Origin of the sequence: Kitasatospora sp. NPDC101235 (assembly GCF_044767505.1) — a bacterium.
In the GTDB taxonomy this organism is placed as follows: domain Bacteria; phylum Actinomycetota; class Actinomycetes; order Streptomycetales; family Streptomycetaceae; genus Kitasatospora.
In genome coordinates this window covers 175,009-220,769 of the sequence record NZ_JBIWNZ010000004.1, presented here as the reverse complement: position 1 = coordinate 220,769, position 45,761 = coordinate 175,009, and the positions used below count along the sequence as shown (strand labels likewise).

At 73.2% G+C, this 45,761-nt stretch carries 40 protein-coding genes and 2 pseudogenes; 19 read left to right on the top strand and 23 right to left on the bottom strand.

Translation table 11 applies throughout. From position 1 onward, the window contains the following. Positions 1 to 104: 104 nt before the first annotated feature. Positions 105 to 1,586 carry a SulP family inorganic anion transporter gene (locus tag ACIRRH_RS09745; protein WP_403064726.1) on the bottom strand — a complete coding sequence of 494 codons (1,482 nt, stop codon included), beginning with the start codon at positions 1,584 to 1,586 and terminating at the stop codon, positions 105 to 107. A 736-nt stretch (positions 1,587 to 2,322) separates the two neighbouring features. Between ACIRRH_RS09745 and gcl the strand changes: the two genes are divergently transcribed. Continuing rightward, the gene (gcl, locus tag ACIRRH_RS09740) at positions 2,323 to 4,104 is read left to right on the top strand and encodes a glyoxylate carboligase (RefSeq protein WP_403064243.1); all 1,782 of its coding nucleotides are present in this window, start codon (positions 2,323 to 2,325) and stop codon (positions 4,102 to 4,104) included. A 160-nt stretch (positions 4,105 to 4,264) separates the two neighbouring features. Next, positions 4,265 to 4,753, top strand: a complete 489-nt coding sequence (locus ACIRRH_RS09735; RefSeq protein WP_403064240.1) for a glutathione peroxidase — start codon at positions 4,265 to 4,267, stop codon at positions 4,751 to 4,753. A gap of 125 nt (positions 4,754 to 4,878) precedes the next feature. Here the strand turns inward: ACIRRH_RS09735 and ACIRRH_RS09730 are convergent. Next, positions 4,879 to 5,364 (bottom strand): annotated as a pseudogene (locus ACIRRH_RS09730) (helix-turn-helix domain-containing protein); the annotation flags it as partial. An 11-nt stretch (positions 5,365 to 5,375) separates the two neighbouring features. On the opposite strand from ACIRRH_RS09730, the gene ACIRRH_RS09725 reads away from it, so the two are divergent. Next, positions 5,376 to 5,843: a hypothetical protein gene (locus ACIRRH_RS09725; protein ID WP_403064238.1), complete on the top strand. Its 468-nt coding sequence runs from the start codon at positions 5,376 to 5,378 to the stop codon at positions 5,841 to 5,843. Positions 5,844 to 5,919: 76 nt separating this feature from the next. Here ACIRRH_RS09725 and ACIRRH_RS09720 read toward each other — a convergent pair whose 3' ends face one another. Further along, positions 5,920 to 6,843: a LysR family transcriptional regulator gene (locus tag ACIRRH_RS09720; protein ID WP_403064235.1), complete on the bottom strand. Its 924-nt coding sequence runs from the start codon at positions 6,841 to 6,843 to the stop codon at positions 5,920 to 5,922. 96 nt (positions 6,844 to 6,939) lie between these two features. On the opposite strand from ACIRRH_RS09720, the gene ACIRRH_RS09715 reads away from it, so the two are divergent. The 6 genes from ACIRRH_RS09715 to ACIRRH_RS09690 all read left to right on the top strand — a co-directional run bounded on the left by ACIRRH_RS09715 (position 6,940) and on the right by ACIRRH_RS09690 (position 12,161). Continuing rightward, positions 6,940 to 7,644, top strand: coding sequence for a succinate dehydrogenase cytochrome b subunit (locus tag ACIRRH_RS09715; protein WP_403064232.1), 705 nt, complete (start codon positions 6,940 to 6,942; stop codon positions 7,642 to 7,644). Next, positions 7,641 to 9,584 carry a fumarate reductase/succinate dehydrogenase flavoprotein subunit gene (locus ACIRRH_RS09710; protein ID WP_403064229.1) on the top strand — a complete coding sequence of 648 codons (1,944 nt, stop codon included), beginning with the start codon at positions 7,641 to 7,643 and terminating at the stop codon, positions 9,582 to 9,584. The genes ACIRRH_RS09715 and ACIRRH_RS09710 overlap by 4 nt, the downstream gene beginning before the upstream one ends. Beyond that, positions 9,581 to 10,318 carry a succinate dehydrogenase/fumarate reductase iron-sulfur subunit gene (locus ACIRRH_RS09705; protein ID WP_403064227.1) on the top strand — a complete coding sequence of 246 codons (738 nt, stop codon included), beginning with the start codon at positions 9,581 to 9,583 and terminating at the stop codon, positions 10,316 to 10,318. The genes ACIRRH_RS09710 and ACIRRH_RS09705 overlap by 4 nt, the downstream gene beginning before the upstream one ends. Positions 10,319 to 10,655: 337 nt before the next feature. Further along, positions 10,656 to 10,961: a hypothetical protein gene (locus ACIRRH_RS09700; RefSeq protein ID WP_403064224.1), complete on the top strand. Its 306-nt coding sequence runs from the start codon at positions 10,656 to 10,658 to the stop codon at positions 10,959 to 10,961. Between the two features lie 130 nt (positions 10,962 to 11,091). Beyond that, positions 11,092 to 11,796, top strand: coding sequence for a DUF6232 family protein (locus ACIRRH_RS09695; RefSeq protein WP_403064221.1), 705 nt, complete (start codon positions 11,092 to 11,094; stop codon positions 11,794 to 11,796). Then, positions 11,793 to 12,161: a hypothetical protein gene (locus ACIRRH_RS09690; RefSeq protein WP_403064218.1), complete on the top strand. Its 369-nt coding sequence runs from the start codon at positions 11,793 to 11,795 to the stop codon at positions 12,159 to 12,161. The genes ACIRRH_RS09695 and ACIRRH_RS09690 overlap by 4 nt, the downstream gene beginning before the upstream one ends. Positions 12,162 to 12,235: 74 nt before the next feature. Here ACIRRH_RS09690 and ACIRRH_RS09685 read toward each other — a convergent pair whose 3' ends face one another. After that, positions 12,236 to 13,159, bottom strand: a complete 924-nt coding sequence (locus tag ACIRRH_RS09685) for an alpha/beta fold hydrolase (protein WP_403064215.1) — start codon at positions 13,157 to 13,159, stop codon at positions 12,236 to 12,238. A 119-nt stretch (positions 13,160 to 13,278) separates the two neighbouring features. Next, the gene (locus tag ACIRRH_RS09680; protein WP_403064212.1) at positions 13,279 to 14,223 is read right to left on the bottom strand and encodes a DUF2797 domain-containing protein; all 945 of its coding nucleotides are present in this window, start codon (positions 14,221 to 14,223) and stop codon (positions 13,279 to 13,281) included. A 414-nt stretch (positions 14,224 to 14,637) separates the two neighbouring features. On the opposite strand from ACIRRH_RS09680, the gene ACIRRH_RS09675 reads away from it, so the two are divergent. From ACIRRH_RS09675 to ACIRRH_RS09665, 3 genes are all read left to right on the top strand, one after another. After that, positions 14,638 to 16,761: a restriction endonuclease gene (locus tag ACIRRH_RS09675; protein WP_403064209.1), complete on the top strand. Its 2,124-nt coding sequence runs from the start codon at positions 14,638 to 14,640 to the stop codon at positions 16,759 to 16,761. Between the two features lie 199 nt (positions 16,762 to 16,960). Continuing rightward, complete coding sequence (locus ACIRRH_RS09670; RefSeq protein WP_403064206.1) at positions 16,961 to 17,731, top strand: ABC transporter ATP-binding protein; 771 nt, start codon at positions 16,961 to 16,963, stop codon at positions 17,729 to 17,731. A 56-nt stretch (positions 17,732 to 17,787) separates the two neighbouring features. Continuing rightward, positions 17,788 to 20,349 (top strand): ABC transporter permease, encoded by a 2,562-nt coding sequence (locus tag ACIRRH_RS09665; protein ID WP_403064203.1) that lies wholly within the window; start codon positions 17,788 to 17,790, stop codon positions 20,347 to 20,349. 116 nt (positions 20,350 to 20,465) lie between these two features. Here the strand turns inward: ACIRRH_RS09665 and ACIRRH_RS09660 are convergent, their stop codons facing one another. The 6 genes from ACIRRH_RS09660 to ACIRRH_RS09635 all read right to left on the bottom strand — a co-directional run bounded on the left by ACIRRH_RS09660 (position 20,466) and on the right by ACIRRH_RS09635 (position 26,503). Continuing rightward, positions 20,466 to 21,077, bottom strand: coding sequence for a DUF4232 domain-containing protein (locus ACIRRH_RS09660; RefSeq protein ID WP_403064200.1), 612 nt, complete (start codon positions 21,075 to 21,077; stop codon positions 20,466 to 20,468). 252 nt (positions 21,078 to 21,329) lie between these two features. Then, a complete protein-coding gene (gene efeU / locus ACIRRH_RS09655) occupies positions 21,330 to 22,175 on the bottom strand; it encodes an iron uptake transporter permease EfeU (RefSeq protein ID WP_403064197.1) in 846 nt (281 codons plus the stop codon). Positions 22,176 to 22,224: 49 nt separating this feature from the next. Beyond that, positions 22,225 to 23,526, bottom strand: coding sequence for an iron uptake transporter deferrochelatase/peroxidase subunit (gene efeB / locus ACIRRH_RS09650; protein ID WP_403064194.1), 1,302 nt, complete (start codon positions 23,524 to 23,526; stop codon positions 22,225 to 22,227). Between the two features lie 117 nt (positions 23,527 to 23,643). Beyond that, positions 23,644 to 24,792 (bottom strand): iron uptake system protein EfeO, encoded by a 1,149-nt coding sequence (gene efeO / locus ACIRRH_RS09645; protein ID WP_403064191.1) that lies wholly within the window; start codon positions 24,790 to 24,792, stop codon positions 23,644 to 23,646. Between the two features lie 129 nt (positions 24,793 to 24,921). Continuing rightward, entirely contained in the window at positions 24,922 to 25,746 is an 825-nt protein-coding gene (locus tag ACIRRH_RS09640; protein ID WP_403064188.1) for an ABC transporter ATP-binding protein, read from the bottom strand. Positions 25,747 to 26,035: 289 nt separating this feature from the next. Further along, positions 26,036 to 26,503: a GNAT family N-acetyltransferase gene (locus tag ACIRRH_RS09635; protein ID WP_403064185.1), complete on the bottom strand. Its 468-nt coding sequence runs from the start codon at positions 26,501 to 26,503 to the stop codon at positions 26,036 to 26,038. Between the two features lie 159 nt (positions 26,504 to 26,662). On the opposite strand from ACIRRH_RS09635, the gene ACIRRH_RS09630 reads away from it, so the two are divergent. Beyond that, positions 26,663 to 28,258 (top strand): M4 family metallopeptidase, encoded by a 1,596-nt coding sequence (locus ACIRRH_RS09630; protein ID WP_403064182.1) that lies wholly within the window; start codon positions 26,663 to 26,665, stop codon positions 28,256 to 28,258. Between the two features lie 10 nt (positions 28,259 to 28,268). Here ACIRRH_RS09630 and ACIRRH_RS09625 read toward each other — a convergent pair whose 3' ends face one another. From ACIRRH_RS09625 to ACIRRH_RS09605, 5 genes are all read right to left on the bottom strand, one after another. Next, positions 28,269 to 29,267 carry a hypothetical protein gene (locus ACIRRH_RS09625; protein WP_403064179.1) on the bottom strand — a complete coding sequence of 333 codons (999 nt, stop codon included), beginning with the start codon at positions 29,265 to 29,267 and terminating at the stop codon, positions 28,269 to 28,271. Between the two features lie 42 nt (positions 29,268 to 29,309). Continuing rightward, positions 29,310 to 30,278: a D-2-hydroxyacid dehydrogenase family protein gene (locus ACIRRH_RS09620; protein ID WP_403064176.1), complete on the bottom strand. Its 969-nt coding sequence runs from the start codon at positions 30,276 to 30,278 to the stop codon at positions 29,310 to 29,312. Positions 30,279 to 30,390: 112 nt separating this feature from the next. Beyond that, the gene (locus tag ACIRRH_RS09615) at positions 30,391 to 30,783 is read right to left on the bottom strand and encodes a hypothetical protein (protein ID WP_403064173.1); all 393 of its coding nucleotides are present in this window, start codon (positions 30,781 to 30,783) and stop codon (positions 30,391 to 30,393) included. A gap of 10 nt (positions 30,784 to 30,793) precedes the next feature. Beyond that, positions 30,794 to 31,696 (bottom strand): glycerophosphodiester phosphodiesterase, encoded by a 903-nt coding sequence (locus ACIRRH_RS09610; RefSeq protein WP_403064171.1) that lies wholly within the window; start codon positions 31,694 to 31,696, stop codon positions 30,794 to 30,796. An 87-nt stretch (positions 31,697 to 31,783) separates the two neighbouring features. After that, a complete protein-coding gene (locus ACIRRH_RS09605; protein ID WP_403064168.1) occupies positions 31,784 to 32,773 on the bottom strand; it encodes an ArsR family transcriptional regulator in 990 nt (329 codons plus the stop codon). 74 nt (positions 32,774 to 32,847) lie between these two features. Here ACIRRH_RS09605 and ACIRRH_RS09600 point away from each other — a divergent pair, with 74 nt between their 5' ends. From ACIRRH_RS09600 to ACIRRH_RS09585, 4 genes and pseudogenes are all read left to right on the top strand, one after another. Next, complete coding sequence (locus ACIRRH_RS09600) at positions 32,848 to 33,768, top strand: aldo/keto reductase (RefSeq protein ID WP_403064165.1); 921 nt, start codon at positions 32,848 to 32,850, stop codon at positions 33,766 to 33,768. Between the two features lie 49 nt (positions 33,769 to 33,817). Beyond that, a pseudogene (locus ACIRRH_RS09595) lies at positions 33,818 to 33,967 on the top strand (histidine phosphatase family protein); the annotation flags it as partial. Positions 33,968 to 34,021: 54 nt separating this feature from the next. Next, a complete protein-coding gene (locus ACIRRH_RS09590) occupies positions 34,022 to 34,597 on the top strand; it encodes a TetR/AcrR family transcriptional regulator (protein WP_403064162.1) in 576 nt (191 codons plus the stop codon). Positions 34,598 to 34,761: 164 nt separating this feature from the next. Then, complete coding sequence (locus ACIRRH_RS09585; protein ID WP_403064159.1) at positions 34,762 to 35,118, top strand: hypothetical protein; 357 nt, start codon at positions 34,762 to 34,764, stop codon at positions 35,116 to 35,118. Positions 35,119 to 35,560: 442 nt separating this feature from the next. Here ACIRRH_RS09585 and ACIRRH_RS09580 read toward each other — a convergent pair whose 3' ends face one another. The 3 genes from ACIRRH_RS09580 to ACIRRH_RS09570 form a co-directional block, all read right to left on the bottom strand. Next, on the bottom strand, positions 35,561 to 36,166 hold the full coding sequence (locus ACIRRH_RS09580; protein WP_403064156.1) for a class I SAM-dependent methyltransferase: 606 nt from the start codon (positions 36,164 to 36,166) through the stop codon (positions 35,561 to 35,563). Next, entirely contained in the window at positions 36,163 to 36,579 is a 417-nt protein-coding gene (locus ACIRRH_RS09575) for a hypothetical protein (protein WP_403064153.1), read from the bottom strand. The genes ACIRRH_RS09580 and ACIRRH_RS09575 overlap by 4 nt, the downstream gene beginning before the upstream one ends. A gap of 61 nt (positions 36,580 to 36,640) precedes the next feature. Further along, positions 36,641 to 36,871 carry a hypothetical protein gene (locus ACIRRH_RS09570; RefSeq protein ID WP_224284564.1) on the bottom strand — a complete coding sequence of 77 codons (231 nt, stop codon included), beginning with the start codon at positions 36,869 to 36,871 and terminating at the stop codon, positions 36,641 to 36,643. Positions 36,872 to 36,996: 125 nt separating this feature from the next. Here ACIRRH_RS09570 and ACIRRH_RS09565 point away from each other — a divergent pair, with 125 nt between their 5' ends. Continuing rightward, a complete protein-coding gene (locus ACIRRH_RS09565) occupies positions 36,997 to 37,617 on the top strand; it encodes a hypothetical protein (RefSeq protein ID WP_403064150.1) in 621 nt (206 codons plus the stop codon). On the opposite strand, the gene ACIRRH_RS09560 is transcribed toward ACIRRH_RS09565, so the two are convergent. The 3 genes from ACIRRH_RS09560 to ACIRRH_RS09550 all read right to left on the bottom strand — a co-directional run bounded on the left by ACIRRH_RS09560 (position 37,608) and on the right by ACIRRH_RS09550 (position 42,527). Then, positions 37,608 to 39,842, bottom strand: a complete 2,235-nt coding sequence (locus ACIRRH_RS09560) for an acyltransferase family protein (protein WP_403064147.1) — start codon at positions 39,840 to 39,842, stop codon at positions 37,608 to 37,610. The genes ACIRRH_RS09565 and ACIRRH_RS09560 overlap by 10 nt on opposite strands. A gap of 135 nt (positions 39,843 to 39,977) precedes the next feature. Continuing rightward, a complete protein-coding gene (locus ACIRRH_RS09555; protein WP_403064144.1) occupies positions 39,978 to 41,714 on the bottom strand; it encodes a glycosyltransferase family 2 protein in 1,737 nt (578 codons plus the stop codon). A gap of 246 nt (positions 41,715 to 41,960) precedes the next feature. Beyond that, the gene (locus tag ACIRRH_RS09550) at positions 41,961 to 42,527 is read right to left on the bottom strand and encodes a GNAT family N-acetyltransferase (RefSeq protein ID WP_403064141.1); all 567 of its coding nucleotides are present in this window, start codon (positions 42,525 to 42,527) and stop codon (positions 41,961 to 41,963) included. A gap of 333 nt (positions 42,528 to 42,860) precedes the next feature. Here ACIRRH_RS09550 and ACIRRH_RS09545 point away from each other — a divergent pair, with 333 nt between their 5' ends. Further along, on the top strand, positions 42,861 to 43,748 hold the full coding sequence (locus ACIRRH_RS09545) for a lysozyme (protein WP_403064138.1): 888 nt from the start codon (positions 42,861 to 42,863) through the stop codon (positions 43,746 to 43,748). A 66-nt stretch (positions 43,749 to 43,814) separates the two neighbouring features. Here the strand turns inward: ACIRRH_RS09545 and ACIRRH_RS09540 are convergent, their stop codons facing one another. Continuing rightward, entirely contained in the window at positions 43,815 to 45,506 is a 1,692-nt protein-coding gene (locus ACIRRH_RS09540; RefSeq protein WP_403064135.1) for a protease pro-enzyme activation domain-containing protein, read from the bottom strand. Positions 45,507 to 45,761 lie beyond the last annotated feature (255 nt).

Here is a 45,761-nt window from a genome sequence, read left to right as displayed (position 1 = left end):
CCCCGGGGGCCCCACCCACTGCGCGGCCCCCCGGGGGGGGGGGGCGGGGGGCGCCGGGGGGGGGGGGGGGGGGGGGCGCCCCCCCCCCACGACCAGGCTAGACGTCAGGCCACGCTCGGCAGCGGCGGTTCGACCGCCAGCGGCGCGGTGGAGCGGGCCCGGTGCTGGTCGGCCCAGGAGACCAGGGCCACCGTGCAGGCGTGGTCCAGGTGGCGCAGCCCGGACCAGTCCAGTTCCACCGGCCGGTCCCCCGGCAGCCGCTCCAGGGCGTCCAGCAGCCGGGGCAGCCGCAGGAAGGTGGCGTTGCCGGTCAGCCGCACCCGGTGCAGCGGCTGCCCGGCCGGTTGCACCTGCTCCTCCACCGCGATCTGGAGCTGCGAGGTCTGCCAGGCCGACTTGGCCACCGCCAGACCGACGCCGATCAGCACCCCGTCGAACAGGTCGGTGGCGATGATCGCGACCGCCGTCACCGCCAGCACCAGCGCCTCGCCCAGGTGTCCGCGGCAGAGCGCGACGATCCGGCGCACCGGCACCAGTTTGGCGCCGGCGTGCACCAGCACGGCGGCCAGTGCGGTGAGCGGGACGAGCCCGAGCACGCCGGGCAGCAGCGCGGTGAACAGCAGCAGCCAGCCGCCGTGCAGCACCCGCGAGGCCTTGGTGCGCGCGCCGGCCTGGACGTTGGTCGCGCTGCGCACGATCACCGCGGTCATCGGCAGCGCGCCGAGCAGTCCGCAGACGGCGTTGCCGACGCCCTGGGCGGTGAGCTCGCGGTCGTAGTCGGTGCGCGGGCCGTGGTGCATCCGGTCGACGGCGGCGGCGCTGAACAGCGTCTCGGCGGAGGCGATCAGGGTGAAGGCGACGACCGTGCCGAGCCCGGCGGTGCCGGCCAGGGCGGTCAGCGAGTCGTGGTCGGGCAGGTGGACCACGTCGAGCAGCCCGGCCACCCGGATCCGGGCCACCGGCAGGTCGGCGGCCGCGGTGACGGCGGCGGCCAGGCCGACGGCGGCCAGCGGAGCGGGGACGGCGCGGGCGGCACGCTCCGGCAGGTACTTCCAGCCGACCAGGACCAGCAGGGTGCCGACGCCGAGGGCGACCGCGCTCGGGCCGGCCTCGGCGGTCAGCACGTCGCCCAGCAGTTCGGGCAGTCCGGCGATCTTCTCCGGCCCGGTGGCGGGGGCGCGGCGGTCGGCGAGCGCGTAGAGCTGGCCGAACACCAGGGTCAGTCCGATGCCGGCCAGCATGCCGTGCACCACCGAGGCGGACATCGCCCGGAACCAGCGACCGAGCCGCAGGGCGCCCATCGCCAGCTGGAGCAGGCCGGTGCCGAGCACCAGCAGGCCGAGCGCGCCGACACCGAAGCGCTGGACGGCGTCGGCGACCAGGACGGTCAGCCCGGCGGCGGGCCCGCTGACCTGGAGACTGCTGCCGGGCAGCAGGCCGGCCACCAGGCCGCCGACGATCCCGGTGACCAGCCCGAGCTCGGCCGGGACGCCGGAGGCGACGGCCACGCCGACGCAGAGCGGGAGGGCGACCAGGAACACCACCAGCGAGGCGGGCAGGTCATGGCGCCAGGGGACGGCGCGCAGGGCGGCGGCCGGGGTGCGGGGCCGGCCCGGCGGGCCGTGCTTGCGGAGGCGGCCCGGCGGGCTGTCGCTCCGGTGGGGCGGCGGGTTCACCCGGTCACCGCCAGGGACCGGGCAGGGGTGCAGCAGCGCATGGGGACGTTCCTTCCGCGCACCCGCCGCAGCGGGCGCGCCGTTGCAGGGCGGGGAGCAGGAAGAGGGGGAAGGGGCCGCGGAGGGGCGGCGACAGCGGTACGGCCGCGGGTCCGGGCGGACCAGAGCGCGGCGGCGGGTGTCGGGTCGGTGCGGCCAGGGGGCGCGTCCCTCGCTCGGGTGCGGCGGACCGGGCACGCTGGTCCTGGACGGGGCCGCCGACGGAGTTCCCCCGCTCCCCGGCGCTCCCGAACCCCCCTTGCCGCGGCCTCAGTTGGACGTCACGGGCCCGGCGTGCCACCGACGGTACCCAGGGCGGCGGGGCGGGCCCACAGGCGGCACCGCCCCTTCACGGGCACTGCACACCGGCTGCGCTTTCCGGCGCGGAGCGTCCGCTTCCACGGGTACACCAGCGCGATGGCCGTCCTGACGTGCGAATCCCCTGCCCGGCCACCCCGACCCGGGCTTCCACATTCTGTTGAAGTTCTCTTGACGCCCTCACGGCCCCGCCCTACCTTGTTTTCACATGCAGAAACCGCTCTTCCGTATGGTGGAATTCGGAAGATGAGCCCTCCGAGCCACTGCGGGCCGACGCAGGAGAGATCCGATGCCTCGTATGACAGCCGCCCGCGCGGCCGTGGAGATCCTCGAACTCGAAGGAGTCGAGGTCGCGTTCGGCGTGCCGGGCGCAGCCATCAACCCGTTCTACGCCGCGCTCAAGGCCTCCGGCGGAATCCGGCACACGCTGGCCCGGCACGTCGAGGGCGCCTCCCACATGGCCGAGGGCTACACCCGCGCCGAGGCCGGCAACATCGGGGTCTGCATCGGCACCTCCGGCCCGGCCGGCACCGACATGATCACCGGCCTGTACTCGGCGATCGCCGACTCCGTCCCGATCCTCTGCATCACCGGCCAGGCGCCCGTCGCCCGGCTGCACAAGGAGGACTTCCAGGCCGTCGACATCGCCTCGATCGCGGCGCCCGTCACCAAGGCCGCCACCACCGTGCTGGAGGCCGCCCAGGTCCCCGGGGTGTTCCAGCAGGCCTTCCACCTGATGCGCTCCGGCCGCCCCGGCCCGGTCCTGATCGACCTGCCGATCGACGTCCAGCTGACCGAGATCGACTTCGACCCGGAGGCCTACCAGCCGCTTCCGGTCTACAAGCCGGCCGCCAACCGCACCCAGATCGAGAAGGCCGTCGCACTGCTCCAGGAGTCCGAGCGCCCGCTGATCGTCGCGGGCGGCGGCGTCATCAACGCCGACGCCTGCGAGCTGCTGCTGGAGTTCGCCGAGCTCACCGGCGTCCCGGTGGTCCCGACCCTGATGGGCTGGGGCATCGTCCCGGACGACCACGAGCTGAACGCCGGCATGGTCGGCCTCCAGACCTCGCACCGCTACGGCAACGAGAACTTCCTCGCCTCCGACTTCGTCCTCGGCATCGGCAACCGCTGGGCCAACCGCCACACCGGCGGCCTGGACGTCTACACCGCGGGCCGCACGTTCGTCCACGTCGACATCGAGCCCACCCAGCTCGGCAGGATCTTCGCCCCGGACCTCGGCATCGCCTCCGACGCCAGGGCCGCACTGGAGCTGTTCGTCGAGGTGGCGCGCGAGCTGCGGACCGCCGGCACGCTCAAGGACCGCAGCGCCTGGGCCGCCTCCACCCAGGAGCGCAAGGCGCAGCTGCAGCGCCGCACCCACTTCGACAACGTGCCGCTCAAGCCGCAGCGCGTGTACGAGGAGATGAACAGGGCCTTCGGCCCGGAGACCCGCTACGTCACCACCATCGGCCTGTCCCAGATCGCCGGGGCGCAGCTGCTGCACGTCTACAGGCCGCGGCACTGGATCAACTGCGGCCAGGCCGGCCCGCTCGGCTGGACCATCCCGGCCGCGCTGGGCGTCGCCACCGCCGATCCCGGGGGCCAGGTCGTCGCGCTCTCCGGCGACTACGACTTCCAGTTCATGATCGAGGAGCTGGCGGTCGGCGCCCAGCACCGCATCCCGTACGTCCACGTGCTGGTGAACAACTCCTACCTGGGGCTGATCCGCCAGGCGCAGCGAAACTTCGACATCGACTTCCAGGTCAAGCTGGAGTTCGAGAACGTCAACGCGCCGGAGCTGGGCGTCTACGGCGTGGACCACGTCAAGGTCGTCGAGGGCCTGGGCTGCAAGGCGATCCGGGTCACCGAACCCGAGGGCCTGCTGCCCGCCTTCGAGGAGGCCAAGAAGCTGGCCGCCGAGTTCCGCGTCCCGGTCGTGGTCGAGGCCATCCTGGAGCGGGTCACCAACATCTCGATGAGCGGCGACGACATCGACAAGGTCAACGAGTTCGAGGAGCTCGCCACCCTCCCCGAGCACGCGCCGACGGCCATCAGGCCGCTGGCCCTCTGACCCCGTCGGGGAGTGGGGCGTACGAGCCGCCCCGTACGCCCCCTCGCAGGCGGAACACCGGGGGTGCCGACACGGTTGAGCCGTCCGGGGCCGCTACGGTGGCCCCGGACGACACCCGATTTCCGCACTCCTGGCGACCCCTGCCGAAAGGACCACCACCGTGAGCCTGTACGACATCCCGCTGCACACCCTGGCCGGCGAGGCCGCGTCCCTTGCCGACTACAAGGGCAAGGCGCTGCTGATCGTCAACGTCGCGTCCAAGTGCGGCCTGACCCCGCAGTACACCGGCCTGGAGAACCTCCAGAAGCGCTACGCCGGGCGCGGGTTCACCGTGCTGGGCTTCCCGTGCAACCAGTTCGCCGGACAGGAGCCGGGCAGCGCCGAGGAGATCCAGAGCTTCTGCTCCACCACCTACGGGGTGACCTTCCCGCTGTTCGAGAAGATCGACGTCAACGGCGACGGCCGGCACCCGCTGTACCAGCAGCTGACCCAGGTGGCCGACGCCGAGGGCCAGGCCGGGGACGTCAGCTGGAACTTCGAGAAGTTCCTGATCTCGCCGGACGGCACCGTCGTCGCGCGCCTGCGCCCGCGCGTCGAGCCGGAGTCGGACGAGCTGATCGCCGCGATCGAGGCTGTGCTGCCGGCTTGACCACACGCACGACGAAGGCCCGCACCGGGAGACCGGTGCGGGCCTTCTGCGTTCGTAGCCTCATCCGTGGTCCCAACGGGGCCGCTTCGATTGCACAGCAGGGGGCTTCGCGGTTCGCGAGAAGCTCAGCCCCTGGATGACGCGCGCCGGGCTGCCGTCGTGCCCCGCCACTGGGCGCGGTACGCGGTGGGGGTGAGCCGGACCCGGCGCAGCAGGTGCCGGCGCAGCGAGTCCGGGCTGCCCAGGCCGCTGCGTTCGGCGACCTGGTCGACGGGAAGAGTCGTGGTTTCCAGAAGCTCGCAGGCCCGGTCGACGCGCTGTTGCAACAGCCACTGCAGCGCGGTGAGGCCGGTTTCGGCCTGGAAACGGCGAGTCAGGGTCCGCACGCTGGTGTGGGCGTGTCCGGCCAGGTCGGCAAGAGTGAGGGGCTCGTCGAGGCGGTCCATCGCCCAGGCCCTCGTTTCGGCCAAGGAGAACGTGCGGGTCGAGGGAACCGGCGAGGTCACCGTCTGGCTCTGGTCTCCGATGCGAGTCGGGGCGAGCAGCGTCAGCCGGGCTGCGGCGTTGGCCACTGCGGAGCCGTAGTCCGAGCGGATCAGATGCAGGCAGAGGTGGCACCGAGGTGCGCGCAGCAGGGTTCCTGGGCGAGGGGGTGATGAGTCCCTTCACGCTGTCGATCGCCCCACAGGTTCTGGCGGGCGAGGTGGCGTCCTATCCCGGACGTCTCGATGTACCGCAGTCCTGGTCGTACGTCGGGGACGTGGCCTCGACACTGGTGGCTGCCGCCCATGACGCCCGCTCCTGGGGACGGGCCTGGCACGTGCCGGCGGCGAACATCCCCGCGCGTGAACTGGCGGAACGCTTCGCGAAGCTGACAGCCTCCCCCGATCCGCGCCTGGAGCGTCTCGACCGCGATGCTCTCCTCACGCTCGCGGAGCGGAACCCCGTCTTCGGCGAACTCATCGAGATGCTTTACGCCACCGAGAACCCACACGTCCTCGACTCGACCGACACGCAGCACACGCTCGGCGTCACCCCGACCACCCTGGACGAGGCGCTGCTTGCCACAGCGCGGGGTCTGGCGAGGTAGCGAAACGAAACGGCCTGGCCGATCCCGATCCCCATCCCGAGCCTGCGCAGGCTCGGGATGGGGATCGGGATCGGGCTCACGGCAGCAGCAGCGTGGTGCCCGGTGGGAGTTCGCCGCTGCGGGCGGCGTCGCGCAGGTGGGCCAGCAGGGTGGTGTGCAGCGCCTCGGCGGCGCGGGTGAGCGGCACCTCGTGGCCGTGCGCGACCGCGATGGTGCGGCCCAGGCCCGGCCCGGCGAACGGGGTGACGGTCAGGCCCGAGCGGGCCGCCACCATGCCGGGGACCACAGCCGGTCCGAGCCCGGCCCGGACGAAGCCGAGCACCGCGTCCATCTCACCGCCCTCCACCGCGAACTCCGGCTCGAACCCGGCCGCCCGGCAGGCCGCCAGGGTCGCCTCGCGCAGGTCGTAGCCCTCCCGGAACATCACCAGCGGCCGGCCCTTCAGCTCCGTCACCCGGACCTTGCGCCGGGCCTGCCGCTCGGCCGCGACCAGCACCAGTTCCTCGTGCAGGAGTGCGGTGACCGCCAGTGCGGGCGCCTGCTCACCGCGCGCCGGGGTGATGACCAGCGCGAGATCCAGCTCCCCCGCCGCCAGCCAGCCGACCAGGTCACGCGAGCCGCCCTCGCGGACCATCAGCGTCACCCCCGGATAGCGGTCCCGGAAGACCCGCAGCACGTCCGGCACCAGGCTGGTGCACAGACTCGGCGGCGCCCCCAGCCGGACCCGGCCGCGGCGCAGCTGCACCGTCTCCTGCACGGCCAGCCGGGCGCTCTCGGTGTCCGCGAGGATGCGCCGGGCCAGCGGCAGCAGGGCGTCCCCGGCATCGGTCAGCGCGATGTTGCCCCGGGTGCGGTGGAACAGTTCGGCGCCCAACTCCCGTTCCAGCGACCGGATCTGCTGCGAGAGAGACGGTTGCGCGACGTGCGCCGCCTCGGCGGCGCGGGTGAAGTGCCGGGTCTCGGCCACGGCCAGGAAGTAGCGGAGTTGCTGGAGCTGCACAGGGCCAGGATAGGCCGCATCGATAGTCGACACCTATCGTCACGAGCCGCATCATGTCTTGGACGCACCGAACCCGCCGTCCCTACCGTTGCAGCCATGACAACCGCGACTCGGACGGCCCGGCATCCGTCCACCCTGGCGACCCTGTGGCGGTCGACCGTCGGCAAGAAGGCGGTCATGGCCGTCACCGGACTGGTCATGCTGCTGTACCTGGTCGCGCACATGCTGGGGAACCTCAAGGTGTTCTTCGGCCCGGACGACATCAACGGCTACGCGGCCTGGCTGCGCACCATCGGGCAGCCCTTCCTGGGCCACGAGTGGTTCCTGTGGATCGCCCGGGCGGGCCTGCTGGCCGCCGTGGTGCTGCACGGCGTCTCCGCGTACCAGCTCAGCCGCCGCGACCTCGCCGCCCGCCCGAGCAAGTACGTGCACCGGCGCCGGCGCGCCGGCTACGCGACCCGCACCATGCGCTGGGGCGGGGTGATCCTGGCGCTGTTCATCGTCTGGCACATCCTCGACCTGACCACGCTGACGGTGAACCCGGTCGCCGAGCACGGACACGTGTACCAGAACGTGGTGGGCACCTTCGGCCGCTGGTACAGCGACGTGATCTACATCGTCGCGATGCTGGCCGTCGGCTTCCACATCCGGCACGGCTTCTGGAGCGCCGCGCAGACCCTCGGCGCCAACAACGCCCGCCGCGACAAGGTGCTGAAGCTGGCCGCCAACGGTCTGGCGCTGCTGCTGACCGCCGGCTTCCTGTCCGTCCCCGTGGCCGTGATGTTCGGAGTTGTGAAGTGAGCTACCTGGAGTACACCGTCGGCGAGTCGATCGCCGACACCAAAGCACCCGCCGGACCGATCGAACAGCGCTGGGACCAGCGGCGGTTCGACGCCAAGCTGGTCAACCCGGCGAACCGGCGCAAGCACACCGTGATCGTGGTCGGCACCGGCCTGGCCGGCGGCGCGGCCGGCGCCACCCTCGCCGAACAGGGTTACCACGTCGTCCAGTTCTGCTTCCAGGACTCCCCCCGGCGCGCCCACTCGATCGCCGCCCAGGGCGGCATCAACGCGGCCAAGAACTACCGCAACGACGGCGACTCGGTCCGCCGGCTGTTCTACGACACCGTCAAGGGCGGCGACTTCCGCGCCCGCGAGTCCAACGTGCACCGGCTGGCCCAGGTGTCGGTGGAGATCATCGACCAGTGCGTGGCCCAGGGCGTGCCCTTCGCCCGCGAGTACGGCGGCCTGCTGGACACCCGGTCCTTCGGCGGCGTGCAGGTCTCCCGGACCTTCTACGCCCGCGGCCAGACCGGCCAGCAGCTGCTGCTCGGCGCCTACCAGGCGCTCTCCCGGCAGATCGCCGCGGGGAACGTGGAGATCCACCCGCGCACCGAGATGCTCGACCTGCTGGTGGTCGACGGCCGGGCCCGCGGCATCGTCGCCCGCGACCTGGTGACCGGCGAGATCACCAGCTACACCGCGGACGCCGTCGTCCTCGCCACCGGCGGCTACGGCAACGTCTTCTACCTCTCCACCAACGCCAAGAACTCCAACGCCACCGCGATCTGGCGGGCCCACCGGCGCGGCGCCTACTTCGCCAACCCGTGCTTCACCCAGATCCACCCGACCTGCATCCCGCGCTCCGGCGACCACCAGTCCAAGCTCACCCTGATGAGCGAGTCGCTGCGCAACGACGGCCGGATCTGGGTGCCCAAGGCCAAGGGCGACAACCGGCCGCCGGGGCAGATCCCGGAGGAGGAGCGGGACTACTACCTGGAGCGGATCTACCCCTCCTTCGGCAACCTGGTGCCGCGCGACATCGCCTCCCGGGCCGCCAAGAACGTCTGCGACGAGGGCCGCGGCGTCGGCCCCGGCGGCCAGGGCGTCTACCTGGACTTCGCCGACGCGATCCGCCGGCTGGGCCGGGACGCCGTCGAGGCCAAGTACGGCAACCTCTTCGAGATGTACGAGCGGATCACCGCCGAGGACCCGTACCGGGTGCCGATGCGGATCTACCCGGCGATCCACTACACGATGGGCGGGCTCTGGGTCGACTACGACCTCCAGACCACCGTCCCGGGCCTGTTCGCGATCGGCGAGGCCAACTTCTCCGACCACGGCGCCAACCGGCTCGGCGCCAGCGCCCTGATGCAGGGCCTGGCCGACGGCTACTTCGTGCTGCCGCCCACCCTCAACGACTACCTGGCCCGCCACCCGCTGCCCGCGGTGCCCGCCGACCACCCGGTGCTCGCCGAGGCGGAGGCCGAGGTCGAGGACCGGCTCAACCTGATCCTCGCGGTGGACGGCGACCGCACCCCGGACTCCTTCCACCGCGAGCTCGGCGAACTCCTCTGGGACGAGTGCGGGATGGCCCGCGACGAGGCCGGGCTGAAGCGCGCGCTGGAGCGGATCCCGCAGCTGCGCGAGGAGTTCTGGCGCCGGATCAAGGTGCCCGGCACCGGACAGGAGCTCAACCAGTCGCTGGAGAAGGCCAACCGGCTGGTCGACTACTTCGAGCTGGCCGAGCTGATGTGCCTGGACGCGCTGCACCGCGCCGAGTCCTGCGGCGGCCACTTCCGCACCGAGAGCCAGACCCCCGACGGCGAGGCCGCCCGCCGCGACGAGGAGTTCTCCTACGCCGCCGCCTGGGAGTTCACCGGCACCGGCGCGGCACCCGTCCTCCACCGCGAGGAACTCGACTTCGAGTACGTCCACCCCACCCAGCGGAGCTACGCATGAACCTCACCCTGCGCATCTGGCGCCAGGCGGGCCCGGACGCACCCGGCTCGATGACCACCTACCGGGTCAGCGGGATCAGCCCGGACATGTCCTTCCTGGAGATGCTGGACACCCTCAACGAGGAGCTGATCACCCGCGGCGACCAACCGGTCGCCTTCGACCACGACTGCCGCGAGGGCATCTGCGGCGCCTGCGGCATGGTCATCAACGGCCAGGCGCACGGCCCCGAGCGGACCACCACCTGCCAGCTGCACATGCGGCACTTCCAGGACGGCGACACCATCGACGTCGAGCCCTGGCGGGCGGCGGCCTTCCCGGTGGTCAAGGACCTGGTGGTGGACCGCACGGCCTTCGACCGGATCATCGGCTCCGGCGGCTACATCACCGCCCCCACCGGCAGCGCCCCGGATGCACACGCGACGCCCGTCCCCAAGGAGGCCGCCGACACCGCGTTCGAGCACGCCGAGTGCATCGGCTGCGGCGCCTGCGTGGCCGCCTGCCCGAACGGCTCGGCGATGCTCTTCACCTCCGCCAAGGTGGTGCACCTCAACGTGCTCCCGCAGGGCGCGCCCGAACGCGCCGCCCGGGTGCGGAACATGGTCTCGGCCATGGACGCCGAGGGCTTCGGCGGCTGCACCAACACCGGTGAGTGCGCCACGGCCTGCCCCAAGGGCATCCCGCTGCCCAGCATCGCGGCGATGAACCGGGAGTTCCTGCGGGCCGCCCGCGGCTGACACTCCCTTTCGTACGGTCGGCCCCTCGCTCTGGTGCTCAGGCGGGGGGCCGACGCCTTTCCGCGGGGGCGTGCGGCGGCGATTCGCGCTACCCGTACGGGTGGTGGATCGCCGGGAGCGGTGCTTCCTGACGGAGAATCGCGCTACGGTGGTGCTCCGCCACGGAAGGACGGCATATGCCCGAGGTTCAGTCCTGTTCCGGTTGCGGCGGGTCCGGGGGGACCCAGAAGACCGAGGCAACGGTCGAACTGGACGAGGAAGGAAGCATGGTGCCCAGCGTCCACACCTTCTGGTCGCCCTGCGGTCGGTGCCACGGATCCGGGACGGTGATCATCGGATGAGGTTCGTCTTCGAGTGCGTCGAGTGCGGTGGGCACTACCTGCCGCCCGAGGAGATGGTGTACCCGGACGGGCCGGCCTCGCCGGTCTGGTGCAGCGCCTGCCAGAGCGCAAAGCGCGCAACCGGCGTCCGGGAGGACCCGCTGCTCGCCCGGGTCGCGCTGGCCGCCGCCCGGGCCGCGCTGGCCGGGCGGGCCGCCGAGGCGGCCGAGCAGCCGGCGCGCTTCGACGTCCGCCCGTCCCGGCCGCCGCTGTCCCGCCGGGCCAGGTCCGGCCCCGGTGTGGTGCGCAGCAAGCTGGGCTGACGGCCCGCGGTCGGCGGCGGCCGGGGCATACGAACCGACGGTACGTCAGTTATCCGGCGCCACAATGAACTTGTGCAGACCCGGAACGTGCTGGCACATTGTCCTCCCTCGCACGACAGTCTTGGGGGACATGGCCATGCAGCCGACCGATCCTGCCGATTCGACCCGGGCCGGGCAGACCGGCTCCTTCCCGTCCGCTCCGCCGCCGCCCGGCGGGCCGCCGACACCGGCCCCGTTCGGGCCGCCACCGCCCGCCGCCCCGCCGCCGGCCTTCGCGAGCGGCTCCGCCGGTGCCCCGGCCACCATCCGGGTCGCGGTCACCAACCGCATCCTCTGGGTCGGGCAGGCGGCGTACCCGCTGGCCAACGTGGCCCGGGTCGGCACCTCGCTGATCGTCCCCGGCCGGCGCCGCGCGCTCCTGCGGCTGCTCGCCTTCGCCCTGGTCGTCTTCGTGCCCGTGTTCGTGGTCTCGCAGGCCACCGGCGGATCGTCGAGCCCGTACGGCTCGTCCTCGGACTCCGGGTCCGGCGCGATGGTCTTCGGCGGGGTGATCGTCGTGGCGGCCTACTTCCTGATCTTCACCTGGCCGGTGCTGCGCCGGCCCGACCTGTACGTGCTGGCCGTCGACACGGCGGGCCCGCCGACCGCGGTGCTGGCCTGGCACACCCCGCAGCCCGCGTTCGAGCTGCAGGCCGCCATCACCCGCGCGATCGAGAACCCGCAGGCCGAGTTCCAGCAGGTCGTCCAGACCATCAGCGTCGACCTGCGGCAGTACCAGTTCGGCGACAGCGTCAACATCTACGGCGGTCAGGGAAACACGGGAGTCAGCAAGTGAGCGACAACGAGCGCCCGAACGTCCAGTACGGCGACCGGGTCACCATCCACGGCGGCAGCAACAACGTCGGCATCCAGCACAACAACGGCCCGGTCGGCGGCGAGGCGCTGCCGCCGGAGGTGGCCGCGCTGTTCTCCCGGCTCGCCGACGTGGTCACCGAGCTGGCCCGCGACGGCCGGCTCCGCGAGGCGGACCGGCAGAGCCTCGCCGAGGCCCTGCCGGTGCTGAACAGCCCGGCCGCCGAGGAGCCGGGCCGGCGGCGCAACACCCTTCTGCTGCTGGCCGGTCTGGCCCAGAGCCTCGGCGAGGCCGCCGCACCGGCGCTGGGCCTGGCGAACCAGCTCCTGGCCCTGATCAGCGGCTGACCGGCCGCCCGGCGTCCGGGGCGCCGTAGGCCCCCGTCCCGTCCGGCCCGGGCGGGACGGGGGTGCCGGCCGGGTCAGGCGGCGGCGGTTTCGGCGAGGAAGCGCTGCACCAGCTCGCCGACGGCGTCCGGGGCGTCCTCGGGGCTGTAGTGGCCGACGGCGGGCAGTTCGACGACCCGCCCGTGGGGGAACGCCTCGGCGAACAGCGGCAGGAAGTGCCGGGCGGCGAGCGTCCGGTCGTCCGCACCCCACAGGGCGAGCGCGGGCAGGGCGGCGAGCGCCGCGCGGGCTTCTGCGCTCGGGGCCGCGAAGGTGTGCGCCCCGGTCGCGAAGCCCTCCGCCCAGCCGATCGCGCCCGCGGCCTCCGCACGGGAGGGGAAGGCCGCGCCGTAGGCGGCCGGCCGGGTGTCGACGGTCAGGACGTTCTCCCGGAAGCCGTTGAGCTCCAGGATGCCGAGGATCGTGTGGCCGAGTTCGCCGAGGACGGCGCCCAGGCTCCCGTCGGCATGCGCCCGGGCGATCCAGCCGAACCACGGGGACTCGGCCGCGTTGGCGGCGAGCGCCGCGCCGAGGCCGGGCTGGCCGAAGGGCGTGGGGCCGTTGACGCTCACCACCCGGGTGATCAGCCCGGGGTGACGGACGGCCAGGCCCATGCCGACCGGCCCGCCGAAGTCGTGCATGACCAGGGTGATTTCACGCAGGCCGAGGTCCAGGACCAGCGCCTCCAGGTTGTCGACGTGGTCCTGCAGCCAGTAGCTGCGGTCGGCCGGGGTGGCACTCTTGCCGAAGCCCATGTGGTCGGGGACGACCACCCGGTGGGTCGGGGCCAGCCGGCGGATCAGGTCCCGGAAGAGGTAGCCCCAGGTGGGCTCACCGTGCAGGCAGAGCACCACGGGGCCGGCCCCCTCGTCCACGTAGTGCATGGGGAAGCCGGGGGCCGCGCTGAAGTGCGGTCGGTACGGGAAGGTGCCGTCGAAGGTCTCGTGGGCAGCGATCATGGGCTGGATCCGCTCCAAAGTGGTAGCAAATTAAAACCGCAAGGCCGAGGCTAGGCCCTTGTGGTTTCATTACGCAACCACGATGGTCGGGGCGGTTCCGCGGGAACTCGCGGGAGCTCTCAGAACAGCGCCTCCTGGGTGTCCGGCTCCGGCGGACGCAGGCGCTCGTGGAGGGTCAGTCCCTCGGAGCCGCGGCCGGCGACCGGGCTGAGCGTCCAGCCGGTGAGCAGCCGGGTGTCCAGCAGCAGCGGGCCGGAGCCGTCCGTCTGATCGAGGAAGAGGTGCCGGCCCACCGGCGGCCGGAGCCGGCCCGCGACGACCGCGCCGTCGGCCAGCCCGGCGATCTCCCGGTACGCCTCCGGGGCGCCGCCGGCCAGGCCGTAGCGCTCGACGTGGTCGACCACCGGACGGTCGGCGAGCAGTTCCAGGGCGTGGCCGCCCAGCAGCCCGTGCGCCCGGGCGCGGGCCTCGGTGAGCACCGCACGGCGGTACGGGGCGTCGCCGTGCGACCACCAGTGGTCGGTCTTGAGCCGGGACTTGTACCGCTCGCGGGCCAGGCCCGAGGCGGCGACGGTGAGTTCGGCGCGCCGGATCGCCGGCAGGGCGCCTCGGGCGGTGAACACGTAGGCCAGCGCGCCCTGTTCGAGCAGCCGGCTGTCGCCGCGCTGCTCGGCGGTCAGGCCGACCTTGAGCAGGCCCTCGCCGAACCAGGCGAGGTAGAGCAGGTAGGTGCGGCCGTCGTCGAGGATCTGGTCCCGGGCGAGGGCGAGGCCGCGGTCCACGCTCTGGCAGGCCGGGCACTGCGTCGCGCCGCCGCCCGGATCGATCACCGCGTGGTGCGGGCAGGGCGTCCGCTCCGTCGCCCCGGCCAGCCAGGCCCCGACGCAGCGGCGCGGGCCGCCCAGCAGCCAGCCGACCTCCGCCCCCGGCGCGACGGCGCGCTCGTGCACCCGGGCGCCGCGCGCGGCCCCGAGCACGGCGCGGCCGTCCCGCCAGCTCAGGCCGGTGGAGATCCAGCCGCCGGGGCGGGCCTGCTGCTCCGGGTGCTGCGGGGGGATCGTCACGTTTCTCCTTGCCGTCCGTAGCCGTCGAGACTACCCGGTGCCACCGACAGCGCGGGCTGCTGCGCCGACGTGCGCGGCGGGTGCGGCCCGGATCCGGGAGGCGGCCGGTCTCCACCGGCCGGCGTTCCGCCCGGGGCCGCCCGTGAACTCTCCCCCTACGTCTCCCCCTTGGCGCCCCTGCGCCGCTCAGCGCCCGGCGCCCACCCCTCGAACGGCGGCCGGTGCTCGGGCCCCGGAGCGCCCTCCGGTGGCTCCGGAAGGCCCGCAGGTCATCGGCGCTTGGCCGGGCGGGGTGTTCACGTTCTATTGTGGCGGGCGCGGTCGGCGGCGTGGCCGGGAGGCGACGCGGCAGCGGTCGAGTCGGCGCGAGGCGAATGGGGTGGGCGGACGGTGTCGGGGCGGCGGAGCAGCGGGGTGCTGGCGATCTGGGCGGAGGCGCAGCGGCAGCAGCAGCGCCGGGAGGAGGCCCGGTGGCGCGCCGAGGCGGCGGAGCAGCGCCGCCGGGAGCGGGAGCAGCGTGAGGCGCAGAAGGCGGCCGCCCGCGACGAGCGCGAGGCGCAACGCGCCTACCAGCAGTCGCGGGAGGCGGAGGTCGCCCGGCGGACGGCCGAACTGGACGCCCGGGTCGAGGAGTTGAGGGGGCTGCTGGCCGCCGGGCTGGCCGCGCAGGCCTTCGGCCCGCAGGCCCTGCTGGCGCCGCAGCCGGTGCCGCCGTTCGACCCGGGGCCGCTGGGCGAGCCGGTGCCGATGCCGGACCAGTCATCGGCCCGGTACTTCGTGCCGCCGCCGGACCCGGTCCAGGCCCGCAACCCGGGTGTGCGGCAGCAGTACGAGCAGTACCTGGCCCAGGCCCGTGCCCGGTTCGAGCAGGACTGGTACGCCGCGCAGGCCCGGGAGGCCGACCGGCAGCACCGGCTGGCCGCGTACCACCAGGAGTACCTGACCCGGGTCGAGCAGTCCCGGCGGCAGCAGGAGGAGCTCGGCGCCCGGACCGAGGAGCTGCTGCGCCGACTGCGGGCGGGTGAGCCGGAGGCGGTGCAGGAGTACTTCACGGCCGGCCTGTACGCCTCGGCGGACTGGCCGGAAGGCTTCCCGCACCGGCTGGTGGCGGCCTTCGACGCCGGGAACCGCCAGCTGGTGGTGGACTGGGAGCTGCCCGGGCCGGACGTGGTGCCGGCCGCCGCCCGGGTGCGGTACGTGAAGACGGACGACCGTGAGGCGGAGGTGGCCCGTCCGGCGACGGAGCGCAAGGCGCTGTACCGGGAGGTGCTGGCGCAGTCGGCGCTGCGGGTGGCGGCCGAGCTGTTCCGGGCGGACCGGGACGGGCTGCTGGACTCGGTGGTGCTGAACGGCTTCGTCCTCGGCATCGACCCGGCGACCGGCCGGGAGGCCGAGCGCTTCCTCTCCACCCTGACCGCCACCCGGGCCGGCTTCGCCGCCCTGGCGCTGGACCGGGTGGCCCCGGTGGAGTGCTTCCAGGGCCTGGGCGGCCGGCTGTCGGCGCGCCCGGAGCGGCTGGACGAGGTGCGCCCGGACCGGCGGCCGGAGAGCATCGGCGGGAGCCTGGCCGGACACGGCGGCGAGGACGAGCCTGACCTGTTCGCGATGGACCCGCTGGACTTCGAGGACCTGATCGCCGAGCTGTTCCGGCTGCGCGGCTTCCGGGTGATGACCACGGCCCGCAGCGGCGACGTCGGGGTGGACGTGGTGGCCGAGGACCTGGACCCGGTGACCGGCGGCAAGATCGTGATCCAGGCGAAGCGCTACAAGAAGACCGTCCCGCCGACGGCGGTGCGCGACCTGGAGTCCACCGTCCGCCACCACGGCGCGATCAAGGGCATCCTGGTCACCACCGCGGGGTTCGGCCGCGGCTCGTACAGCTACATCGAGGGCAAGCCACTGACCCTGGTGAGCGGCCCGGAACTGGTCGCCCTGCTCGCCGAGCAGGGCCTGCGCGGCCGGCTCGGCGGCGGTGCCGCCGCCGCCGCTGCCACGGCTGCGGACGACAAGCCCGAGGAGGCCGGCGAGACCGCCCTCACGGTGAGCTGGCAGAGCCGGACGGCCGGCGGGGACGCGGTGGAGCTGGACGTCACCGCCTTCCTGTGCGCCGGCGGCCGGGTGCTGAGCGACGAGCACTTCGTGTTCTTCAACAGCCCGCAGGACCCGGACGGCGCCGTCCGGCTGCATCCGACCCACTCGGTGCCGGGCCAACCGACCCGGGCGGTCCGGCTTGCCCTGGACCTGCACCGGCTGCCGGCCGCCGTCGAGGAGGTGGTGGTCGCCGTCTCCACCGAGGAGGAGGAGCACCCGGCGCTGCCGCTGGGCTACGTGCACGGGCTGGCTCTCGCCGCCGCGTACGGGCCGGGCGCGGGCGGCCCGGGCGCCTGGGCGGGCCCGACCGGCGGGGTGCCGGACAGCGCGATGCTGCTGGGGGCGTTCCTCCGGGCCGGCGGCGGCTGGGAGTTCAGCCCGTCCGGACGGGCGGTGGCGAACGGCCTGGCCGGGCTGGCGTCGGCCTTCGGCGTGGCGGTGGAATAGGCAGCCTCGATCCCGGCCCCCAGCAGCCGGCCAGGCCCTTGGTCCTCAGGGGTCGGGTCATACCTGAGGAGGAGAGCGCCCCCGCCACCCCGCCGGGTCGGCGGGGGCCGACCGCCCTCGCGGCATACACGTCGCATTCGAACAGCTTGGGATGATGTTACGGAACAAAACATTCCGTTCATCCGTACCAGGAGTCCACGTGACGTTCCCCGCAACCGCCGTCCACACCGGCCTGGCGGCCGCCCGAGCCACCGGCCTGAACAAGGTCTACGGGGAGGGGGAGACCCGCGTCGTCGCCCTCGACAACGTCAGCGTCGTCTTCCCCCAGGGCGAGTTCACCGCCATCATGGGCCCGTCCGGCTCCGGCAAGTCCACCCTCATGCACTGCATGGCCGGCCTCGACACCGTCACCTCCGGCTCCTCCACCATCGGCGACACCGAGCTCGTCGGCCTCAAGGACAAGCAGCTCACCCAGCTGCGCCGGGACCACATCGGCTTCATCTTCCAGGCCTTCAACCTGCTCCCCACGCTGACCGCCCTGGAGAACATCACGCTCCCGATGGACATCGCCGGCCGCAAGGTCGACAAGGCCTGGCTCGACCGCGTCGTCGACACCGTGGGCCTGTCCGGACGCCTCAGCCACCGGCCCTCCCAGCTCTCCGGCGGCCAGCAGCAGCGCGTCGCCTGCGCCCGCGCCCTGGCCGGCAAGCCCGACATCATCTTCGCCGACGAGCCCACCGGCAACCTCGACTCCCGCTCCGGCGCCGAGATCCTCTCCTTCCTGCGCAACTCCGTACGCGAACTCGGCCAGACCGTCGTCATGGTCACCCACGACCCGGTCGCCGCCTCCTACGCCGACCGCGTCGTCTTCCTCGCCGACGGCCGCATCGTCGACGAACTCCACAACCCCACCGCCGACACCGTCCTGGACCGCATGCGCCGCTTCGACGCCAAGGGCCGCACCAGCTGAGCCCCTCGCCCCGCAACGCACCCGTCCCCCGAGTACCCCAGGACTGACACCCCCTCATGTTCCGCACCGCACTGCGCAACGTGCTCGCCCACAAGGGCCGACTGCTGATGACGGTACTGGCCGTCATGCTCGGCACCGCCTTCGTGGCCGGCACGCTGGTCTTCTCCGACACCTTCGGCAACGCGCTCAGGACCCAGAGCTCCAAGAGCTACACCGACATCGCCGTCACGGTCAGCGACCACGAGGCCGCGAACCTCAGCTACCAGCACGGTGACCGGGCCGTCGACAGCCCGACCCTCACCGAGGAGGCCCGTACGAAGGTCGCCGCGCTGCCCGACATCGCCGAGGTCCGCGGTGTGGTCAGCGGCTTCGCCGGCATCGCCGACAAGAAGGGCGCGCTGATCGGCAACGGCTTCTCCACCACCGGCACCAACTACGTGCCGGGCGCCGACGGCACCGACCCGCGCTACCCGCTGGTCGAGGGCCGCGGCCCGAAGGACGCCACCGAGATCGCGCTGGACGCCAGGACCGCCGACAAGGGCGGCTTCAAGGTCGGCGACACGATCCGGGTCGCGGTCAACGGCCCGGTGATGAAGCTCAAGCTCACCGGCACCGTGAACACCAACGACCCGCGGGTGGTGGCCGGCGGCTCGCTGGCGGCCTTCGACACCGCCACCGCCCAGCAGCTCTACCTGAGCCCGGGCCGCTTCGCCGAGCTGGACGTCAAGGCCAAGCCGGGTGCCGACGACTCCGCGCTGCTCGCCGCCGTCAAGCAGGCCGTCCCGCAGGGCGACAACATCGAGGCCAAAACCGGCCGTGAGCTCGCCGACGAGCAGGACCGGATGATCAAGCAGGGCACCCAGGTGCTGAGCACCGCCCTGCTGGGCTTCGCGGGCATCGCGCTGTTCGTCGGGATCTTCATCATCGCCAACACCTTCACCATGCTGGTCGCCCAGCGCACCAAGGAGCTGGCCCTGCTGCGCGCCGTCGGCGCCACCCGCCGTCAGATCACCCGCTCGGTGCTGATCGAGGCGCTGCTGGTCGGCCTGACCGCCTCGGTGACCGGTCTGCTGGCCGGCATCGGGATCGCCGTCGGGCTCAAGGCGCTGCTGAACGGCCCGTTCGACGCCAACCTGCCGGACGGCCCGCTGATCGTCGCCCCGCGCACGGTGATCGCCGCGATCGTGGTCGGCGTGCTGGTCACGGTGCTGGCCGCCTGGCTGCCCGCCCGCCGGGCCTCCCGGATCGCGCCGGTGGCGGCGATGAGCTCGGCCGAACAGCCCCCCACCCACAAGGGCCTGGTGGTCCGCAACACCATCGGTTCGCTCTTCTCCCTGGTCGGCGCCGTCGCGCTGGCGGCCGGCGTGGGCACCAAGGAGGTCAAGCTGGTCGGCGTCGGCGCGGGCGCGCTGCTGATCGGCGTGTTCGTCCTGACCCCGCTGCTGTCCCGGCCGCTGATCGCGCTGTTCGCCCCGCTGCTGCGCGCCGTGTACGGCACGCCGGGCAAGCTGGCCCAGGAGAACGCGGTCCGCAATCCGCGCCGCACCGCCGCCACCGCCTCGGCGCTGACCATCGGCGTCACCCTGATCACCTCGCTGACCGTCATCGGCGCCTCGGTGAACCAGGCCATGGACAAGGTCACCGCGAGCGACTTCAAGGCCGACTACACGGTCGCGATGGAGAACGTCTCCCCGCTCTCCCCCGAGGTCGCCGCCCAGATCGCCAAGGCGCCCGGCGTCAGCGTGATGAGCACGGAGCGCGACATGGCGGTCAGGACCGGGCAGAACGGGGAGGATTTCGAGTCGATCACCGCGGTGGACGCCGCGACCATCGACCAGCTGGCCACCGTCAAGGTCAAGGAGGGCTCTGCGGACGCCCTCAAGCAGGGCAAGCTGCTGGTCAGTTCGGGCCGGGCCGAGAAGGCCGGCTACAAGGTCGGCGACACCCTCGCCGTCACCTACCCGGACGGCGCCAAGGGCTCGCTGACCGTCGGCGGCATCCTGGAGGCCAACATCGCGCTGGCCTCGGTGGTCGCCCCGGAGGCTGTGATCGGCCCGCACGCGGCGCCCGGCTCCGGCGTGGACAAGGTCCTGGTCAAGGGCGTGAACGGCCCGACCGAGGAGCTGAAGCAGGCGCTGCGCGACGCGACCGGCGGCAACCCGCTGATCGCGGTCAAGGGTGCGAAGGAGATCAAGGCGGAGAACAGCCGGATCATCACCAACATCCTGAACCTGATGTACGGGCTGCTCGGCATGTCCGTGGTCATCGCGGTGCTCGGCGTGGTCAACACCATGGCGATGTCGGTGTTCGAGCGTCGCCGGGAGATCGGCATGCTGCGGGCGATCGGCCTGGACCGGCTCGGCATCCGCCGGATGATCCGGCTGGAGTCGCTGCTGATCGCGCTGTTCGGCGGGCTGGTGGGTGTCGGCCTCGGCGTCCTGGCCGCCTGGGCGGCCGTGCGCACGATGCCGAGCAGCCTCAAGGTCGTCACCGTGGTGCCGCCGGTGCAGACCGTCGGTTTCCTGCTCGCGGCCGCCGTGATCGGCCTGCTGGCCGCGCTCTGGCCGGCCCACCGGGCGGCCAAGCTCGACATCCTGGACTCGATCAAGAGCCAGTAGCGGTCCGGAAGTACGGAAGCCGGGAGCCCCCGGGGCGGTTCGATGAGAACCGCCCCGGGGGCTCCGTCATGTCGTCAGCCGAACATCATCAGTCGAAACGCATCAGGTGAGAAGCATCAGTTGAAGAGCACCTTCTCGTTGTTCGGCTGCAAGGTGCCGGTGGTCAGCCCGGCGGCCGGGACCAGCAGCTGGCCGGCCGGCTTGCCGTCGGGGCCGAGCACCTCGGCGGTGACCGGCGTGGTCTCGTCCGGCGCGGTGACCTGGAGGCCGGTGAGCACGTGGCAGGTCGAGTCCGACTTGTCGCAGACGCTCCACTTGAGGCCCGCGTAACCGGACTTGTTGGGCTTCAGGGTGACCAGCACCGCCGGCCCGGGGTGCGCATCGCGGTTGGCCGACAGCGCGTCGGCGCTGTTGTCGGCCTTCAGACCGCCGAAGCCCGGGTAACCGTACAGGGTGCAGTTGTGGTCGCTCTTGTTCTTGATCGTCAGCATGGCCGAACCCGCGCCCTTGATCTGCACGGTGGCGGTGATCTCGTCGCTCTTGCACCGCGAACCGGCCGCCTGGCCGGCCATCGGGTCGCCGGGGACGGTGGCCCCGGCGGCGCTCGCCTTCGGGTCGCCCGGCTTGTCGTCCGTGTACTTCACGTCGTCGCACGCGGTCAGCAGTACGGTCGCCGCGAGGGCCGCAACACCGGCGGCGACTAACCTGGCAGGCCTGCGAACGGTCATGTTCCCCCCATGGGTGGGTAATGGCATGGAGCTGTCACTCTTAGTACGAAGGTCCTGGCGGAACGGTTCCACTGGGGCTGCGGTTTGTCAGAGCTGACCGCTTTTCTCCTTTTCCTGACTTGTTCCGGCCGGAGCTGGCGAGAACCAGCGAGAATCAGCGCCGTACAAGCGCCTTACAAGCGCCGCACAAAAGCGAAAACCGCCCCGCCCGGCGGGTGCCGGGCGGGGCGGTTGCGGTGCCGAAGCGCCGGATCAGGCAGCCGGCTTGGCGGCCACCGGCTGGGCGGGCTTGGCCTTGCCGCCGCCGAAGAGGTTGAAGAACACGGCCAGCGTGGGCAGCAGGTAGAGCAGCCAGACCACCAGCTGGAGCACCGTCGGGTCCGGCTGGAAGTTGAACACGCCCTTCAGCAGGGTGCCGTACCAGCTGTCCTTGGGGATGGTGCTGGAGATGTCGAAGGCCACGCTGTGCAGGCCGGGCAGCCAGCCGGCCTCCTGGAGGTCGTGCACGCCGTACGCGAGCACCCCGGCCGCGACCACGACCAGCATCGCGCCGGTCCAGGTGAAGAACTTGGCCAGGTTGATCTTCAGTGCGCCCCGGTAGAACAGCCAGCCGAGCACCACCGAGGTGAGCAGGCCGAGCGCGGCGCCGACCAGCGGGTTCCAGCCGTCGCCGGTGGCCTGGACCGCGGTCCAGATGAACAGGGACGTCTCCAGGCCCTCGCGGCCGACGGCGAGGAAGGAGGTGACCACCAGGGCCGCGGTGCCCATCGCGATCGCCGCGTCCAGCTTGCCGTGCAGCTCGGACTTCAGGTGCCGGGCGGTGCGCCGCATCCAGAACACCATCCAGGTCACCAGGCCGACCGAGATGATCGACAGCGAGCCGCCGAGCGCCTCCTGGGCCTCGAAGGTGAGCTGCGAGGAGCCGAACTGCAGCACCGCGCCGAAGGCCATGGAGAGCGCCACGGCCGAGCCGACGCCGATCCACACCGGCGGCAGCTTGTCCTTGCGGTCGGTCTTCACCAGGTAGGCGATCAGGATGCAGACGACCAGGCTGGCTTCGAGACCTTCACGCAGGCCGATCAGGTAGTTGCCGAACACGCGGGCTCCTGGGGGGGTTTAGAGGTGGTACGAGGGGGTTGCGAGAGGGTCAGCCGAACAGGGCCTGGCCCCACCACTCCCCCGGCTTGCGCACGCCCGCCGGGCAGGCGAAGTGGGCGGAGCCGACGTGCTGGATGTACTCGTTGAGCTTGTCGCTCGCGGCGAGCTTCTGCTGGAGCGGGACGAAGGCCTTGCGGGTGTCGCGCTGGTAGGCGAGGAAGAACAGCCCCGCGTCCAGGCGGCCGAGGCCGTCGGTGCCGTCGGTGAAGGAGAAGCCGCGGCGCAGGATCATCAGGCCGCTGTTGGCGTCCGGGTGGGCGAGCGCGACGTGCGAGGTCGCGGGCATCGCCTTGAGGTCCGGAGCGTCGTGCTCCTTGCCCTTGCCGTACGGGGCGCCCTCGCCCTTGGTGCGGCCGAAGGTGTCCTCCTGGTCCTTGAGCGAGGCGCGGTCCCAGGTCTCGATGTGCATCCGGATCCGCCGGGCGACCAGGTAGGAACCGCCGGTCATCCACTCCGGGCCGTCGCCGGGGGCGGCCCAGACGTGGTCGGCCAGCTTCGCGGTGTCGGTGCCCGCGATGTTGTGGGTGCCGTCCTTGAACCCCATCAGGTTGCGCGGGGTCTGCTCGTCCGGGGTGGTCGAGGAGGTCTTGCCGAAACCGAGCTGCGACCAGCGGATGTTGACGGTGCCCATGCCGATCCGGGCCAGGTTGCGGATCGCGTGCACGGCGACCTGCGGGTCGTCGGCGCAGGCCTGGACGCAGAGGTCGCCACCGCTGCGGGTCGGGTCGAGCTTGTCGCCCTTGAAGTTCGGCAGGTCGATCAGGGCCTCGGGGCGCTTGGCCTGGAGGCCGAAGCGGTCCACACCGTCCTTCTCGAACAGGCTCGGGCCGAAACCGATGGTCAGGGTGAGCCGGGAGGCGGGCAGGCCGAGGGCCTCGCCGGTGTCGTCCGGCGGCGCCTCCGGCGAACCGGGCACCGCGCCGGTGCCGACCTCGCGGCCGCCGGTCATCGCGGCGGCCGCCTTGGTCCACTCCTTGAGCAGCTTGACCAGGGACTCCCGGGTGGCCTTCTCGGAGACGTCGAAGGCGGCGAAGTGCAGCCGGTCCTGGACCGGGGTGGATATGCCCGCCTGGTTCTCGCCGTAGAACGGCACCTCGGCACCGACCGGGGCGGCCACCGGAACGGCGTCGTCCTGCCGGGTCGCCGCGGCGACCGAGCCGACGGCCGCGGCGCCGAGTGCGACGCCCGCACCGGCCCAGCCGATGACGGCGCGCCGGCTGACCGCGCCCCTGGTCTCGGTGGCGTCGGCGGCGGCCGGCGTCCCGTTCTGCTGCTCGTTCTCCGCGTCCATCTGCGGGCGGGCCCTTCTGCTGTGCTGGATTGTGCGCTGGCCCACGGAGGCCGTGGCGCCCGGATCACGGGCCGCCACGGCGTCGGTGGGGGTGGTACTCCGGGTGTGCGTGGCCGGTTACTTGACGACCACGGCGGCGGCCAGCTTCGACAGCGGCTCGCTCAGCGAGTTGACCGCGTCGGAGAAGGTCTTGCGCTCGGCCTCGGTGACCTTGTCGTAGGAGGTGAAGGTGCCGTCGGCCTGCTTGTACTTGGCCAGCAGGGTGTTGATGGCGGCGAACTCGGAGTCCAGCGTCTTGGCCAGCTCCGCGTCCTTCTCGGAGGCGACCGGCTTCAGCAGCTCGTAGGCCTTCTGCGCGCCCTCGACGTTGGCCTGGAAGTCGGCCAGGTCGGTGTGGCTGTAGCGCTCCTCCTCACCGGTGATCTTGTTGGTGGCGACCTCGTCCAGCAGCTCCTTGGCGCCGTTGGCCATGCTGGTCCCGGTGATCTCGGCGTCGGGGATCTTCTTCTGCCAGTCCTTGAGGTCGGCGACCAGCTGGTCGGCGAGCTTCTTCTCGTCGTCGCCGATCTTCGCGTCGACCCAGAGCGACTTCTCCAGCTTGTGCCAGCCGGTCCACGCCTGGCCCGGCTCCAGCTTGTCCTCGCGGGTGTCGGTCTTCGGGTCGACGTCGCCGAAGCTCTCGGCGACCGGCTCGGTGCGCTCCCAGCCGGTGCGCGAGGGCGCGTACAGCGACTTGGCCTTCTCCAGGTCGTCCGCCTTGATCGCGGCGACGAAGGCCTCGACGGCCGGGATGGTGGCGTCGGCCTGCTCCTGGGCGTACGTGCGGTAGGCGTCGACGGCGGCGGCCAGGCGCGGGTCGGCCGGCGCGGCGCTGCCGCCCTCGCCGGTGACGGTGATCTTCTGGCGGATGCCGTTGCCGACCATGCCGGGCTTGCAGGCGATCTCGTACGAGCCGGCCTTGATCTCGGCGTTGATGCTGGTCTTGGTGCCGGGGCCGATGTTCTCGCGCTCGGTGATGATCTTGTCACCGTCGCCGTAGACGTAGACCTCGGTGGTCTTGGAGCCCTTGTTGCTGATGTCCAGCACGACGTGTCCGGCCGGGAAGCTGGTCCTGGAGACCTCGCAGGCGCTGTCGGTCGCGTTCACCTTGACCGCGTCGGCGGAGGCCGCCTTGTCGTCCTTCTTGGACGCGCAGCCGGCCAGGGTTGCGGTCGCCACGGCGAGGGTGAGCAGCGCGGCTGCGGTGGAACGGCGACGGGCGGACATGCGGGCTCCAACGGAAAAGGGCATGGGTGTGCCGAGGCAGTGCGGCCGACTGGGGACCAGCAGACCGTCGTTAGCTAAGGCATACCTTACGTAAGGATACTTTTCCGTCTACACCCACCCCCTGAACCGTTACCTTCCCGGTGTGCGGCGGGCGGCGGCCCGGGCCGTCCAGCGGCCCTCGTGACGGCTGATCCGGATCGAGTGGCCGAAGGTCTCGCTGATCAGCTCCGTGGTCATCACCTCGTCCACCGGCCCGGCCGCGACGCACTCGCCCCCGCGCAGCAGCAGGGCGTGGGTGGTGCTCTCCGGCAGCTCCTCCAGGTGGTGGGTGACCAGCACGCTGGCCAGCTCCGGGTGCTGGTGGCGCAGCAGGTCAAGGCTGTCCAGCAGCAGTTCCCGGGCGGTCAGGTCGAGCCCGGTGGCCGGCTCGTCGAGCAGCAGCAGCCGGGGGCTGGGCATCAACGCGCGGGCGATCAGCGCCCGGCCGCGCTCGCCCTGGGACAGCGTGGTCCACGCGGCCTCGGCCATCGCCCGCATGCCGAGCGTCTCGATCAGCTGCTCGGCCCGCTCCAGCGCCTCCGGGGCCGGCTTGCGGTGGAACTCCGGCTCGATGGTGTTGGTGTGCCCGGTGAGCACCACCTCGCGCACGGTCAGCGGCGAACGCAGCGGGTGGCGCGGGTTGACGTGCCCGAGGTGGGCGCGCAGCTCGCGGATGTCCACCTGGCCGAGCCGGCGGCCGAGCACGTCCACCTCGCCGCGGGTGGGGTGGGAGACCGCACCGAGCAGCGCGAGCAGGGTGGACTTGCCCGCGCCGTTCGGGCCGAGCAGCGCCCAGTGCTCGCCGGGCCGGATCTCCAGGGTGATCCCGCGCAGCAGGTGGCGGCCGTCGCGCACGACGTCCACGTCCCGGGTGCGCAGCAGCGGCCCGGCGAAGTCGGGGGCGGACGAGTTCATGGCAGCGGGACTCCGATCGCGGCGCCGGGCAGGGTGCGGGCGGGGCGCCGCACCGGACGGGCCGGCGCCGTCCGTCCGCGTGCAGAGTACAACCGGCCTCCGGTGGCGGGCCTGGCCGTCCGAGGGGTGGACGCACCAGGACCCTGTTGCCCGACGGGAGTTGGGAGGAGGATCGCGCCTCCGAGGGGACGAGGGGGCGAGTCCGCCACGTCGCCCACGTGGACCGCCGCCCGGCCGCCGGTCCAGGCGCCCACCCGTCCGTCCATGGGTCGGGGGCCCAGAGCCTGCCTCAGAGTGCCAACAGCCCCGCGGCGGTGGGACGCAGGCCGCAGGCGTCGAGGTAGAAGGGGCGCAGGTGCGGCTCGAAGTCCACGTGCAGCCAGGCACAGCCGGCCGCGCGGGCGCCGTCGGCGGCCTGCGCGACCAGGCGGGTGGCGATGCCCTGCCGCTGCGCGTCCGGGGCGACCACGGTGTCGAGCAGGAAGGCGTGGGCGCCGCCGTCCCAGGCCAGGTTGACGAAGCCGACCAGGGCGCCGTCGGCCGTGCGGCGGGCGGTCACCCAGCCGAGACTGTGCCGCTCCAGCCGGGCGAGCCGGCCGACGGGGTCGGCGGATTGGCCGGCGGATTGACCGGCGGATTGACCGGCGGGCTCGGCGGGTTCGGCGGGTTCGCCTCCCGGGTGGCCGAAGCCCTCGGCGTGCAGGGCGTCGAGTTCGGGATCGGCGAGCAGGCCGCGCCACTGGTAGTCGATCGTCACGACGGCACTGTAGAGCCACTGTTAACTTTCGATCATTTTTGATGGACCAAGGACACGACTTGGCAAAGTTATGACCTTTCCTCTAGCTGAACCTGACTGACCGCCGTCAATCTCTGTCGCAGCTCCTTTCCCTGCACAGCTACCCCCACTGGAGTCAGAGTGACCCCCACGCCCCTCTCCCGCCGTGCCCGCGTGGCCGGAGCCGTCGCGATCGTCGCCGCCCTCGCCGGCGCCACCGTTCCGGCTGCCACGGCCTCCGCCGCCACCGGCACGCGCGAGGCCGCGATATCCCAGGCCCGCGCCAACGTCGCCCGCAACGCGGGGGTGTTCGGCTTCGGCGCCGGCCAGGACCTCGTGCTCAAGGACGTCGTGCTGGACGCCGACGGCGCCTCGCACGTCCGCTTCGACCGCACCTTCCAGGGCCTGCCGGTGGTCGGCGGCGACCTGGTCGTCCACCAGGACGCCAAGGGCAAGCTCAAGGACTCCTCCCGCGCGGCCGCCCACGACGCCGCCGTGAAGTCGACCGTCCCGAAGGTGACCGCGCAGTCCGGCGCGGCCGGCGCGCTGGCCGCCGCCCCGGGTGTCAAGGACGCCGTCAGCACCCCCGAGCTGGTCGTCTGGGCCGCCGACGGCACGCCCCGGCTGGCCTGGCGCACCACCGTCGAGGGCACCGGCGAGCACGGCCAGCCGGCGGGCAAGGTGGTCGTCACCGACGCCACCACCGGCGAGCAGATCGAGTCCTACGACGCCGAGCACCAGGCGTCCGGCACCGGGAACTCCGAGTACACCGGCACGGTCACCATCGACACCACCGCCAAGACCGGCGGCGGCTACACCCTGACCGACCCGGTCCGCGGCCACGTCACCAAGGACGCCAACAACCTCTCCGCGAGCTCGCTCAAGGCCTCCTCCGGCACCCCGTTCACCAGCACCACCAACGTCTGGGGCGACGGGAAGAAGTTCTCCTCCGACCGCTCCACCGCTGCCGTCGACGCCCACGCCAACACCGCCTGGACGTACGACTACTACAAGAACGTCCACGGCCGCAGCGGCATCAAGAACGACGGCAAGGGCGCCACCGTCTTCGTCCACGTCGGCACGAACTGGGACAACGCCCAGTGGTCCGACACCTGCTTCTGCATGATGACCGGCGACGGCGACGGCACCACCGACCCGGAGCAGGTGGACCTCGACACCATGGGCCACGAGATGACCCACGGCGTCACCAGCGCCACCGCCAACCTGCGCTACAGCGGCGAGTCCGGCGGCCTCAACGAGTCCACCAGCGACATCTTCGGCACCATGGTCGAGTTCTACGCCAACAACAGCGTCGACACCGGCGACTACCTGTTCAGCGACCAGTCCACCCCGCCGTGGCTGCGCCGCTTCGACAAGCCCTCGCTGGACGGCCGCTCGGCCGACTGCTGGAGCAGCAGCGTCGGCAAGCTCGACGTGCACAACTCCTCGGGCGTCGGCAACCACTGGTTCTACCTGGCCAGCGAGGGCAGCGGCAGCAAGACCATCAACGGCGTCACCTACAACAGCCCGACCTGCAACGGCTCCACGGTGACCGGCATCGGCCACGACAAGGTCGCCAAGATCTGGTACCGCGCGCTGACCGTCTACATGACCTCCACCACCAACTACAAGGGCGCCCGCGCCGCCGCGCTGAACGCGGCCCGCGACCTGTACGGCGCCGGCAGCACCGAGTACAACGCGGTCGCGGCGGCCTGGAGCGGGGTCAACGTCAGCTGACGCCCGTCCGTCAGTGGTCGAACCCCACGTGACAGTGGTCGTGGTGGGTGTCGTCGGTGAAGAACTGGTTGCCGACGCCCGGAAGCGCCACCGGACCGCCCACGTTGTACGAGCCGGCGGCTGCCGCGTCCCGCATGAAGGACTCGACCAACTGCCGGGGCGTACCCGGGTCGACCACGGCCAGGCCGTCGATCCGCCAGACGTCGAAGGCCCGGCCCAGCGGATGGTCGCTGGGCCGGGTCGTCCCGAAGACGTCCAGCGGGTGGCCGGTCCGCACCACGCTCACCGACAGCGTGTACGGGCCGGCCAGCCGCAGCATCGCCTCCAGCACGCTGTCGTGCACCGTGCCGCTGCGCAGGTCGGCGGCGGCCTCGGGCGGCAGCTCGATCCGGGGCTCGGCCAGCACCCGGGCTGCTGCGGTCGGCGGCGAGGCGGCGGCCGGGCCGGCGTCCCCCGGATGCAGCTCGGTGACGGTCCAGCGCGGTTCGGCCCGGCTGAGCCGGACGTCCACCGTGGTGCCGTCCTCGGCCACCGAACCGTCCGGGCCCCGCGTCCACTGACGGCAGACCACCAGCACGCTCGCCGAGTCGGCGAGGATGCCCCCGTACTGGGCGACGATCACCTCCAGGCTCGCCTCGGTCGCCGCCGGGGCCGGCGGGCCGGCCTGGTCCGCCAGCGCGGGCGGCAGGCCGAGAGCCGCCACCCGGGCCCGGGCCGCCTCCACGCCCTGCCCACCGGGCGGCCAGGCGCCGAGCGCGGCGACCAGCTCGACGGCACGGCGTTTGACGTCGGGCTGGATCTCGCCGGGGCCGGGCTGCCAGAGGGGCGGGTGGGGCAGCGGGGTGGGCAGCGGTGTGGGCGTCCCGGTGGGCGTTGCGGCCGGACTCGTGCCCGTCACCTGCGAACCGCCCCCGCCCGTACACCCTGCCGCGCCCAGCACCAGCGCCGCCGCACCCGCCCGCAGCAGCCCGCGCCGGTCCGGGCCCCGGCCAGCGTCTCCACCCGTCATGCCGTCAGTATGCGACTGCGGGCATCCCGAGCGCCGGAGGCGTCAGCCCAGTCGGCGGATCGGCTCGCCCGCCAGGAAGGCCGCGATGTCCTCCACCGCCTCCCCGTAGTAGCGCCGGTAGTTGTCCTGCGACACGTACCCCAGGTGCGGGGTGGCCAGCAGCCGGGGTGCGGTGCGCATCGGGTGGTCGGCGGGCAGCGGCTCGATGTCGAAGACGTCCACCGCTGCGCCCGCGATCCGGCCCCCGGTGAGCGCGGCGAGCAGCGCGTCCTGGTCGACGATCGCCGCCCGGGAGGTGTTGACCAGGTAGGCCCCGGGCTTCATCAACGCCAGCTCGGCGGCACCGATCAGCCCCCGGGTGCCCGCGTTGAGCGCGAGGTGGATCGAGACGAAGTCGCTCTCGCGGAGCAGCTCCTCCTTGGTGGCCGCGCGCCGCACGCCCGCCCCGGCGGCCCGCTCGTCGGTCAGGCTCCGGCTCCAGGCGACCACGTCCATGCCGAAGGCCAGACCGACCTCGGCCACCCGGCCGCCGATCCGGCCGAGGCCGAGCAGCCCGAGCGTCCGGCCGTGCAGGTCGGCGCCGACGGTGCTCTGCCAGGGGCCGCCCTCGCGCAGCGCGGTGCTCTCCTGGACGATGCCGCGGGCCAGGCCGAGCAGCAGCGCCCAGGTCAGTTCGACCGGCGGGGTGCCGGAGCTGGCGGTGCCACAGACCGTCACCCCGTGCGCCTCGGCGGCCGCGAGGTCGATCGCCGCGTTGCGCATTCCGGAGGCGATCAGCAGCCTGAGCCGCGGCAGCCGGGCGAACAGCGAGGCCGGGAAGGGCACCCGCTCGCGCAGGGTGACCACGATGTCGAACTCGGCGAGGACGGCGGCGAGTTCCTCCTCCGAGCCGAAGTGCTCGCGGAAGGCCGTCACCGCGACCCGGTCGGCCACCGGGGACCAGTCGGCGCTGCTGGTGGCGACGCCCTGGAAGTCGTCCAGGACGGCGCAGCGAAGGATCGGAAGCGTCATGCCCGCAGCTTCCCAGACCGCCCCCGCCACCCGGCGCGGCGGGTCCCATCGGCGGCCGCCGGTCTGTCGGATCGGCCCGCGGGGAAAGAGCGGGCTCCCGGCCGCCGACCGGCTACGGCAGGTCCGGGGGCCGCAGGCCGTAGCCCTCGTCGGTCCGCACGATCCAGGAGGGCTCGCCGAGCTTCGCCCTCAGCACCGTCATCGGGTACCTCAGCTCGTGGGGGTGGAACGGTGCGTTGTAGACCTTCCACATGATCGAGTACGGCTCGTGCACACCCTCGCCCAGCTCGACCAGGCCGCGCAGCAGCTTGACGTCGGAACGGTTGAGCTGCACCTCACGGCCGTCCACGGTGACGACCCGGGTGTCCAGGTCGATGACCAGGCGCCCGTCGAAGGCGGTCAGCGAGCCCTGCGGCTCGGGGACCAGGCCGAAGTACTTCCGGATCCGGTCCGCCACGGCCTGGTCGTCCACCGGCCGAGCGCCCGCCGCGTTCTCCTTCTCCACACCGGGCAGCCTAACCGCCGGCGCCCGAGGCCGACCAGGCCGCGTTCCAACCGGCGAGCTCGGCCGGGCGGTTGGTGACGATCCCGTCCACGCCCGCCGCCGTGAGGGCCTTCCAGCGGGCGGGCTGGTCGACCGTCCAGACGTTGACGGCCACGCCGGCGGCGTGCAGCTCCCCGACCACGCCGGGGCGGGCGGAGAGCGCGTCGTCCGAGGGGTTGTAGGCGGCCAGGCCGAGGTCGCGGGCGGTGGCGACCGGGTCGGTGTCCAGGGTGGCGCGGAGGAGCCCGAGCGGCAGTTCGGGCGCCAGCTCACGGGTGTGGCGCAGGGCGTCCACCTCGAAGCTCTGGACGAGGACCCGGTCGGCCATGCCGTGGTCGCGCACCTCCCGGACGATCCGGGCGACCTCGTCGCGGGTGTGCGGCCCCTTGATCTCCAGCAACAGCCTGCCGCCGCGGGTGCGCAGGTCCTCCAGCTGAGCGGCGAGGGTCGGCAGGCGGGTGCCCGCGTACGCCGGGGCGAACCAGGAGCCGGCGTCCAGCGCGTCCAGCTGCCCGGCGGTCAGGTCGCGGATCCGACCGGTGCCGTCGGTGGTGCGGTCCACGGTGTCGTCGTGCAGCACGTACGGGACGCCGTCCTTGCTGGGCTGGACGTCGTTCTCGATCCACTCGGCGCCGGCCCGGCGGGCCACCTCGTCCGACACCAGGGTGTTCTCGGGCGCGGCGGAGGCGGCGCCGCGGTGCCCGTACACGGCCGGCGGCGCACCGGCCGGGCGGAGCCGGGCCTCGGAGGTCGGGGCGGCCGGCCGTACGGGTGCCCCGGTGAGCGCGACGGCGCCGAAGGCGGCCCCGAGCAGTGCGGCGACGAGGACGGTCCGATGGCAGCGGGGCTGCCGGAGGTGCCGGTTGGGTGTCATGTCCCGCACGGTACGGGCGTCCGGCGCATCCGGCCCGATGACACCGGTGAGCCCGGCTGACATTGCGGTAGTCGGGGGAACGCGTGCTCACCCCTCCCCCAGTGGCGCCAGCAACGCCTCCGCCGACGCCGTCCTCGCGTACAGCACCGACCGCCCGGCCCGGTGGGCGCTGACCAGACGGGCGTCCCGCAGGGCCGTCAGGTACTGGGAGACCGCCGAGGACGAGAGCCCGGTGCGCCGGGCGAGCTCGGTCGTGGACGCCGGGGCCGCCAGCTCCGCCAGCAGCCGGGTGCGGGACCGGCCGAGGACGGCGGCCAGGGCCTCGGTGCCGGCCGCCGGGGCCGGCGCCCACAGGGTGCCGATGCCGCGCGCCGGGTAGGCGAGCTGCGGCGGATCCGGCGGGGCGAGGCGGGAGTAGAGCGCCGGGCCTGTGAAGACGGACGGAATCAGCAGCAGCCCCGCTCCGGCCGTCCGGCCCGGCAGCGGGCTGGTGCGGTGGCACAGCCGCAGGGTGCCCTCCGTCCACCGGAGTTCGGCGTGCAGGTCGTTCAGGACCCGCGCCGCCCCGTGCTCGGCCGCCTGGCGGGCGCGGTGCAGCACGTCCGCGTCCAGAACGGCACGGATCCGCGCCCAGTACGGGGCGAGCGCGAGATCCCAGTACGCCTCGACCGCCTCGGTGAGCCGACCGAGCCCGCCCACCGGATCCCCGTACAGGGCGCGCAGCCGGGGGCCGAGCCCGTCGCCGTCCCGCAGCCGGTCGAGGTCGCGGCGGACCCGCTCGGCCGGGGTGGCCCGGATCGCGGCCAGCTCCTGCGCCAGCGTGGGGGCCGGTCCGTCCGGGGCCGGGTTGACGAAGTCGGGCACGTAGCCGGTGGGCGGGACGAGTTCCGCGAGCAGCCCGTACGCCGGGCCGAGCGCCGCGAGCCGGGGCCGTACCTGCTCCGCCCACGGCTGGTGGACGGCGTGCGGGAGGCCCGAGCGCAGCAGGCGCAGGCTCGGGCCGACCTCCCACATCGGGGAGACCGCGAAGCGCATCCGTGCCAGGTCACCCGCCGTGAACAGCAGCTCGGCCGCCACACCCCCACCCCCGTGGATTCAGACATGTTCGAATCACTGGCGGTCAGGCTAGTGCAGTGCCGATCATGATCAGCATGACTTCCGACAGCACCGCAGCCACCACCGTCACCGCCGCCGCCTCCGGCACCTGGAAGCTCGGCGACCGCACCGTCCACCGGATCGGCTTCGGCACGATGCGCCTGCCGCAGACCGGCCCGGCGCTCGTCCCGCACGCCGTCCCGCGCGACCGCGAGCAGGCGCTTCGGGTGCTGCGCCGCGCGGTCGAGCTGGGCGTGAACCACATCGACACCGCGGCCTTCTACTTCTCCCCGCTGCGCTCCGCCAACGAGCTGATCAACCGGGCGCTCGCGCCGTACGGCGACGACCTGGTGATCGCCACCAAGGTCGGACCCGGCCGCGGCCTCGACGGCGAGTGGGTCGAGCACGCCCGCACCCCCGAGCGGCTGCGCGCCCAGGTGGAGCAGAACCTGCGCCAGCTCGGCCGCGACCACCTCGACCTGGTGAACCTGCGCATCCTCGGCACCGACTCGGTCGCCGAACGCTTCGGCGCGCTGGCCGAGCTGCGCCGGGCCGGGCTGATCCGGCAGCTGGGCCTGTCCAACGTCCACCCGCACCAGCTCGCCGAGGCGCAGACCATCGCACCGGTGGTCTGCGTGCAGAACCCGTACGGCATCGGGGCCACCCCGGAACAGGACGAGCTGCTGCGGATCTGCGGGGAGCAGGACATCGCCTTCGTCCCCTTCTACGCGATCGCCGGTGCCGGACGGCAGGACGGCGCCGGCGCGGCCGAGCCCGCCCAGATCCGGGCGGTGGCCGAGGCGCGCGGGGTGAGCACCGCGCAGGTGCGGCTGGCCTGGACCCTGCACCGCGGCCCGCACGTGCTGGCCATCCCGGGCACCGGCGACGTGGCGCACCTGGAGGACAACATCGCGGCCGGGGCACTGCGGCTGTCGGCGGAGGAACTGGCGCTGCTGGACGAGGCCCACGCGGGCTGAGCCGGAACCGGGCGCGGCCCGCGGTGCGTCGCTCCGGGACGACGTGATCCGCTGGCTCGGCCTCAACGCCGCCAACGCGGCGCTGACCGTCCTGCGCTACACACCCGGCCGGCCGCCCGCCGTACTGCTGCTGAACGACCAGGGCCACCTGCCGGAGGAGCTGCGCTGGACCGGCTTCCCACCCCAACTCCGCTACTGACAAGGGGTCGAGGGCCCGTCGACAGGAATATGCAGACCGGTCTACTATCGCCGCATGGGAGTCAAGGGTGAGGAGACCCGGGCCCGGCTGATCGCCGGCACCAGGGAACTGATCGAGGCGCAGGGCTACTTCGGGACGGGCCTCAACCGGATCGTGGCCGCCACCGGCGCCCCGCGCGGCTCGCTCTACTTCCACTTCCCCGGCGGCAAGGACCAGTTGGTGGCCGCCGCGCTCACCCAGGCCGGCCAGGAGGTCGAGGCGCTGCTCGCCGCCCTGGCCGCCGAGGGCGCCGGCACCACCGCCCTCGCCGAGCGCCTGATCGAGGCCTTCGCCGACCGGCTGGAGCACTCCCGCTACACCAGCGGCTGCCCGATCGCCACCGTCGCCCTGGAGGTGGCCGGCACCAACGAGACCCTGCGGACGGTCTGCGCCGAGCTGTACGCCGGCTGGCAGCAGGTCCTGGCCGGCCGGCTGGAGGGCGAGGGCTTCGGCCCGGCGGAGGCCGAGGTCGCCGCCGGGCAGGTGCTCGCCCTGCTGGAGGGTGCCGTCCTGCTCGCCTCCGTCCGGCGCAGCCGCGAACCGCTGGACCACGCCCGGCACGCCGTCCGGCAGTTGCTCGGCCGCGGGTAGGCAGCGCCCGGGCGGGGCGTTCCGCGTCTCCGCCTGCCCAAAAAATATGCAGACCGGTCTACTGATTATGGATTCCTGGAGTTCACCATGGCCCCCGTCAGCTCCACCGCGGCCGCCTCCCCCTGCTGCCCGGCACCCGGCGCACCTTCCTCCCCGTCGTCACCGTGGACCACCTGGCCCGCTTCCTCGCCGCCGTCCCCGAGCACGACCGCGCCCCGCTCACGGCCCACACCGTCCTCGACCCCGCCACCCCCTGCCTCCCCGACCTGATCGCACTCCTCGCCCACCACCTCGGCGTCCGCCCGCCCCGCGCCCTGATCCCCGTCGCCCTCGTCCGCCGCCTCCCCCGCGCCCTCACCGGCGCCGACCCGGAGACCCTCACCTTCCTCTCCGAGGACCGCTACGACACCGCCTCCGCCGACCGCCTCACCGTCACCGCCGGCCTCACCCACCCACCCCTCACCCCGGCCCTGACCCGCTGGGCCACCCGCCTGGTCGAGGACGGCTTCGGCGCACCGTGACGGCAGCACGGAACCTCGGCCACCAGGTCCGCCGCATGACGGCGCACGCGAGGCCGGCTCCTCGGCCCTTGCCGACGACCGGCAGTACGGCGGCGATGACACGGGCCGGCACCACCGCACGCCGCGAGGCGCGGCGGATCCACTGACACCATGGACATGATGTGACTCAGCGTCAGTTCCGTACCGGGGGAGGCTGGATGGCGTTCCGGTTCCACTTCACCAGCGAGGATCTGGTGAGCACCAGGGTGGCGGGTGCGATGCACCCGGCAGGGCCGGTCGGGTACGGGACCGGCGAACACCGGGCGGGGCAGCGGCCGGAGGCCGTTCCCGGCGTTCTCCGACCGCCGCTCCCCCGCCGGCACAGCCATCGTGCCGACGGCGGAGAAGGCCGTCTGCCCGCCCCTCCCGATCGAGACCGTCCGGCAGGGCCGCGGCTGAGCGGCTACGCCTCCCGCTCGAAGAGCAGCGCCGTCCAGTGCACCCCGTCGCGGCCGTGCAGGTCGGGGCGGACGGCGCGGTGGAGGAGGCGCAGGCCGCAGGCGGCGGCGAGGGTGATGGTGAGCTCGGGCGGGAGGTCGAACATGCGGCGACCGGCTGGGACAGGACCGTGGCGGAGGGTGAGGGCGAGCCGGCCGGCGGGGGCCAGGAGCCGGGTGAGCGCGGCCATGGCGGGCGGGCGCTCGGCAGGGGCGAGGTGCATCCAGACAGCGGTGAGCAGGACGAGGTCGTAGCGTTCGCCCTCGGCGACGAGCAGCGGCAGTCCGGGAAGCGCGTCGGCGATCCAGCGCACGCCCGAACCGGCGTGCAACCGTTCGCCGACGGCGCGGAGTTCGGGGGTCGGCTCGGCGGCGACCACCCGGTGGCCGAGAGCGGCGAGGGCGGCGGCGTCGCGGCCGGTGCCGGCGCCGACGTCGAGGACGGACGCGGGTGGGGCCGGGTACAGGTGGTGCAGCTCCCGGTGCACCTCGGCGAAGCTCACGCTCTCGTACTGCACGGCGAGTTGCTCCGCCGCCTCGCCGTATCCGGCGGTGCCGGCCGGCGCGTTCACTCCGCCTCCCGGACGGCCACCGCGTCGCCGGCCGCGCCCGCGCCCGCGAAGAAGTCCCGCAGCTCGCGCAGGTCGTGGACGGCGAGCGCCGAGGCGCGCAGGAAGGCGGAGGCCGTCGCGACCTGCTCGGGGCTCAGCACCGGCATGGAGCCCCCCGGCAGCGCTCCGCCCGGTTGGTGCCGTCCGCCGCCGTGGACGGGCAGTCGGGCGGCCGGGTCGGGGTGCAGGCCGTTCTCGGTGAGTGCGAGTTCCGTCAGGACGGCGGTGCGCCGTACGCCGGGGGCGAGCCCGGCGGCGGCGAGCCGGTCGCACCGGACGTCGCGGTCGCGGGGCACGAGTTCGCCGAATTCCTCCGGCGAGCAGGTGTCCACGGCCCGGCCCGGCAGGCGGCAGCAGAAGTGATCCGCACTCACCCGCCCAGCGTAACGAAGCCGGCACTCCGCACCAAGCGGGTTCGGGCCGTCCCGAGCCGGTTCAGGCCTCGCCGGGGTGCCAGGCGGGCCATTCCCAGGGGCGGTCGGCCCAGTGGACCCGCTGGGGGTCGCGCGGGTCGAGGTCGGGGAAGAGCTGGTGGACGCGGGGCTCGAACTCCTCTGGCGCGAGCGGCTCCCAGCCATGGCCCTCGAAGTGGACGAGGCGGTAGCGGCTGTCGGTCCGGAACTCGGCCACCTCGACCAGGGGCTTGGACGTGCTGTTGGTCTCCATGCCCCCAGCATGTGGCGCGGTGGCAATCAGCGCCCGTCCAAACCCCTCTTCCGGGTCATGTCCCGGCGTCGGCGCGCTCGTTGAGCACGGAAAGGTTCGAGGGGGGCCACTGGAAGGAGGAGCACATGACTGGGCAGCCCACCGAAGGGCAATGGCAGTGGCCGCAGAACACCTGGCAGCCGCCGCCGGTCCCCGCGAATCCGCCACCGCCGTGGTCCACCGCCACGGCGCCGAGGCGTCTGTCGCGCAAGGCCTGGACGGCCACGATGGTCGGGACGGGAGCCGTGCTGGCCTCCGTCCTGGCGATGTGCGGGCCGGGGTCGGGTGACGAGGTCCGCGTGGCGGCGGTGCCGGACGCCACGCCCTCCGCCTCGGACCCGGCAGCGCAGCCGCTGCCGGTCTCCCCGTCGCCGACCGCACCCGCGCCGTCCCCGCTGCCACCGCCCACCCCGGGGGTGGCGCTCCCGGCGGGGGCGGGCAGGCCGGGCGCGGCGGCGACCACGTCCGGCGCCGGGACCGGCCCGACGGCCGACGCCCAGCACGCCTCGGCGAGCGCGCACCCCAAGCCGGGGCACAGTCCGCACGCCGGCACACCGGCCCACCGCCCGCCGGGCGCGCCCGCCCCGGCGAGTACCGGGGCGGGCGCGAGCGGCGGCCGGAGCACCATCTGCGATCAGGCCGAGCGGGCGGGCCACTGGCCGGCCGGGTCGGAGCAGGCCCGGATCTGCCACAGCATCTACGGCTGAGCCGACGGCGGCCCCGGAGCCACGGATGCGGCCGGCGCGGCCGGACCGGTCGAACCGGCCGGGGCCCCCAGCAGGCCCTTGTCCAGCCGGGGCGCCAGCACCCGTGCCAGGGTGTCGGTGATGTGCCCGGTGTCCCGGTACAGCACCACGCCCTCCAGCACGGCCGGGCAGGAGGGCCCGGCGCCGGGGCAGAGCAGCGGCCCGAGGTCGAGGGTCCGCACCCCGTACCGGGCCGCGAGCCCGCCGTCCAGCACGGGGTCGGGCTCGAAGGCGGTGTCGCGCGGGAAGAAGCAGGCGTCCGAGCGCCCGTCGGAGGCGGCCAGGCAGGTCGGGATGTCCTTCCCTGGCATCGGGGTGTCGCCGAGGTAGGCGAGCGGGGCGCCGAGCGCGGTGAGCCGGTCCAGGGTGCGGGTCCAGCCCGCGGTGCGCTCCTCCTGGCTCCCGTAGCGGTTGAGTCCCGCCATCAGGACCAGGCGCGGCTTGGGCCCGGAGGCCAACCGGGTGAGGGTGTTCTCGCGCCAGCGGTCGCACTCCTCGAAGGTGCGGCCGAGCACGTTGTTGCGCACGGTGAGGGTGGCCAGCGGGCAGCCGGGCTTGACCAGGACCTCCAGGGCCCAGTGCCGCTGCTCGGCCAGGGCGAGGGCGGCGGAGATCCACTGCCCGGCGTGCGAGTCGCCGAGCAGCACGATCCGGTCGGGGCTGTCCTCGGCACCGAAGAGGCAGCGCGGGCTGCTGTCGGCGTTGAGCGGGATCTCGCAGCCCTTGCCGGGCGGGAAGTCCTCCCGGGCCCGGGCGAGCGAGGGCGTCAGGGCGAGCACCCGGATGCCGGGGGCGAGCAGGCTCGGGCCGTCGGCGGCTCCGGTGGGGGCCGCCGTGGGCCCGGAGGAGGGGTCACCGAGAGCGCGCATGGTGCCGCCGCCGAGGGTGAGTGCGGCGATCAGCGGGATGACCAGGGCGCTGGCGCCGACCGCGAGCCCGCGCCGGGGCGCCGGGCTGCTGCCGTACCGCAGCGGCTGCTCGACCAGCCGCAGGGTGAGCCAGGCGGGCAGCGCGGCGGCGGCGGTGAGCGCGAGCAGGGTGGTCCAGGGCAGCACGCCGTACCGGGCCTGGGCGATGGTCAGTACCGGCCAGTGCCACAGGTACCAGGCGTACGAGAGCCGTCCGGCGGCGCGCAGCGGGCGGGTGGCGAGCAGCCGCCCGGCATCGGCGGCGCCGAGCGAGCGGTGCCCGGCGAGCAGGACGGCGGCGGTGCCGAGGACGGGCAGCAACGCGGCGGTGCCGGGGAAGGGGGTGTTGCGGTCGTACAGGAACACCGGCGCGAGCACGGCCGCGAGGCCCAGCCAGCCGAGCACCCGCAGCGACCACGCCACCGGACGCTGCCCGGCGCGGGCGGCCGGAGCCGAGCCCGCCAGCGCCGCGCAGGCACCGGCCGCGAACTCCCAGAGCCGGCTGCCGGTGGAGAAGTAGGCGAGCGGCGCGGAGGTGGCCGTCCAGCGCAGGCAGAGCACCAGCGAGACACCGCCGACGGCCACCGTGGCGAGGGTGATCGCCACGGTGCGACGGCGCCCGTACAGGTAGCGGGCGAGGCCGAGCAGCAGCACGCCCCAGAGCAGGTAGAACTGGTTCTCCACGCCCAGCGACCAGAAGTGCTGCAGCGGGCTGGGGTCGTGTTCGGCGGCCAGGTAGTCGGTCTGCCGGCCGACGAAGCGCCAGTTGGCGAACTGGCCGGCGGAGGCGATCAGGTCGCGGGCGAGGTCGGTGCCGCGCAGCGGATCGAGCAGGGCGCCGCCTGCGACGGCGGTGGCGACGAGCACGGTGGCCGCGGCGGGCAGGATGCGTCGGGCGCGGCGGGCGGCGAAGTCCCACAGGCCGATCGGGCGGCCGACGAGCAGGCCGGTGATCAGGAAGCCGGAGATGACGAAGAAGACGTCGACGCCGATGAAGCCTCCGGTCAGGCCCGGGACGGCGGAGTGGAAGGCGAGGACGGAGAGCACGGCGACGCCGCGCAGCCCCTCGATGTCGGGGCGGAAGGCGGTGCGCCGGCGGGCCTGCCCGCTCTCGGCGACGGTGGCGCGCTGCGGGGCGGCGAGTTCCCGGTCCACCCGGACGACGCCGGGCAGTAGTTCAACGGAAGCGGAGGCGGAGGCGGAACCGGAGGCCGGAGCGGGTTCCGGTGTGCCCGGTGTGGCGGCGGAGGACGACGACGGTGGTACGGCCGTTGACACGGCGGTGCTCCTTGCAGGGCTGGCAGCGGTGGTCGGGCCCGCCGGGCCGATGGGGCGGCCGGGCGGTCTCCGCGCCGGTGGGGCGACGCGCAAGGAAACTCAACAATCAATCGGTGGAGCGAAACTGACGAGACATCAGAAAATCAGCGGATCGGCCCAGCCGGAGGCCAGCAGCCCGCACAGCAGCAGCACGGCCGTGACGGCGACGGCCTCGGCCCGGCCGAACCCGAGGTCGGAGCGGCCCCGTGCGGGCGCGGCGACCTCGCCGACGGCGCCCTTGCCGCCCTTGGTCCCGTTCAGCAGCGGCCACAGCTCCCGGATCAGCGGGATCATGGTGTACGCGGTGAGCGCGAGCAGTCCGGCGAGCGCCCAGTACGGCCGCCAGCCGTACAGCAGCGCGGCCCGGACCAGTCCGGCGGCGCCCGCGAGGACGACGAACCCGAGCCAGCCGACCCCGATCCGGGCGACGGCGCGGGCGAGCGAACTGCCGCCCGACACGGCGCCGGTGGGCACCCAGTCGGCGGAGCGGCGGCGCAGCGCGTGCGCGATGGCGACCACGTGGCAGAGCCCGCCGAGGAGCTGGACCCGGGTGACCTCGAAGCGCCAGCGGGTGCGGGACATCGCGGGCAGCAGCACCAGCGCGACCCAGATCGGCGGCAGGAACGGCAGCACCTGCCAGGGCTGGATCTCCTCGGGCCGGAAGAACAGCATGATGAGGGCGGGCAGCGGCACGGCGAAGACGTTCACCGCACTGGTGACGTAGCCGAGGATGCCGTTCCAGAAGCAGAGCCGGGCGGATCGGGAGAGCGGCCCCCGACGGAAGTCCGGGTCGCGGACCAGGGCCAGGGATCCGAGGCACCAGCGGTACTGCTGGCTGATGAAGGCCGGCAGGCCGGTGGGCGACATGCCCTTGGCGACCAGTGCGGGGACGTAGCGGGTGGCCCATCCGGCGCGGGCGAGGGCGAGGCCGGTGTAGAGGTCCTCGCTGTGGTCGATCTCGGCGAAGCCGCCGATCCGCTTCAGTGCGGCGCGGCGGTAGAGGGCGTTGGTGCCGCAGCAGACGGTGCCGTCCTGCGCGTCCCGGGAGGGCTGGATCCAGCGGTAGAAGATCTCCTGGGTGGCTCCCGCGGCGCGTTCGAGCCAGGACATGTCGGCGTCCGTGTCGAAGCACTGCGGGCTCTGCACGATGCCGACCTCGGGGTTGTCGAGGTAGGGCACCAGGTGGTGCAGGAAGTCGGGGCGGGGGCAGAAGTCGGCGTCCAGGACGGCGACGATCTCGCCGGTGCCCTCGGCCAGGCCGTGGTTGAGGTTGCCGGCCTTCTTGAAGCGGCCCCGGTCGGGGCGGGCGCGGTACAGGAAGCCGTAGGACTCGGCGAGTTCGCGCACCTCGGGGCGGCCGGCGTCGTCGAGGACCAGGACGGTGAGTTCGCCGGGCCACCGGACGGCCGCGGTGTGCCGGTAGGCGTTGTCGAGGACGGCCAGCGGTTCGCCGGCGGTCGGCAGCAGCAGGTCCACGCTCGGGGCCCGGGCGGGGCTCCAGGCGCGCAGCAGCAGGTCGTGCGAGTTGCGGGTGAAGCGCCGGGCGCGCTGGCCGTCGGTGAGCGAGAGCAGCCAGGTGGCCGCGTTGAGCACGGTGAGCACCAGGAACGGCCAGAGCAGCGGCCGGCTGAGGGCGAACAGACCGAGTGTGGCGGTGGCTCCCGCGTAGGAGAGGGTGGCGCAGAGCAGCACCCAGCGGCGCTGCGGGCCGAAGTACCAGTAGAGCTCCTCGTCGTCGGGCGGACCGGGCAGTCGGTGGCCGTCGGGGTCCGCGGGTGTCCGGCGCGGACCGGTGTCGGGTGCGGGCATGGCGGTGCCATGGAGAACGGGCATGCGGAAATGGCCCCCCTGGGCAGCGGACGGAACGTGGCCGTTCGCACCCAGCTTCTCACATTGGCCTAGACCAATAATGAACGAGGTGTGACATCTCCGCATCGCCCCGGCTCGCCGACTTGACAGCACGTCACCTGCGGAAATCCGGTCGAGCGGGACTGAACCGGACCCCGCGGGCGAGCCGTTTCAGCAGACTGTCAACTCCCCCTCACAGCCGTCGACTTCCGCGCTCGGCCGTCGGCTCCCCTACGCCGCCCTCAACTCCTTGACGAGGTGCTCGAACCGGAGGTCCGGCCGGAGCGGGATGCCGAACCGCCCGTCGCCGTACGGGAACGGGCTGAACTCGCCGGTGCGCCGGTAGCCCCGCCGCTCGTACCAGGCGATCAGGTCGGCGCGCTGCTCGATCACCTTCATCTCCATCGCACCGACACCCCACCGCTCGACGGCCAGGCGCTCCGCCTCGACCAGCACCGCCCGGCCGATGCCCCCGCCCTGGAGCCCCGGGCGCACCGAGAACATGCCGAAGTAGGCCCGCTCACCGCGCCGCTCCAGCTGGCAGCAGGCGAGCAGCCCGCCGTCCCGCTCGGCGAGCAGCACCAGGCCCTCGGCGTGGCTCACGGCCTCCGTGACGGCCTCCGGGCTGGTGCGCCGACCGCCCAGCAGGTCCGCCTCGGTGGTCCACCCGGCCCGGCTGGAGTCGCCCCGGTAGGCGGACTCGACCAGGTCGACCAGCGCCGGGACGTCGGCGGGCGTGGCGGGCCGGAACGCGGGCTCCCCGGCGGGCCGGGCGAAGTCGGTGGCGGTCTCGGTCATGGCTGGTCCTCTCCTCACGTGCGGGGCCGCCCGTGGTGGCCGGCCCGCGGGCATCGTGCCACAGCGGGCCGGGCGCTCCCGGAACCGCCCCGAGCCCGGCCCGGCGCCGCCCACCGGTTCCCCGGTCCGGTTTCGCGGCCGACCGGCCCGGCAAAACCGGCAACGCCGGCTGCCGGTCATGGCGTTCCGGCACATGTGACGTGCGTTCAGCATGTGAAAAAAGATGCCTGGCGGCGGTAGCAGGTACATGGCTACTCTGCGGTACGGCCGGTCAGACCCCGGTCGTACCAGGTCATTTCGACCCTTCCCTCGCTCGGAACCAGAGGAGTGTTCATGCCCCGCTCTTCCCGCTCCGCCCGCACCACCGGCACCGACAGATCGGCCCGCCGCCGCCTGCCCGCCCTGGCCGCCGCGGCCGCCGCGACCGCCCTGGTCGCCGGTGTCGCCGCCCCCGCCTACGCGGCCGAGCCCACCTCCGTCGCACCCGTCGTCGAAGGCCGCCCCGGCTTCCACCCCGATCAGGACTTCGCCGGCTCCACCGTCGCCGCCCACGAGGGCCGCGGCACCGGCGCCCCGTTCGCCTCCCTCGCCGCCACCCAGACCCCGGGCCTGGACGTCTCCGGCTACCAGGGCAACGTCACCTGGTCCTCGGTGTCCGCGAACGGTGCCAAGTTCGCCTACGTCAAGGCCACCGAGGGCACCAGCTACACCAACCCGTACTTCGCCCAGCAGTACAACGGCTCGTACAACGCCGGCCTGATCCGCGGCGCCTACCACTTCGCGCTGCCGAACGCCTCCTCCGGCGCCACCCAGGCCAACTACTTCGTCAGCCACGGCGGTGGCTGGTCCGCCGACGGCAAGACCCTGCCGCCCGCGCTGGACATCGAGTACAACCCCTACGGCGCCACCTGCTACGGCCTCAGCCAGAGCGCGATGGTCAGCTGGATCCGCGACTTCAGCGACACCGTGCACTCCCGCACCGGCCGGTACCCCACCATCTACACCACCACCAACTGGTGGACCCAGTGCACCGGCAACAACGGCGGCTTCGGCACCACCAACCCGCTCTGGATAGCCCGCTACTCCACGTCCGTCGGCACCCTGCCGAACGGCTGGGGCTACCAGACCTTCTGGCAGTTCGCCGACTCCGGCACCTTCCCCGGTGACCAGAACTACTTCAACGGCGCGGCCGACCGCCTCCGCGCCCTCGCCCTGGGCTGACGCACCCGCGCCGGTGCGGGGCGCCGCAGCGCGCCCCGCACCGGCGGTTGTCGGATCGAAGAGGGTTCACAGGGCCTTGAGGCCGTCCAGCAGCTGCTGGCCGCCCGGGCTGCCGAGGCCGGTGCACGGGTCCCAGCCCTTCGCGGCGAAGTAGGCGCCGTTGCTGCCCTGGGTGATGTCCCGCAGAACGCCCGTCCCGAAATGCGCGTACAGCAGCGGGTTGAGGAAGCCGACCTGGGCCGAGCCGGGCAGGGCCTGGTTGACCCGGGCGAGCAGGGCGGACCACATCGGGGCGGAGGCACTGGTGCCGCCGGTCACGAGGACGTGCTCGCCGTCGATGCTCGGGACGACCACACCGGTACTGCCGGCCGCGAGCGCGGCCACGTCCGGCACGCCCCGGCCGGGCGCGTGCGGCGGGTTGGCCGACGGGGGCACGTTGGTGCCCTCCTGGAAGGGCGGCACCGGGAACAGCTTGCTGATGCCGCCACCGGTCCGGTTGCCCGAGCCGTCGTCCCAGACGGTCTCGCTGACCACCTGTCCCTGCTCCACCACCAGGCGGGTACCGCCGACGCCGAGCACGTGCGGGCTGGAGGCGGGGAAGTCGGCGTGGGCGCGCTCGTCGATCGCCTGATCGTTGGAACCGTCGTCGCCCGAGGCGCAGCAGATGCTGATGAACTTCTCGGCCGCACCGCTGAAGGCCCGGTCGGCACTGTCGATCGCCCCGGCGGTCCACATCGTGCGGCCGTCCTCGGCGTTGCCGTAGCTGCAGGAGATCACCGAGGGCCGGTTGACCGTGTCGGTCACGATCCGGTGGATCACGTCCACCCAGCCCTGCTCGGTGAACCTGCTGAAGTAGACGACGATCTTCGCCTTGGGCGCGAGAGAGCCGACCACCGCGAGGTCGAGCATGATCTCACCGGTGCTGTCGAGCCGTAGCGGGCCTCCGTCGTCCCGGCCCGGGTCGTTGCCGGTGGATCCGACGTTCGGGACCACCACGTTGGTGATGTCCGGCATGGGCCGCCTCAGGGCGGCGAAGTACGTGCGCAGCGCGTCGGCCGAGTAGCCGCCGGAGGGGACGCCGGGATCCGTCTCGCCGTTGAACGCGAGGACGGCGACGCACTGTCCGCCGCCGTCGGTTCCGGCGGGATAGGCGTACGGGGTTTCGAGGTCGGTCGGGAGGAAGACGCCGTCCGGCAGCCCCGGCACGCCCTCGGCGATCGGCAGCGAGAGGTCCGTGAAGGCCGGGCGGAACAACAGGTTGGCGCCGATCGGCCGGTTGTCCAGGCCGAAGACGCCGGTGACGATGCCGCTCAGCCCCGCCGGGACGTTGACCGCGCCTTCGCGGCCCCGGTAGATCCGGGGGTTGTCGTTGGCGTCCCGGTAACGGTAGCGGGCCAGGGTGACCCGGAAGGCGTTCGAGACGGCCTCGGTGGTTCCGGTCAGCTGGACGCTGCGGGCCAGCGGGTTCTCGTGGGAGACGGTGAGGTGGTGCTCGTCGGCGAACGCCTCGACCGCCTTGAGGTCGGTGTCGCGCCACCGGTGGACGGCGGCGTACTTGTCGTCGCCGGGGGCGGTGCGGCGGGTCGGCGGCTGCATCGCCAGCTCGTAGACGTCGGGGCGCGGGGGCGCGTCGGGGTCGCGCCGCAGGTAGACGGTGACGGTCAGGGGTGCCCGTGGGTCGGCCGGTCCGATGACCCGTGCTCCGCTGAGCGGAGCGCGGGAGCTGTCCGGCAGCGCCACGTAGTGGTTGGTCGACATGATCGCTCCAGCGGTCGGGTCGGCGCCGGGAGCCTCGCGACTATGGGTCGTGTGCTTTCGACTGTCCGCGTACGGCACACGCTTATGTCGTACACGTACAGCGTCCTCCCGGCCCTCCGTGGCGTCAAGGGGCGTGGCCCCCCGCCCGGGGCCGGGGGGGCCCCCCGGGGGGGCGGGGGCCGCCGGCGATGCGGGGGGAGTTAGGGCGGGCGGGGGGGGGGGGAAACGTGTTTTGGGTTGTGTTGTTAAACGGGG

Excerpts from the sequence above, each read along its gene's own strand:
- ACIRRH_RS09590 (WP_403064162.1), top strand. The coding sequence starts at position 34,022 with ATGGGAGTCAAGGGTGAGGAGACCCGGGCCCGGCTGATCGCCGGCACC.
- ACIRRH_RS09565 (WP_403064150.1), top strand. The coding sequence starts at position 36,997 with ATGACTGGGCAGCCCACCGAAGGGCAATGGCAGTGGCCGCAGAACACC.
- ACIRRH_RS09695 (WP_403064221.1), top strand. The coding sequence starts at position 11,092 with ATGGCCATGCAGCCGACCGATCCTGCCGATTCGACCCGGGCCGGGCAG.
- ACIRRH_RS09600 (WP_403064165.1), top strand. The coding sequence starts at position 32,848 with ATGACTTCCGACAGCACCGCAGCCACCACCGTCACCGCCGCCGCCTCC.
- efeO (WP_403064191.1), bottom strand. The coding sequence starts at position 24,792 with ATGTCCGCCCGTCGCCGTTCCACCGCAGCCGCGCTGCTCACCCTCGCC.
- ACIRRH_RS09640 (WP_403064188.1), bottom strand. The coding sequence starts at position 25,746 with ATGAACTCGTCCGCCCCCGACTTCGCCGGGCCGCTGCTGCGCACCCGG.
- ACIRRH_RS09705 (WP_403064227.1), top strand. The coding sequence starts at position 9,581 with ATGAACCTCACCCTGCGCATCTGGCGCCAGGCGGGCCCGGACGCACCC.
- ACIRRH_RS09700 (WP_403064224.1), top strand. The coding sequence starts at position 10,656 with ATGAGGTTCGTCTTCGAGTGCGTCGAGTGCGGTGGGCACTACCTGCCG.
- ACIRRH_RS09555 (WP_403064144.1), bottom strand. The coding sequence starts at position 41,714 with ATGCCCGTTCTCCATGGCACCGCCATGCCCGCACCCGACACCGGTCCG.
- ACIRRH_RS09610 (WP_403064171.1), bottom strand. The coding sequence starts at position 31,696 with ATGACACCCAACCGGCACCTCCGGCAGCCCCGCTGCCATCGGACCGTC.
- ACIRRH_RS09550 (WP_403064141.1), bottom strand. The coding sequence starts at position 42,527 with ATGACCGAGACCGCCACCGACTTCGCCCGGCCCGCCGGGGAGCCCGCG.
- gcl (WP_403064243.1), top strand. The coding sequence starts at position 2,323 with ATGCCTCGTATGACAGCCGCCCGCGCGGCCGTGGAGATCCTCGAACTC.
- ACIRRH_RS09665 (WP_403064203.1), top strand. The coding sequence starts at position 17,788 with ATGTTCCGCACCGCACTGCGCAACGTGCTCGCCCACAAGGGCCGACTG.
- ACIRRH_RS09715 (WP_403064232.1), top strand. The coding sequence starts at position 6,940 with ATGACAACCGCGACTCGGACGGCCCGGCATCCGTCCACCCTGGCGACC.
- ACIRRH_RS09625 (WP_403064179.1), bottom strand. The coding sequence starts at position 29,267 with ATGACGGGTGGAGACGCTGGCCGGGGCCCGGACCGGCGCGGGCTGCTG.
- ACIRRH_RS09540 (WP_403064135.1), bottom strand. The coding sequence starts at position 45,506 with ATGTCGACCAACCACTACGTGGCGCTGCCGGACAGCTCCCGCGCTCCG.
- ACIRRH_RS09545 (WP_403064138.1), top strand. The coding sequence starts at position 42,861 with ATGCCCCGCTCTTCCCGCTCCGCCCGCACCACCGGCACCGACAGATCG.
- efeB (WP_403064194.1), bottom strand. The coding sequence starts at position 23,526 with ATGGACGCGGAGAACGAGCAGCAGAACGGGACGCCGGCCGCCGCCGAC.
- ACIRRH_RS09570 (WP_224284564.1), bottom strand. The coding sequence starts at position 36,871 with ATGGAGACCAACAGCACGTCCAAGCCCCTGGTCGAGGTGGCCGAGTTC.
- ACIRRH_RS09620 (WP_403064176.1), bottom strand. The coding sequence starts at position 30,278 with ATGACGCTTCCGATCCTTCGCTGCGCCGTCCTGGACGACTTCCAGGGC.
- ACIRRH_RS09685 (WP_403064215.1), bottom strand. The coding sequence starts at position 13,159 with ATGATCGCTGCCCACGAGACCTTCGACGGCACCTTCCCGTACCGACCG.
- ACIRRH_RS09660 (WP_403064200.1), bottom strand. The coding sequence starts at position 21,077 with ATGACCGTTCGCAGGCCTGCCAGGTTAGTCGCCGCCGGTGTTGCGGCC.